Here is a 57,671-nt window from a genome sequence, read left to right on the forward strand (position 1 = left end):
TATGGCCTTTGGCCCTATCTGGCCTGGGCAGGTTCACCAAAATCGGTTCATCGTTATTGGTTATGGGTATTGCAGGCGCGGCAGTTTTCCCGCCTATTTACGGTTTCCTGGTTGATCAGTCAAAAGCAAGTGCCGGTCCCGAAGCGGCAGCACAAACCTCGTACTGGATCTTGTTGCCGATTTACCTGTTCATCCTGTATTTTGCAGCCATAGGTTACAAAAAAGGGAAGCATGTGATAGCAGTCTGAACCCGAATTCATGGAATTAAAGAATTAGCCGAATTTGCGTGGTAAATTTTCCTGGCAGGTTTAATTCTGTTGCTTCTTTAATTCCATTAATTCGAGTTCAGACATCACCTCCTAAACCACTTCCTGCTCGCCACTAACAACCCAAATTCTTCCGAAGGACTCTTCTGTATTGATTTGTGGTGCATCTTGTGCGCCCGGCGGATACCTATCAGGTATCGGTTATTACTTTTGAATGCTTTAAAACGATTGTGGATAAACCAATCGTGGAAAATAAAATAGATGATACCATATATACTGATGCCGGTGCCAATCCAAAAATGATAGTCCAGATTCAGGTGCCCAATCCACATCAACCATAAAGCAAAAGCAGCGAAACCGATGCTGAACAGGTCGTTCAGTTCAAACCAACCACGCCGTTCCTGGTGATGCGTTTTGTGGATAAACCACAATGGCCCATGAAAAAGGTATTTGTGCATAGCCCATGATAATAGTTCCATGGAAGCTATCGTGAGTACCAAAATACCGATATTCAACAAAATCATCATTTATTTAATCGCAAGAGCTTCTTTGATCATCTGCTCAATTTTCGTATTCTCAGCTTCTTCTGCATCATCGTCATAACCGGTTTTTTTGAAGAGTAGTTTTCCTTTTTTGTCAAAAATAACGATAGTTGGATAACCGTGAAAGCCAAATTGCGCGTCGGGGCATTTGGCTTTATCATCCGGAGTATATTTGGTCAACTCTCTATCTACATATATCTTTTCATTACACCCAGGTATAAAATACACCGGGAGCTTAAAATATTTTAGATGGCTAAAACCATGATACATATTTATATACCGAGCCATTGATTTATCCTGAGCAAAAAACTTTCGGGCTATTGCACTGTCTGTACGGCATATAGTTATAAAATTGAAATTTTTATTGGTCTTATACTTTGCATAAAGTTGATGCAGCACATTCATTTCACGAAAACATGGCGGGCAGGGTATAAACCACGAATCGATAAATAACACTTTATTTTTACCCAACTGTCGCAAAGTAGTGTGTTTACCGTTGATGTCGTAAACATCAATATCAGGTAAATATTGATGTTGGTCTTTTTTTAGTTTCTTGTTTTGTGCCCTGCCCCCAGATGCCCATAACAACATACTCATTAATAAGATATAGCTCAGGCTCTTCATAACTAATAATTTAGTTCAATGTAAGCTATTCCAAAACAAAAAGCAAATAAAAAGCAGAAACAAACCTAATTGTTCCTGCTTTTTTGTATTCTTTACTTCAATATTCCAAATCCGAAATCGAAATTCCCAATTCCGAAATTACATATGTATTGCTCTGTTATCGGTAGCTGCTAAGCAGGCCTCGCGCATGGCTTCGGTGTAGGTTGGGTGAGCGTGGCTCATGCGCGAAATATCTTCGGCGCTGGCACGGTACTCCATGGCAACTACAGCCTCGGCTATCATATCCGCGGCCCGCGGACCAATCATGTGAACGCCCAGTATCTCGTCGGTAGTGGCATCAGCCAATACTTTTACAAAACCATCCACATCACCGCTGGCACGTGCTCGGCCGCTGGCTTTGAATGGGAACGATCCGGCTTTATATTTTACACCAGCTGCTTTTAGTTGCTCTTCTGTCTGTCCAACAGCGGCAACTTCCGGCCAGGTATACACAACGCCCGGTATCAGGTTATAATCAATATGCGGTTTCTGGCCTGCAATGATCTCGGCCACTAAAGTACCTTCATCCTCGGCTTTGTGGGCCAGCATGGCGCCTTTTATTACGTCGCCAATAGCGTATACACCTTTCACGCTGGTTTCCAGGTGATCATTAACGGTAATTTTACGACCGCGTTCTTCTACAGTGATGCCAATCTTATCCAAACCTAAACCATCGGTGTAAGCCACACGGCCAACAGCAACCAGGCAATAATCGCCTTTCAATTCCTGTTTCTCGCCTTTTGGGGTATCAAAGGTTACGGTTACTTCTTTACCTTTTACAGTAGCGCCGGTAACCTTATGGTTCAGGTAAAATTCCATACCCAATTTGGTCAGCACTTTTTGCAGTTCTTTACCCAAAGCTTTATCCATAGTTGGGATAATGCCATCCATAAACTCAATTACAGATACTTTTGAGCCTAAGCGGGCATAAACAGAACCCAGCTCTAGGCCAATAACACCACCGCCTATCAGCACCAGGTGCTTAGGTATTTCAGTCAGGGTTAATGCTTCGGTTGAAGTGATAATGCGTTTTTTATCGATCTTCAGGAAAGGCAATGCCGATGGCTTTGAACCGGTAGCGATGATCACGTTTTTACCGGTGATTTCGGTTTCGGTGCCATCGTTCTTTTTAACGATGATGGTATTTTTATCTTTAAATGATCCTACACCATGATGGGTATCGATCTTATTTTTTTTCATCAGGTAACTGATACCGCTGGTATTGGCATCAACAACTTCCTGCTTACGTTTGATCATCTGGCCGAAATCAATTTTCAGGTTGTCCAGGTTAATACCATGCGTTTTAAAAGCATGAGCGGCATTATGGTAATGTTCAGACGAATCCAACAAAGCTTTGGAGGGGATACAGCCTACATTAAGGCAAGTACCGCCAAGGGTATTATATTTTTCAACAATCGCGGTTTTTAAACCAAGCTGGGCACAACGTATAGCGGCTACATAGCCACCCGGGCCCGAACCGATAACGATAACATCATATTGCATAGTAGTGTATTTTGTGGTTGGCAAAGTTAATGGTTATTAGGCTATTATTTTATAGATTAATGGTCAAAATTATTAGGAATTACTATCTGACTTTTATACCAATCATCCCCATAAGGCATATCAAATTAACTATCAAACCAAGCCCTATTAATAATTTCATATAGCCTTTATCAATGGATGAGCCGCCCATATGCTCAATTTTGCTGATATAACGATATAATGCGCCTCGGCCTACTGTAAAAGGTATAAATTCCCGATCATGCTTCGTCCAAAAAACTAATCTTACAATATGATACAGCAAAAAGTCAAACAGCGGTATCCAGGCTATTGAATGTGTATTAAAGATAAATAACAAACTTAATAATAACCATATAATAGAGAAGTATATACTCCTTAATCTAATGCCGATGGGCGATAGAATAAGTACCCCAGTGCAAAAAAAGCAGGTAATCAACTCCAATAAAAAGTAGCTTTGAGCTTGTTCTTTGAAAATATATGTCAAAGCAACCAAAGCTGCATACAACAACAGTAATAAAATATCTAACCTATCCAAACGCCGTATTTCTAATTGACCAATGGTAAACTTTCTCATATTTTGATCATAAAGATATATTTTATCAAGATCAAAATTCGCAATACTTGTTTACCCATACTTTGATGAGCGCTACCCTATCGGCAATAAAGCGGGTGTTAAAAAACAGGTTCGACCAATCGTCAAAGTTTTCATATTGAAAGCCCAGGTAAAATATCCAGAAGCCTACGCCCAGGTACGGAATAGCTTTGATCTCCTGGTCAGATACAGGTCTTACTTCACGGTAAGCTGCTATAAAAACCTTATACATTCGGTCGGCCTCGTCATCAGTTAGTTTGCCGGTAAATACATGCATAAAAAAATGCACAAAGAACGACATCAGATCATTTGCCAGGTAACCTTGCCCGGCAAAGTCAAAATCAAAAAAGGTGATCTGGCCGGCATCGTCAAAATGAAAATTCTTGGGCAAAAAATCATACTGGCAATAACCATAGCTAAACTTCTTCGTATCAAATGTATTTAGCTTTTGAATTACCTGCATTACAGTCTCCTTCAAATAGGTATATTCACCCGGCAGCTCTGCAAACGCGGGCTTCAGCGTTTTTAAAGGTTGAATGAGCGTGCTATCCGTAGTGTAGGCTTTTCTTTTATAATTCAGCTTTACTACCGAGGTAATGTTATGAACAGTCGCCATTTCGCGACCAACAGTTTTCAATTGCTCATCAGACAGATCCAATACGGGTTTGCCCAGAGCATAGGAAAGCACAATACCATAGCGGATACCTTCGGCGGCATCAAATTTTTGTATCTGGCTGCCAAAAATATCGATCAACGGGTAAGCTACATTTGCGCCATACTCTTTCAACATATTCAGCAATTCCACTTCGCCCTGTATCTCGGTTAAGGAACGGTGCCGGTCGCGGTAAATTTTTAAAATATATTGGGCATCGGTTGCTTCTAAAACATAAGTATCGCTCACCCCCCGCAGCAAATACCGGCATTTGGTTAGCTTTAAGTGATAGGCCGTTTCAATATAATCTTTTAATGCAAGGGCAGATAATGTGGAATACTGGGCTGGAAATGATGACATGAATAAGGTAGATAAATGCTCAAAACTTGATAATACAGGTACTTTATTAAAACTTTATTGCAACAATGATGCAACAAATGATTGAATTAACGATTTACTTGCTAAATTAGGCGTTTAAATTGACTGATCTCATGAAAAAAATTTACTCATTATTTGTGCTGTTACTCCTATGCAGCATTAACGCTTTTGCTCAAAGCGACTATGTAAAGGAACACTTTACCAAAAAAGAGGTGTACATCACCATGCGCGACGGCATCAAGCTTTTTACCGCTATTTATACCCCGAAGGATGCTTCGGCCAAAAACAAGTACCCAATCATGATGCAGCGTACCTGTTATAGCGTTGCGCCGTATGGCGAGGATAAATATCCCGCACGTTTGGGCCCATCAGAAATAATGATGAAAGAGGGCTATATTTTTGTATTCCAGGACGTACGCGGCCGCTGGAAAAGCCAAGGTACCTGGACCAACATGACCCCGGTTATCGACAATAAAAAAAGCAAAACCGATGTTGATGAAGGTTCTGATACTTATGATACTATCGACTGGCTGGTTAAAAATGTGGCCGGCAATAATGGCAAAGTTGGTCAATACGGTATATCTTACCCCGGTTTTTACACTGCGGCAGGTATCCTGTCAAACCATCCGGCCCTGAAAGCGTCATCGCCGCAGGCACCTATTTCCGATTTCTTTTTTGATGATTTTCATCACAATGGCGCATTTCTGGAAGGCTACTTTTTCACCTTCCCTGTTTTTGGTGTTCAAAAAACCGATACCACCAGCAAAGCCTGGTATACCATGCTGAAACCCGATAGCAAAGACGGTTATCAATATCTGCTGGATCTGGGTCCACTTAAAAATGCCGACAAGTTTTACCACGACAATTTCTTCTGGCAGGAAACTATCAATCACCCCAACTACGATGAGTTTTGGCAAAAACGAGGTTTGTTAAAACATTATGGCAAAGTAAAACCCGCAGTAATGCTGGTAGGCGGCTGGTTTGATGCCGAGGATTTAACCGGTCCGCTGGCTATCTACAAAACCATCAACAAAACCGATCCTAATGCTTACAATACCATTGTAATGGGTCCGTTTGGGCATGGCCGCTGGTCGCGCGAAACCGGGCACACCATGCACAGCAATGTTTACTTTGGCGATAGCATTGCTACCTTTTACCAAAAAAACATCGAGGCCAAATTCTTTAACCATTTCCTAAAAGGTAATGGCGACAAAAACTCAGGCCTGCCCAACGCTTATATGTACAATACAGGCAAAAAAGAATGGGCTACTTTTGATAAATGGCCCGCACCCAATGCTGTTCATCAAAAAATGTATTTAGGCAGCGACGGCAAACTGGCTAATGCACAACCTAGCACAGCTGGTTCGGTATCCTATATAAGCGATCCGCTTAAACCGGTTCCTTATACCGAGGATAATACCACCACCATGAATTTCACCCCGCACAATTATATGAGCGAAGATCAGCGCTTTGCCGGTCGTCGCCCGGATGTATTGGTTTATCAAACCGATGTATTGAATGATGATGTAACCCTTGGCGGCGAGATTATGGCACATCTAAAAATTGCCACTACCGGTACCGATGCTGATTTTGTGGTAAAACTGATTGATGTTTACCCTGCTGATGAGCCTAACAACCCGTACATGCCTAATAAAAACATTATCCTGAGCAATTACTGGCAAATGGTACGCTCGGAAGTAATGCCTGCCCGTTTCCGTAACAGCTTCGAAAAACCCGAGGCATTGGTAGCCAATCAAAAAACCGATGTTAATTTCCGCCTGCAGGATGTACTGCATACCTTTAAAAAAGGTCACCGCATTATGATACAGGTACAAAGCACCTGGTTCCCGATCATAGCGCGTAACCCGCAAAAATTTGTGGAGAACCCTTACAAGGCCGACGAAAGCGATTATATAAAAGCCACCGAAACTGTTTATAACGACAGCTTTATCGATGTGCAAGTATTGAAATAAGCCTCACACCAGCCCTTCTCCCAACAGAGAAGGGCTTTTTTATTCTCCGTTTTGGGCGAATGCAAAAATTCCCATAAGAAGATTTAGTAGTTTTAATCCCATTTGAATCAGTGATGAAAATACTTGAAAAAATTAAGTACCATAAAGAGAATAAACAACGGGTAAGATTATACCGAAGAGTTTCAAAAGGTAAAACTGAAACAAGCAATGGGTATATTCTTGATTATTCCGATAAATTTATTTTAATCCACGAGTCTGATGATTTTAAAATAGACGGATATAGCATAGTACCGGTTAAACAGGTCAAGAAGGTCCGTTATGATAAAAGTGATGAGTATTTTAATCAAATGATGATTTGGGAAAATGAGATTGAAAGGGTAGGAATAGATTATGCCATTAACCTAAGCAACTGGCAATCTATCTTTGAATTATTACAGACTAAAGAATTAAATGTAGTTGTTGAATGTGAAGGAGCCGAGATCAATCACTTCACTATTGGCCCAATTGTTAAAACGGGTAAAAAACATGTTCATATTTTATACTTTAATACAGAAGGATATTTTGAGGATAGCCCATCATCAATAGATTATAAATCAATTACAAGAATTGCTTTTGAAACCCAATACCTTACTATATTCGGTAAATATACCCGGCGCCGAACGGTTGATAAATAAATGAATAACGCCTATTAAAATCATCTGAAATAAACAGTAAAGTTACTCATTAAAAATGAATAATAAATTGATTTACAGCTCCCTGAATAAAAGTGACAGTCGCTTACTTTATTGGATATCAATTTCCGCAGTACTTATTATTACTTTTTTTTGCCGGGATTTTATTGAATTGCTTTTCTGCCTTATCGGGTTTATAATACTTTTTACAATACTTTCATACATAACAAAAACCATCATTTTAACTGAACAGACTATAATAATCCAAAGTATTTTCGGAAAAGATAACGTAAAAGACATCATCCAATGCAAGTGCTTAACAAATTCAGTGTTTCTGACAAATACGATGAAAATAGAATTTCTTGATGGCAATTGGTATTTATTTAAAGGAAAATCATCTGATGAAATAGTAAGGATGTTAACAGATACGATTAATATCAATAAAAAAAAATAGAATAGCTCTTTAACAATCGCTTTTTGCTAAAGATTGATACATCGGTAAACTATGCAAACGCCCCCCTTTTGGGGTGAATTTAAGGCAACTTATCTTTAAAAATAAACTTAATCGCAAGATATTTGTAGATTTAGGTTCATTAAACATTGACTGATCCGTTACAATGAACAACTCATCATTTATTAAACTGAATTATCAGTTTATAGTGGGGGCAATCCTATTATGCTTCCCAGTTATTACCAAAGCCCAGCTTTTACAAGAAAAAGAAAAGTACACGCACGCCGATACGTTGCGTGGCAGCCTTTCACCATTACGTTCCTGTTATGATATTAACTATTATCATCTTGATGTGAAGGTTAATATCGACCAAAGATTTATCAGCGGCAGCAATCAATTTAAATTTACCGCTACGGAGGATTTTACCAAACTGCAGTTCGATCTGTTTGCCAACCTCAATGTGGACAAGGTAGTATATAAAGGCAAAAACCTGCCTTACACCCGCGATGCTAATGCTGTTTTTGTTACATTTCCGCAAACGATTGCCAAAGGCAATAAGGACGAATTTACCGTATACTATTCGGGCAAACCAACCGTGGCGGTTAATGCCCCCTGGGATGGCGGTTTTGTATTTAAAAAAGATTCCCTCGGCAAACCCTGGGTAGCTACTGCCTGTGAGGGCGTAGGTGCCAGCATCTGGTGGCCTAATAAAGATCATCTGAGCGATGAGGTTGACAGCATGATGATCAGTATCAGCGTGCCCAAAGGATTAAAAGATGTATCCAATGGAAGGCTTCGCAAAGTTACTCTGCTTAAGGATGGCTACACCCGCTTTGATTGGTTTGTGGCTAACCCCATTAACAATTATGATGTGGTTGCCAACATTGGCGATTATACCCATTTCAGCGATACCTATGATGGCGAAAAAGGTAAGCTTTCCCTTGATTACTGGGTACTCCCCTACAATCTGGCCAAAGCCAAAAAGCAATTTGGCGAAAACGTAAAACCTATGCTTAAAGCTTTTGAACATTGGTTTGGCCCCTATCCGTTTTACGAAGATGGCTACAAACTGGTAGAAACACCGCATTTAGGCATGGAGCACCAGAGCGCTACCGCTTATGGAAACCACTATTTAAATGGTTACCTGGGTTATGACATGTCGCGCACCGGCTGGGGACTTAAATGGGACTATATTATAGTTCACGAAAGTGGTCACGAATGGTTTGGCAACAACATTACCGCTAAAGACCTGGCCGATATGTGGATACATGAAAGCTTTACCTGCTACTCAGAATCGTTGTTTATCGAAAACAACTGGGGCAAAAAAGCAGGCCAGGAATACAATAAAGGCCTCCGGTCGGGCATTGGGAATGAGAGCCCTATTGTTGGCGTTTATAACGTAAACAAAGAAGGCTCTGGCGATATGTACCCTAAAGGTGCTGTATTGCTTAATATGGTGCGTACTATTATCAATGATGATGAAAAGTGGCGTCAAATACTGCGAGGGCTTAACAAAACCTTTTATCACCAAACTGTTACTTACGACCAGGTGGTTAATTATATCACCGAGCAATCGGGTAAAAAACTATTGCCTGTTTTTGACCAGTACCTGCATTATAAAAACCTGCCTACACTGGAGTTTGCCACCCGGGATGGTAAACTGCTCAGTCGTTGGATAGCTGATGTAAATGGTTTCACTATGCCCGTGCTCGTAAGAGTTAAAGGAGGCGAATATAAATTCATAACACCTACCACCCGTTTTACGCCTGTTGCCGTTGACGGTGCTACCATTGATAATATTGAAGTTGATACATTTAACTACTATATCGGTATTCTGAGGGATTAGTATGAATATGCATTACATCAAATTCATGAGCCTGCTGATATTTTTATCCGCAGGGCAAATTGCTATGGCGCAAATCAGTGTAATTAAGGTTAATAAAAGATCGATACCTTCATCCATTAAATATAAAGGAGATATTGTTAGTTCAATACGTTTTACAGACAGTGAAGGTGAGCACTTGTTAATCGCTACCGAAACAGGGATTACCGATACGAGGGGCGATAGTGAAGATGGTAACGGGCGCGATGCTGCCCTGTATGCTTATCAATATACCATAAAAAGCAATGGCAGCCAGCAGCTAAACTGGCAAATGGTTGATTTTGTAAAAGATTGCCAGGTTGACCTGGAAGCAATATACATCCCGGGAACATTTGCCGTTACCGATTTGGACAGGAATGGTAAAGCCGAAGTGTGGCTGATGTATAAAACTTTATGCACCGGTGATATCAGTCCCGGCGAAATGAAGATCATTATGCATGAGGGCGGTAAAAAATACGCCGTAAGAGGGCAAAATAAAGTTAGAGTAGGACAGGGTGAGTATGATGGAGGAAAATATACTTTTGATGATGCTTTTAAAAGCGGCCCCGAGGTATTCAGAAAATATGCCCAGGAACTTTGGAAAAAGAATATATGGGGGCCGAGAGATTAATTGATCGTCAGTAAATTTATAAGCACAGTAATTCAACATGAACATAAAATATTTATATAACATCGCGTCGGCAATTCTGATGCTGACCGCGTTTGCTTTACCAGCTAAGGCTCAACTTGGCGCCAACCGCGAAACCTTTACCCGTGCCGATAGCTTACGCGGCAGTTTAACGCCCTTACGTACCTGTTATGATATCAATTACTATCACCTGGATGTGAAGTTTGATATCGATCAAAAATACATCAGCGGCAGCAATCAGTTTAAGTTTACCGCCACACAGGATTTCACCAAACTACAGTTTGATCTGTTCGCTAATCTAAAGGTTGATAAGGTGGTTTACAAAGGCCAGGAACTACCTTATACACGGGAGTTTAACGCGGTATTCATCACTTTTCCCCAAACCATCACCAAAGGCAGCGCCGATGAGTTCACCGTATTTTACTCCGGTAACCCTACCATTGCCAAACGTGCGCCCTGGGATGGCGGCATTGTATATACTACCGATTCCCTGGGCAAACCCTGGGTGGCTACCGCCTGTCAGGGTATTGGTGCCAGCATCTGGTGGCCCACTAAAGATCACCAGTATGACGAGGTGGACAGCGCCCTCATCAGCATCAGCGTACCTAATGGTTTAAAGGATGTATCCAACGGCCGTTTACGTAAAGTAACCAAATTAAAAGACGGTTACACCCGGTTCGACTGGTTTGTGGCTAACCCCATCAACAATTATGACATTGAGGCCAACATTGGCGATTATGTACACTACGATGGTGTTTACCAGGGCGAAAAAGGTAAACTGACCATGGATTACTGGCCGCTGAGTTACAACCTGAACAAGGCTAAAAAGCAATGGAACGAGAATGCCACCAAAATGCTCAAATCATTCGAATACTGGTTTGGCCCCTATCCGTTTTATGAAGACGGCTATAAACTGGTAGAGACACCTCACCTCGGCATGGAACACCAAAGCGGTACTGCTTATGGCAACCATTACCAGAATGGCTATCTCGGTCGCGACCTTTCGGGTACGGGATGGGGCCTAAAATGGGATTTTATTGTGGTGCACGAGAGTGGGCATGAATGGTTCGGTAACAATATTACCTCCAAAGATGTAGCTGATATGTGGATACATGAAAGTTTTACCAACTACTCCGAATCGTTATTTATAGAAACCTACTATGGCAAACAAGCCGGGCAGGAATATGTGCATGGTACCCGTTTGGCTATCCAGAACGATCGCCCCATTGTTGGCCCATATGGTGTGAACAGGGAAGGTTCCGGCGATATGTACTATAAAGGTGGTAACCTGCTCAACATGATCCGCACTGTTATTAATGACGATGAAAAATGGCGCAGCATCCTGCGTGGGCTCAACAAAACATTTTACCACCAAACCGTTACTTATGATCAGGTGGTTGATTATATCACCACACAAAGTGGCATGAACCTGGCGCCTATATTTGACCAGTACCTGCATTATAAAAACATCCCTATCCTGGAGTTTATAAGCGCAGAAGGTAAATTACTTTGCCGCTGGATAAATGTGAGCAACAAAACATTCAACATGCCGGTAAGGGTTAGAGTAAAAGGCGGCGACTATAAATTTATCACCCCTACTACCCGTTTAGCACCTGTAAAACTGGATGGAGCCACGGAAGATAATATCGAGGTAGATACTTTTAATTATTACATAGGGGTAGCGCGCAATTAAGTTGTATTAGGTTAGGTAGCCTGGTTTAAAAGTGGGTTTACATGGTTTACACATTTTACGGTTTAAATTTATTTATATAATTGATAATTAACTAATTAACATAATTTTATCATTATATTATGGGTTTACATGTAAACCCACTCCGGATCCTCTGCGAGAGAGACTGAAGGAACATAAGTCGTATTAGTTTGTCATCCTGAGGAACGAAGGATCTGTTAGTTAACGTCCTTCGTTCCTCAGGATGACAAAAGCCAGAAAGCCTATTTATTTTAAAAACAATGCAACCTATCGGCGCGTGTTGCGTCTTATAAACAACAAATAATTAACGTTAACATGAAATCACTAACCAAACTTTTATTACTTGCAGCTTTAGCAACAGGCACTGCCGGCTACACTTATGCTGCACCTGTTACTATTGTTAAAACCATACAACAAACTACGCAAGACCGTCATTTATCAGGCTTTAGAGCTATTGATCTGGCTGGCTCTTTTGATGTATATATTACCCAGGGCTCAACAGAGTCGGTAAAGGTAGAGGCGCCCGCTAATGTTATCGACCGGATTATTACCGAAGTACAGGATGGCGTATTAAAAATACACAGTAAAAAAGACTCCAACTGGAACAACTGGGGTTTTGGAAATAGAAAAATGGTGATCTATGTTACCGCAAAGGATCTGAACGGCGTTTCGGTAACCGGTTCTGGCGACATCTTTTTTAAAGAAGGCATCAGCACCAACTCGTTAAAATTAAGCGTTACCGGCTCAGGCGACATGGTGGGCAAAATCAATGTAAAAAAACTGGAAAGCAGGATATCAGGTTCAGGAGATATGAGTCTGTCGGGCCGTGCCGATGAATCAAGCGTAAGCGTAGTAGGTTCCGGCGATTTTAAAGCCCGCGACCTGGTAACCGTAAATACCGCAGTACGCGTAGCCGGCTCAGGCGACGCCACTGTAAATGCCAGCAATAAAGTAGATGCTTCTGTAAGCGGCTCGGGCGATATTCACTACACCGGCGGCGCTAAAAATATCAGCAGCTCCAAAGCAGGCAGCGGCGATATCAGCAGGCTGTAAATAAAAAGGAGCACGGATTTTTGGAGTAAGGAACAAAGACTTTTTTTGGAATGAGGACAAGATAACTTTGTCCTCATTCTGTTTTATACAGAGGTGCCAGCACCTCATCTTATCCTTGCTCTTTGTTCCAAAAATCCTTGCTCCCTAAAGATTAAAACCTCGTATAAAAAGCCAACTGGGCTACGTGGTTCAGCGTATAGGTTTCGGCCAGGTTAATGTATTGATTAAGGTAACCGGCTTCTACATCAAACATTTTGCTTACACGGTAACCTAATGCAACGTAAGCACGGTTTTGATCGAAGAAATGCTTGTTCACCCGGTTTTTATTCTGAACATTAAAAAACACCTCGTTCTGCAAAGCCAGGAATGGACCTTTGGCAAATACAGCCGAATCGTTCTTAAACGGAATTACTCCTCTTACAAAATACCGGAAACGCTGGGCAAAGTAATCGTCATTTTTATTATTGGCAGTCTGCCCTAAAAAGCGTTGCTCCAAACGGAAACGGTGTGCTACAGCAATGTGTTTACCTAATTTATGAGAGTAAGTATACTGCTGCCATATCCGGTGCTCCGGTCTGAAGGTTTTGCTACCATCGGCAGTACGGCCATTTGTAGCGATGTAGGCATAACCCAGAGCTGCTACCTTGTTGTTGGCAAAATAGTAGTTGGCTGATGGACGCAGCAGGGTATGTTTCAAATAGCTCAGATCGTCATGCGAACGGAACTGCCCGTCGAACGAATAGCCCCAGTGCTCCGATAGTCGCTGGCTGTGAAACCAGGCCGCCCAGCCCGAAAATTGATTCTCTTGTGCCAATAGCCTTGCAGGAGCTATAAACAATACCACAAGCAGAACCAGTAATTTGTGCTTTAATTGCATAGTATATGTGATTTGTGTTAATATTCGTATCAATTACTGAGTATCAAGTAGCTAGTATCAAGTATCAAGACCGAATTAAAATCTTGATACTTGATACTAGCTACTTGGTACTTTTTAATCCTTGAATCTGGCCAGGACTTTCCTGCCCAAATCAAACGTTACCCTGAACGCCTCCTGATTACTCATAGGCACTCCAGGCACCTGGTGGAAACTTAAAATAAACTGCCCTTTTATCCTGTTGAATAAAAATGGCGTATAAATAAGATCCAAACGGTTATAAGTTTTATACTGATAAAACGAATCGCCGTAGATAATATGACTACCTTGGCCTTTATAAAATTCATCATATAAAGCAAACTGGTGCCAGCTCAGGTATGCATTAGCTATAAAGCCTTTGGGTGTTTGAAAACCATCCACACCACGGGTACGTTCAAATGATGCCATACCACCTGCCTCTACTGATAACGAATCTAAAAAGGTTTTATGACTGAAGTCTAAACCTAAACGGATCTGACCGCCGCCATTATCCTGTATATGATCGTTGGGAATAGGAATACCGGGACCCGCATCATGCAGCAATAAAAAGTAATGCGACACATAAAAAGGGCCATAAAGTGAAGGACGATATTTACCCGATAAGCCAAATAAAAACTCCTCGCGCTCGGTATCGGTTTGATGGCTCACCCAATCAATCCAGCCCGTTTCGGTAAAATGCTCATTGTGCACACGGGCCAATAAGCCTTCCACGTTAGGACGATAGTAGCGCAGGGTATCATTCAACAAGGCACGCGGATAATCGTCCAGCAAACCTTCACGAGGGAATGCACCCGCGTTAAATAGCCAGTTTTTTCCGGTATAGCTGTAGTAAGCCACTGGATTAACCTTGGCAAAATAAGGCTTCGCGCCAAAATCATGCAGGGCGTTGGCACCAACAACAAAGTGATGTACGCTATCGATATTTAAACCCAAATCAAGCTCGGTACGCACACCAGAATAGGTATGTGACCGCTCTACAAAAGGTTTATACTCGCGGTTATCCAGAAAGCCCATTCCGTTGAAATGGATGTCGAGGCTGTTTTGTGCCAAAGCAGCTGTACTGCTTATGAAGATAATAATTACAAAGAGGTATAGTTTTTTAAGCATGGGGTGATGTATTATTTAACTGTAAAATTGATAGCACCGCTGTTTCTGCCCCCTTCAAATGGTTGGGTACGTAGAGAAAGAATCAACTCGTACCGCCCTTTTTTGGCAGGCGCTGTAACGGCAAAATTATAATGGGCATTTTGCCCTGGTTGTAAAGTAATATGATAAAAACTGTCGTCGGCCTTTTGAACGTTCTGAAAGCCGTCATCTCCAAAAAAGCAGGCCTCAAAATAAACCGGCGACTGCCCCGGAGCGTTTCCAAAATCAACAGGAAAGCTGTAAGTATTTTTAAATGACAGGTTCAGCGTAACCTTCTCACCTGGCGATGCGGTTATTTTGTACGCAGGTAATTCAAAGTCTATCTTCTGATAGGTACGTACATTATTTACCCAACAGGTATACCAGTTACCAACCGATGTTTTAATGGTATCGGTAGTTGTTCCCGGTATAGGGTCTTCTACTACCAGGTACGCCCGTTTATGTTGTATACTATCGTCAATGGGCCATATGTCATATTGGGTACGGCGATAATAACGTGTATCGTAATTAAGACCCTTAACGGTATTGTTATAAAAGTTATACTTCGACGGATTTTGAAAACCTTCGCTAAATATCACATAATTATCACCTGCCTTGGCGTGTACCGCTTTTGCCCAATCCCTGAAACCGAAAAAGCTCTTGATAGCGCCAACCTCTACCAAAGGTGGAAATCCTATGATGATACACAGTCGCAATAAAACTATTAAAGCCATGTTTGCGATGGCCAGTTTGTTAAACCAGGCCGGCACGCGGCTTTGTGCAAAACCAATCAGCACCAGCATGGATAAGGGTACATAAGCAATAAGCGTCCAGTGTAACTGCACCTCGCCTTTAAATGAGGTAAAGAAAAAGAAAAGCAGTATGCCAACGCTATTTATCATTAAGGCGCGCATAAATGCGTCTTTGATACGTACCGTAAATCCTTTGTAAAACAGGAACCAGCCAATCAGCGGTCCGGCCATGGCCAGTTGCCCAATCGGGTACAGGTATGAATATGAAAAGTTATAGGTTTCGGCAGAGCGCTCTGAAAGATGATATTTAAGAGAAGGATAATCATGGTTTACCTGCCATAAAATGTGTGGTACATATAAGCCCACAGCCAGTAGCACAATACCCCAAAACGACCCGCGTTTGAGCAGTTTGATATTGGAGAGCAGCGTAAAAACAACCAGTAATACGCCATGATATTTACTATACAATAGGCCGGCAATAATCACACTCAGTATTAAAGCAAGGGTCCAGCTATCTTTTTCGATGTACCGTTGGTAAACATAAAAGAAAAGGGCGGTAAATAATAACAGGGGCGAATCGGGCGTGGTAGTAAAGCCATAAATATGGAAAACAAATATCCCCGCCATCACCAGAATAAAAGCCCGGGCATTGATACTGTATTTTTTTAACATCAGCCATATCAGGTATAATGATATGGTACTGCTGAGTACAGTAAATAAGCGCACGCCGAATTCGCTGTGCATTAAACTGTAGCCGGCTTTGATAAACAGGGCCACCATTGGTGGGTGGTCATAATAACCCCAATCCAAAAACCGCGAATACATCCAATAGTAGGCCTCGTCGGCATGTATCTCGAGCGTACAGGCCTGCAATACATTTAAAGCTGTCCATAACAATAAAAAATAAATAACAGGGCGGTTATATTTTACCGGTGGCTGTGTATTATTTAAACTGTTATGCTGCATTTATAATGTTAAAAATTGAATTGGCAAAGGTATGATAAAAGATATAAGGCTTAAAGTATTAGTAATCATGATTAAGTAAAATACATCTAATCTTCATAATTTAGCTCTGTCGCTATCCATATATTATAACTTCCAGATGCAGCAATCAACAGAAATCATCAAACTACCAAGGGTTTATATCCTTAATTTAATAAATGATCTTAGTACTGAACAACTTAACCACATACCAAAAGGCTTTAACAATAACCTCATCTGGAACCTGGCTCACCTGATATCCGCGCAGCAGGGCATATGTTATACCCGTGCCGGTTTACCTGTTGTGGTAGAAGATAAGTACTATACCCCTTTCCAACCGAATACCAAACCTGAGCGCTTTATCGATGCCGGGGAGATAGCCCACATCAAAGAACTTTTCCTGAGCAGTATTGACCGTCTGGAGCTCGATATGAAAGCAAATATCTTTACCAATTACCCTGCCTGGCTGAGCCGGTATGGTACCACCATTGCTTCTTTTGCTGATGCTTTTGCATTTTTACCTTTTCATGAAGGCTTACACTGCGGCTATATTATGGCCTTGAAAAGAGCAGTGTTGAATGAGTTGGTTTAATTTGTTACGGGCCCCAAATAATGTTTTCAAAGGGTGTCATGATGAGCCCTTTCGAACCGTAGTGGGTAGGCTTCTGCGCACTACTCTTCGACAAGCTCAGACTGGCAGGCCTTATTAAATGCACAAACAAAAAAGGCCTTCTTGTACAAGAAGGCCTTTTTACTATAAATTCTTAACAATTAAGTTAAAAAGCTTTAACTTAATTGCTTAATAAGTACGTGTATGAACTTTTTCAAAAAACTATTTGCTTCCAATAAGCAAACACCCAATGATTCGGCTGGTGATAATAGGAAAGGAATAAATGTGCCTGATATACCTGTTCTTAAAGAAGTGATGACTAATGATTATTTTGATAAAAGATACAAGGAATTAACGCAGAATGATGCGATAGCAATAGATGGATCTGTTAAGATGGTAGAAAGCTTTTTTATTGAAACATTATCAAAAAAACCTGTACATGGTTCTGCTAATCATCCACAAAATTTGGATTTTGCCGCAACTAATGGCTATTTGAAGTTCTGTAAGCCATATGGATTTGGGAGTGGTGAATCAGCCATTCAACTGGCTTTTGCCTTTAGCAAATATATGATTGATAACTTTGATATGATTTTTTATTTTGACTCAGAACCTGAATACAAATTCAGGGATTTCACAATAAAAAAACATATAAACGAAGCTTTTATATCATTATATCCCTTAGAGTATACTCTGAAAGTGATAGCCAATGAGAAAACATTTGTAGACATCGTACAAAAAATAGAAGAGCAGGAAAAAAACATCCCAAATGTTGATGATCTGTTAAAAAGATTTAACCCTTAAAGGGACAAAGAACAAAAAAGGCCTTCTTATACAAGAAGGCCTTTTTACTATAAACTCTTTTATAAATTATTATTGTCCGGATAATGCCGCGGCACCACTCACAATTTCGGTAAGCTCGGTGGTGATGGCTGCCTGGCGGGCCTGGTTGTATGAAAGCTTCAGGGCTTTTAACAACTCGCCTGCGTTTTCGGTAGCCTTATCCATGGCTGTCATACGGGCACCATGCTCAGAAGCATTGGAATCCAGTACGGCACGGTATAACTGTATTTTAATATTTTTAGGTATCAGCTGCTCTACAATTTCTTCCTGCGAAGGCTCCAGGATGTAATCAACATTGGCTGTTTTTACTTCTTCCTTTTCCTTCTTATCGGCTTTTGGCACCGGCAATAATTGCTCGGCAATTAAATACTGTACAGCCGCGTTACGGAAATGGTTATATACCAGCTCAACACGATCGTATTTCCCGTTAACAAAACCTTCCATAATGCTTTCGGTAATTTTGGAAGTATTTTCAAAGTTAAGCTCATTGTACAGATCGTTATTATTACCAATTACATTGTACTTCCGTCGCTCATAATACTCCTGGCTTTTTTTACCGATTGCTACTATCGAAACATTACCGGCCTGCAATTGCTTGCTGTATTTATCGGCAATAAGGTTGTTAGCTGTTTTAATTGCGTTGGTATTAAAAGCACCAGCCAAACCACGGTTTGAGGTTACTACAACCACCAATACACGCACAGGCTCACGCTCTTGCAAATAGGGTGATGAGCCATCCTCTAAACTTGCAGATAAGTTAGCCAGCAGTTCCTTTAGCTTGTTAGCATAAGGGCGCAATTGTACAATAGCATTTGTAGCACGCTTCAACTTAGCCGCCGAAACCATTTTCATGGCCTTGGTGATCTGCTGCGTTGATGATACAGATGTTATCCTGTTTCTTACTTCTTTTAAATTAGCCATTCTTCTTTTTTAGTATCAAGTATCGAGTATCAAGTATCAAGATTTTTGTACTTGAATACGCTTACTAATGGTACTTATATTTTTATCAGGCAGTTAGTATCAAACTTCAAAAAGTACTTGATACTTGATACTAACTACCTGATACTACTAATTAATAGTTACTTGCCAGTTCTTTGGCTACAGTTTCTAATACGCCGGTGATCTGGTCGTCAAATTTACCTGCTTTAAGGGCAGCTAAAACTTCTGGATGACGAGCCTCTAACTGGCTGGTAAACTCAGCTTCAAACTTCCTGATATCTTTTACAGGTACGCTACGCATCAGGTTTTTAGTACCTAAGTAGATGATAGCCACTTGTTTTTCAACAGATACCGGAGAGAATTGACCTTGTTTCAATACCTCAACGTTACGAACACCTTTGTCCAATACTGTTTTGGTTGAAGCATCAAGATCTGAACCGAATTTAGAGAATGCTTCCAATTCGCGGTATTGAGCCTGATCCAATTTCAAGGTACCGGCTACTTTTTTCATGGATTTGATCTGCGCATTACCACCCACACGTGATACCGAGATACCTACGTTAATGGCCGGACGAACACCCGCGTTAAACAGGTTTGACTCCAGGAATATCTGACCATCGGTAATAGAAATTACGTTGGTTGGGATATAAGCAGATACGTCACCAGCTTGTGTTTCAATGATAGGCAAAGCGGTTAATGAACCACCACCTTTTACGATACCTCTGATTGACTCTGGCAAATCGTTCATCGCCTGGGCGATAGAATCGTTAGAGTTGATCTTAGCGGCACGCTCTAATAAACGGCTGTGCAGGTAAAACACGTCACCTGGATAAGCCTCACGGCCCGGTGGACGACGTAATAACAATGATACCTCACGGTAAGCAACAGCTTGTTTTGACAAATCATCATAGATGATCAAAGCTGGTCTTCCGGTATCACGGAAGTACTCGCCGATAGCGGCACCCGCAAACGGAGCAAAGAACTGCATGGTTGCAGAATCTGAAGCGTTTGCAGCTACAATGATAGAGTAAGGCATAGCGCCGTTTTCTTCCAGTGTACGTACAATGTTGGCTACTGTACTTGCTTTTTGACCACAAGCTACATATATACAGATAACCGGTTGACCGGCATCATAAAATTCTTTTTGGTTGATGATGGTATCAATACAAACGGCAGTTTTACCGGTTTGACGGTCACCAATTACCAGCTCACGTTGTCCGCGGCCGATAGGGATCATCGCGTCGATAGCTTTGATACCAGTTTGCAGAGGCTCAGTTACCGGCTGACGATAGATTACACCAGGTGCTTTACGCTCTAAAGGCATCTCATAAGTTTGACCAGTGATAGGACCTTTACCGTCAATTGGGGTACCCAGGGTATCCACAACACGACCTAACATACCTTCACCTACGTTGATAGACGCGATACGGTTGGTACGTTTTACGGTATCACCTTCCTTAATATCGTCAGATTTACCTAACAATACCACACCCACGTTATCTTCTTCAAGGTTAAGCACGATACCTTGCAATCCTGTGCCAAATTCTACAAGCTCTCCTGATTGTACTTTTGTCAATCCATAAACGCGTGCAATACCGTCACCCACCTGGAGTACAGTACCCACTTCTTCTAATTCAGATTCTGACTTGAAGCCTGCCAATTGCTGACGCAAAATTGCCGATACTTCGTCTGGTCTTACCTCTACCATTGTTTAAAATTTATTTAGAGTTTTAGTGTTAATATTAAGCTGCCTGTTCGGCAAATTCTTTCTTTAATTTTTTCAGGCTGGCTGCAATGCTGGTATCCACCTGCCTGTCGCCTACCGTTAATACAAAGCCACCAATTAATGTTGGGTCAACCTTGGCTTCCAGCTCCACGGTACCGCCAATTGCTTTTTGCAATTCGGCAACCAGTGTTTGTTTGTTAGCTGCAGAAAGCTCTGTAGCCGAAGCAACCTTTGCTTTAGTGATATGTTTTTTGATATTATACAGGTTAATGTACTCCAATGCTGTAGTATATAAAACCTCACCACGGCCTTTGTTTACCATCAGTTTAAAAAACGCGATAGTAGCCTTGTTAACCTTGCCCTCAAACACATCATCCAATATCTTGATTTTTTTGATGTGGGCGATGATGGGGTTACTTAAAACAGCTTTAAGTTCAGGGCTTGCCTTAAGGGTATTCAAAAACAGATCCATGTCGGCCTTGATCGCATCAACAATGTTTTGTTCCTGTGCAAGGTCAATCAATGATTTAGCGTACCTGGCTCCTACTGTTAATTCTGACATATATTTTTGAGATGTGAGACGTGAGATGTGAGACGTGAGATCCAGACTATTTTATGTCTCATATCTCATATCTAATATCTAATATCTATTTACAATTTCACTTCTTTTAATAGTTGGCTCACCAGTTCGTCTTGTTTCTGGTGATCTTCAAATTGCTTGCGCAATACCTTTTCGGCAATCTGTAACGACAAGGTAGCTACCTGATTTTTAACATCAGCCATAGCAATTGATTTCTGGTTGTTGATTTCTACACGAGCCAGTTCAATCATGCGTGCACCTTCTTTGTGGGCAAGCTCTTTGGCATCGGCAATCATTTGCTCTTTCACTTTGCGGGCGTCAGATAATATATGATCACGCTCGGCACGGGCTTGTTTCAGTAACGACTCATTCTCGTTGGTTAAACGGGCCATTTCATCTTTAGCAGCTTCGGCTTTTGACAGTGAATCTTCAATAAAGCGTTCACGATCATTAAGAGCACCTAAGATAGGTTTCCAGGCAAATTTGCCCAGTAAAAACAGCAGGATTACGAAAGATATCGTTGTCCAGACAACCAAACCAAGATTGGGGGTAACTAATTCCATAATTATGTATAGATATTTACTTTTATGTTATTCTTTCTTTAACCTGATTAAAACAAGCCCGGAGCCAATCGCTCCGGGTTGCTCTTTTCTTCTTTAACTCTACTAATTAGAGTAAAGCAACTACCACAGCAAACAAAGCAACACCTTCAACAAGGGCTGCAGCGATGATCATGTTAGTTTGAATTTTTGAGGCAGCTTCTGGTTGACGAGCGATACCTTCAACGGCTTTACCACCGATTTGACCAATACCGATACCTGCGCCAATAACAGCTAAGCCAGCACCAATTGCACCAACGGTTCCGTGTAATCCTGCGGTCGCTTGAGCTACAACCATACCAATGGTTCCAATCATTCCAATCATTGTTTGATAATTTAACGTGTATATATAATTATAATTAATTCAGATTAATGGTGATGCTCTTCAACAGCCATCCCGATAAACAGGGAAGTAAGCATCGTAAAAATAAACGCCTGCAAAAACGCCACAAGCAATTCAATACAATCCATAAATACTACAAATGGAACAGAAACTGTTGACATCCATGCAGTTTTAAAGATAAATATCAAAGATATTAAGCTTAATACAATAATGTGACCGGCAGTAATGTTCGCAAACAAACGAATCATTAACGCAAATGGCTTTGACAGAATACCGATGATCTCAACCGGAACCATGATAGGGTACAACCACAATGGGATACCAGGTGCAAAAATGTGTTTCCAGTAATATTTATTACCGCTAAAATTAACAACTAAAAGCACTATTACCGATAACACCATAGTTACCGCAATATTACCGGTCAGGTTATAGCCTCCTGGAAAGAAAGGAACCAAACCCAATAAGTTATTGATTAATATAAAGAAGAAGATGGTTAGCAACAAAGGCATGTATCTAACATACTTAACACCAATATTAGGAATAGCTACATCATCTCTTACAAAAAGGATAACCGGCTCCAACAATGCCTGCAAACCTTTTGGTGCTTTGCCGGCACGTTTTTTATAAGCCGAAGTAATACTAAAAAACACCAATAGTAAAATGATCATACCCATCCACATACTGGCTACGTTACGGGTTATAGAAAAATCATATATTTTGGCGTCTTTATTAACCTCACCATTCTCGGTAACTGCTAATATTTTATTTCCTTCAAGCTTGTAATTATAATGCTCGCCTTTGTAAACCGGAGCTTCATGACCTTCTTCATGATGAAGACCTAGTTTTTCTGATGAAAATATCTCCAATCCTTTATCTGTGTACAGGATAACCGGCAATGGAATGGCCGTTTCGCCAAGAACATGCCAGGAGTGTGAATCACCGATGTGTTCAAATACTACCTCTTTCGGATCAAATGGTTTTTCGCTTGCTTCAGCAGCTTTTTCTTGTGAAAAAGATAATGTTGGCTTAACACAGAAAAGCAAAAAAAGCGCGGAAATCAGTAATGGTTTAAATATTTTTGAGTTCAAAATCGAGCTATTATTCATCTAGATGAAGTTTTCTACCTTATTTTTTGGTTGCGCAAGTTACGTAACAAACCATAAATTTCAAAACCCATATTTAAGAAATATATATAAAAAAAATCGGCCACAAAAACGTACCTGTTTACCTTGTTTTTTAAAAGAAAAATCAAAGCAAAAAACATACAGGCCAACAGCTTAACCGTTGTTGCAGCCAAAAATGCCTGTGCGTACATTTCTTTATTGATTTTGGCTACCATCAGGATAGAAATTACCGTTAAAAAGGTAAGCCCCGACAGGAAGAAAAACAACAGCCAGAACTTCGGGATGAGCAGATTGGTATAACCAATATAAGAAAACACCAGTGGTGGTACTGCTATGATAATAATAAACGATAAATAGGATAATACAGTAGGTAGAATTTTCAACTTTTTACAGATCTGATAACAATATATAACGCAATAAACACCCCGATAAGCGATAACACCGCTGTTACCCATTTTACCCGGTGAGCCATAACTTCGTCAATTTTATAGCCTGCAAAAGCAAATACGCCAATAACCGCTATCATCTGGAAAGCCACACCGCTGAATTTGGCGTAAGTGTTTGCCTCACCAACATTATCAGAGTCGCCCTGCTGTTCTTTTTTAGCCATGTGCAAATTTATTAAACCTATTGGATAAAATCCTGAATTCTAAACACTAAATCAAAAATCAAAATAAATCCAAAACGACGAAACCCTCCGGAGCACCACCGTTAAAATAAACAATAACTAAAAATCGAACATCCCAAATCCAAAATCGTATAATATCTTTAGTATTTTAGCAATGCTTTTAAAACCAATAGCTTATTTTGAGGCAACTACCTATATCTTCCATGTACAAAAACGGTAATTTTTTACTGTTCGCCCTTATCATTATCATCGCAGGGTGCTCGCTCGAAAAACAAAGCGGCCTTAACCGCTCCATGCAAAATCTTACTGCGCATTACAATATCCTGTTTAATGCCAACGAGTTGCTGCGGCGCAAGCAGGAAAGCTACGCAGCATCGTTCCCTGATGCTTATACCGAATTATTGAATGTTTACCCCGATACTACCAGTCAGAGTGGTTCGCCAGACAGAGATATGGAGCTGGCTATTACCAAGGCTAATACTATTATCAACATCAAAGAGCAAAGCCATTATATTGGTGATGCTTACCTGGTTTTGGGCAAAGCCCGCTTTTTAGAGGGGAGTTACTTCGATGCTGTAGAGTATTTCAGCTATGTGGTACGTTCATTCGGAAATAATTTCCCATTAGCACAAGAGGCCATGGTTTGGAAAGGGCGTTCTCTTTTATACCTGAATAATTTGCCGCAAGCCAAGCTCACTATTGATTCGGCTGTGCAAAACATCAACCCCAAAAAACCGGGTAAAAGTTTTACTGCCGATGTGTATGCAACCCGCATGCAATACAATATCAACACGCAAAACTATGCCGAAGCCGAGGAGGACGCCAAACAAGCCATACAATTTTGTTCGGTAAGCAGGCTGAAACTGCGCTGGATATTTATTTTGGCCCAGCTACAGGAACTTAACCTAAAACCTTTCGACGCATACAATAGTTATTCCCGCATTGTGCAAAGTAACGCGTCCTTCGAAATGGCTTTTAACGCCAATTTAAACCGCATCCGGATACAGGATAGCCGTAACGGCATTAAATTGAGTAAGATAGACCAGTTGCGTAAACTTTTGAAGAATCACGATAATATTGATTTCTTCGACCAGATATACTATCACATCGGGCAACAGTATTATTCAACAGGAGATATTGATAACGCTATCAAAAATTACAAACTATCAATACGCTACAGTACCAAAAACCAAAACCAACGCGGGGTATCATACCTGCGTATTGCCGATATCGATTTTAAAAATAAAGCCAATTACGAGGGCGCTAAATTATATTATGATAGTACGCTTACCTATCTATCGCCCAGTTACCCGGGTTATCAGTTGATTGTTAAAAAGAGCAATAACCTGCAGTTATTAACCGGACTGCTGCAAACTATATCCCGCGAAGATACCCTGCAAATGCTTGCCGCATTGGACGAAAAAACACGCATGGCACATATTGATGCTATGGTTGCCCGCAAGGCGGCCCAGAATAAAGCGGCGGCGGCAGAAGCAGCTGCTGCAGCGGCCAGCAACAACAGTGGTGATCCGTTCAGTAATAGCTTTACCTTAAATAATCCCGACGCACAGCAAAATGGCCAAAACCGTCAAAACGGTCAAAACGTGGTGAGTTCATTTTATTTTTATAATACCAATGCCGTAAGTCAGGGTTATACGGCATTCAAACGTCAATGGGGAAACCGTAAGCTAGAAGACAACTGGCGCCGCAGCAAACGTTCAAACACGGGTTTACCGGTGAGCGCCGGACCTTCGGGACCGAATACAACTACAGATAAACTGGCAGGTGTTACCGGTAAAGCGGCAGATTCGTTAAGGAGTGTTATCTATAAACAAGACCTCATTCATGATTTGCCCCTTACACCCGCCCTGCTTAGCCAGTCCAACATCCGCATCTACAATGCCTATCTCGATCTGGGCAACCTGTACCGTGATGTACTGGAAGATAAAAAAGAGGCTATAGCTGCCTTTGAAAAAATGCTTGCCCGTTTTCCGGACAATCCGGATAAACCTGCCATTTATTATAATCTATATCGTTTGTATACGGATATTGATGCCGCCAAATCAGATATGTATAAAAACCGTATCCTGAAAGAGTATCCGCAAACCGCTTTCGCCAAAATAATTCTTGATCCCGATTACAGCAGAAAACTAAACGATGCCAACGCCGGGTTTAATGTGTTCTATAACCAGGTATATGACCTGTATGAACAAAAACAATACGCGCAGGTGATCAGCAGTGCAGATGATCTGTTAAAAAGATATCCGGACAACCGCTTCGCCGCTCAACTATTTTACTTAAAAGCCATCGCTGCGGGTCATCAGGAAAAGCTGCCGCCATTTATGGCCGATATGAAAGAGATTGTTGAAAAGTATCCGGATGATGTATTAATAACTCCACTTGCCCAGCAACACCTGGCCTATATTAATGCCAACCTGGCCGAAGTAGCTGCTCGTCCGGTGGTGCTTAATAACGAAGATCCTAATGAAATTTCGTTCACTCCGCCTGTGGCTTATCAAAAACAAACAGAATACCGGAAAACTTACATCCCATCGCCGCAGGCTCCGGAGTATCGCCACCCGGTGAATGCACCTTTGAACGGGTTAGCATCGGCCACAACCAAAATCAATACCCAGCTAAATATACCGCAGGGTAAATTAAGCGACAATCACATACAACAGCCTGCATACGTGTTGCAGCAAGCTAACCAGGCCAATCCCGATAGTGTTACCACAACCGTTGCCCCACCCGTTATTGTGGCACAAAACATTGCCTCTATATTTTCAAAACGCGACAGCACCCATTACTATTTTGCTATAAATGTAACATCGGGTACAACTAACCTGGCATCTTCGCGTTTTGGAATAGGACAATTTAACCGCATCCGCTTTTTTGGTTATGGATTTAAACACGAATTGATAAACGCAGGGCCAGATAACCAGATTATTTACATCGGTCGCTTTTTTAGCCTGAGCGATGCCCGCAAGTATGCTAAGAGCATTATCCCGGTGTTGCCTGATATTATGAAGGTACCTAAGGATAAATACAGTTTTTTTATCATTACCAAGGAAAATCTGGATAAATTAGCCGATCAAAAAACGGTGGATAGTTATATGGACTATTACCAGAAAAATTATTGAAATGAGAACTACTAAGCCCAAGCTTACGCAACAGAATATAAGACGATATAATTGGTACATATGGCGTACCGTAATTGCAGGGTTTGTTTTTGTTGGATTGATGATAGCGTTAACCATTTTTGATGTATTTGGTCAGCTACCCTCCTTCCGCGATCTGGAAAATCCCAAAAGCAACCAGGCATCCGAAGTATTATCTGCCGATAAAAAGGTATTAGGTACCTATTATATACAGAACCGCTCCAATGTAACTTATGCAGGGTTATCGCCCAACGTAGTTAATGCGCTGGTAGCAACCGAAGATAAGCGCTTCTTTGATCACTCGGGTATTGATTTTGGCCGCAGCTTTACCATCTTTCTGCATCTGCTTATCGGGCAAAAACAAGGAGGCAGTACTATCACACAGCAACTGGCGCTAAACCTGTTCTCAGAAAGAGCGGCTAATCCATTCAAGCGTATTATCCAAAAAATGCAGGAATGGGTAACTGCTGTTAAGCTGGAACGCCATTATACCAAACAGGAAATCCTGACCATGTACCTCAACACGGTTGATTTTGGTGCCTACAATACTTACGGCATTAAATCGGCTGCCCGTACTTATTTTAATACCACTCCAGATAAGCTTACACCAGATCAGGCAGCGTTATTAATTGGTATGGTTAACGGCCCCGGCATCTACTCACCTATCCGCCATCCAGAAAATGCACTGAAACGCCGTAACCTGGTACTTAACCGTATGGTAGAAAAGGGCGATCTGAACCAGGCGCAGGCTGATGAATACAAACAAAAACCACTTGGACTCGATTTTCGCCCTAATAATCACTTTGATGGCCCGGCACCTTATTTCAGATCGGTATTGAAAAAAGAGCTGCAAAAACTGTTTAAGGAGCAAAACATCAGCAAGTCAGATGGTACCCCTTATGATCTTGACCGTGATGGTTTGAAAATATATACTACCATTGATGCCACCATGCAGCAATATGCAGAGGAAGCTCAACAGCAATATATGCGCGATCTGCAAGGGCAGTTTAACGATCACTGGCGCGGGAAAAACCTGGCCAAAAATATTCACAATTATAAACTGCTGTTACAGCAGGGCATGCTTCGATCTGATCGGTACAAGCAATTGAAAGCCCAGGGCATGAGCGACGAGGACATCACCACCAATTTTAACACCCCCGACAAGCTCAACCTGTTTACCTGGCATGGCGACATCGATACGCTAATGAAACCGATGGACTCCATTGTATATTGTAAAATGCTGCTCCGTAACGCATTGATGAGTATGGACCCCACCACCGGCTATGTTAAGGCCTGGGTAGGTGGTACCAACTTTGAACACTTTAAATATGACCAGGTAAAAAACGGCACACGCCAGGTTGGTTCAACGGCTAAACCGTTTACCTACGCAGTAGCGATTGATAATGGCTATTCGCCCTGCATGAAGATCAATAACGTGCCCGATACCATCAGGGGATATGGACCGCCATGGTGCCCGCGCTCTTCTCCGTCAGAAACTTTGCAGGGCTTTATTACCCTGCGCCAGGCTTTGGCACATTCACAAAACTGGGTAACCGCACACGTCATGGGCGAGGTTAAGCCCGAGCCTGTTGTGGAGCTGATTAAAAAAATGGGCATAACCAGCGCTGTGCCTCCTTATCCTTCCATTTGTCTGGGGACATTTGATGCCTCGGTATTTGAAATGACCGCTGCTTATTCGGTATTTGCCAATCACGGTCTGTGGACAGAGCCTACCTATATTTTACGTATTGAGGATAAAAACGGAAACGTTTTATATACACATACTCCAAAAGTAGTGCAAGCGATGAATCCGCAAACCGCCTACGTGATGACTTATATGCTTAAAGGTGTAATTCAGGAAGGTACCGGCTCACGCTTACAATATAAATATGGCCTTAGCAATCCAATAGGAGGAAAAACCGGCACCACACAAAACAACTCTGATGGCTGGTTCATTGGTATTACACCACAACTGGTTACCGGTTTATGGACAGGCTGTGAAGATCGGGACATTGCGTTTCAATCAACACGACTGGGTGAAGGTGCTAACAGCGCGCTGCCTATATTTGCATTCTACATGAAAAAAGTATACGCCAACGCGGCATTAGGTATCAAGAAAAATGTTGATTTTGACGCGCCTAAAAATGGTGTAAGCATCGTGATGGATTGCAACCAATACAACCAGCAGCAGCAAGGTACAACCGAAGTTGATAAGAAATTGGGATTTTAATTAGTTCATTGGTTCACTTGTTCATTAGTTTATTGGTAAATAGTTCTATACTTTTATGTATGAGTTATTACATTCTTGATGATTTAGAGGTGTATCAATTAGCTGAAACCTTTAGTAATGAAATCTGGTTATTAGTAAGTGAATGGAATTATTTTGCAAAGGAGACGGTTGGAAAGCAGATAGTTCGTTCTGCAGATTCTATCGGTGCCAATATTGACGAAGGATACGGTAGATATCATTATAAGGAGAACAGAGACTTCTGTTACTTTAGCAGAGGATCCATATTGGCAACCAAAGGGTGGCTAATAAAATCAAGAGATAGAGATCTGATACCTGAAGAACAATTTCAGGCACTCATGCAGAAACTTCAGACAATCCATCTAAAATTAAATGCTTACTTAAAGTTCATTGGTACGAAATCAGGGCAAAAAACAGATCAATAAACTACACTGATTCTTTCTTGATCTAAAACCAGCACCAATGAACTAATGAACTAATGAACTAATGAACTAATGAACTAATGAACTTTGATTACAGAGCGGCATTAAAAAATATACCTCACAAACCCGGTGTTTATCAGTATTGGGATAGTGAGCAGGAACTGATATATATTGGTAAAGCCAAAGATCTGCGCAATCGCGTGGGCTCCTACTTCAATCAGGATATGCATGTCAATGCCAAAACCCGCGTTTTGGTATCCAAAATACGCAACATCACTTTTACTATTGTTGATACCGAGGTAGATGCCTGGCTGTTGGAGAACAGCATGATCAAAAAGCATCAGCCACGCTACAATGTGATGCTGAAGGATGATAAAACCTACCCTTGGATCATCATCAAGAACGAGAATTATCCCCGCATTTTCTGGACCCGCCGTATCGTTAAAGATGGTTCAAAATACCTGGGCCCTTATGCCTCGGTGAGCATGATGCACAACATTCTGGGGCTTATTAAGGAAACTTATCCCCTGCGCACCTGTAACCTGCAGCTTACCCGCGAAAATATTGACAAAGGCAAATTTAAAGTTTGCCTGGAATACCAATTGGGTAATTGTAAAGGGCCATGTCAAAACTATCAGACCGAGAACGATTATGACAACAGCATTGAGGAGATCAAAGACATCCTTAACGGTAAAATAGGAGCCGTGCTGCGCCGCCTTAAAGGCGAAATGGAAGCTGCTGTTGCTGACTACAATTATGAGCTTGCCCATCGCTTAAAGCGGAAGTTTGAACTATTGGAGAACTACCAGAGCAAATCAACCGTTGTAAATTCGTCCATAACGGATGTGGATGTTTTCAGCATTGCGTCGGAAGACAAAATAGCCTTTGTTAACTTTTTAAAAGTAATGAACGGCACTATCATCCAAACACAAACTATCGAGTTAAAGAAGCGTCTGGATGAAAGTGATGAGGAATTACTCACCCTGGCTATATCAGAGTTCAGAAGCCGTTATAACAGCGATTCCAAAGAGATCATCGTGCCCTTTGGTATCGACCTGGAAGATCATCCCGGCATCAAGTTTACCGTTCCTAAACTGGGCGAAAAGAAAAAGCTACTCGATCTTTCGCAAAAGAATGTACTGTTCTTCAAAAAAGAAAAAATAGACCAATACGAAAAGTTAAATCCTGAAATAAGAACCGAACGTTTGCTTACGCAGATGATGAAGGATCTGCGGATGAACCAACTACCCCGCCATATTGAATGTTTTGATAACTCTAACTTCCAGGGAAAATACCCGGTATCGGCCATCGTTGTATTTAAAGATGGCAAACCATCCAAAAAAGACTATCGGCACTTTCATGTAAAAACAGTAGAGGGCCCGAATGACTTTGCTACTATGGAGGAGGCCGTACACCGCCGCTACCGCCGTATGCTAGATGAAGGGACTGAGCTACCTCAACTCATTATTATTGACGGTGGCAAGGGCCAGCTCTCATCGGCCATGCACAGCCTTAAATTACTAGGTATCGATAAACAGGTAACGGTAATAGGTATAGCCAAACGACTGGAAGAGCTATACTATCCAAATGACCAGTACCCAATGTACCTGGATAAAAAATCAGAAACATTAAAGGTGATCCAACACCTGCGCGATGAGGCACACCGTTTTGGTATTACTTTTCACCGGAAGATACGCGATAAAGGAACCCTGGCCACCGAACTGGAACTGATAGATGGTATAGGGAAAACTACTGCTGAAAAGCTGTTGAAATATTTCAAATCGGTCAAAAAGATTCGTGAAGCCAATGAGGAAACGTTGTTGGAGGTAGTAAACCTGAAACAGGCGAAAGCTATTTTAGGATACTTTGCGGAAAGTCAAAAGTAAAAATTCAAAATATACGCTGTTATGCTGAGCCTGTCGAAGCATGGTGAGCAAAGGCCTCTCCGCGCGATCCTTCGACAAGCTCAGGATGACAGCCCACCCCCATGAAGCAAAAAAGGTCAAAACTCATCACCTTTCGGTTTTGAATTTTGACCTTTTAATTTTGACTTAAAAAAAACTTAGTATGACCAGAGGTTAAGCTCCCAATCCATCAGCGATTTTTTGATCCGCTCCGATTCATAAAGCTTATCAATGCCTTGCGCGTAATCTTTTATACGTTCGTCCTTATCATTACTTTCTTTGACAATGTAGCTGGTAAATATCCGCTTCATAAAAACATCGTCGAAACTCAAACCTGTTGCATCGCTGTTACGACTGGCTACTTCTTTTGTAGCCAGGATAGGTCGTGCCTCGGGGAAATACACCCAAAATGCTGGCTGGTAATCCAAATCCAGGTTACCTGCTTTTGGTTTGATCAATGGGGCTATACCAATAATGCGTGGTTCAAATACAGAACGTTGCTTATCAAAAACCCAATCTTCTTTAATGCGGAACTTCACTACACTATCAGGGTTAAACTCCCCGGCCTGTAATGACGATCCTATTTTATTACCGTCTTTATCAAACTTATCCACAACCGAGCTATCTGCCATTTTTGATCTAGCTGCCCCGGCAGAAAGCCGAACAGTGAAAGCATCGCCTCCCGGATCGTCCTTTGTTGGGCTTGGGTCATAGGCTGTCAACTCACCTGCAGCAATGGCATTTAAAAGCACGTCAATTAACCTGCTTTTCGGCGAAGCCAGGTATTGGTTCATTTTTTCGCGAACATCAATTTCCCGCCACACACGTTTAGCAAAAGCTACATCATTTTCGCGCAGGTTTGGTAAAGGCGTAACCCGGGCATTCAGGATGTTGTTCTTTTTATAATAACCATCAAGCGGCCGCTCAAAAGGCTTGTTAGGGTCAAATGTTTTACGTTTTGAGGTATCAGCAACCGACGCCTGACTCCCGGCCACGTTATCCTGCTGGCTGGATTGCTGAAGCTGTTGCTGCACGGGCTGTTGTTGCTGTGTGGTGGTAGCAGCGGCTTTCCTGGTACGTTTTTTAGCCGGGCGTTTTTGGGCAAATGCCGCCGAAACGCACACTAAACAAAGTACAACCACCAAAATTTTCTTTTTCATACGCCTTTAATTTGCGGATATTACAATCGGGTCAAGTCCTCTCGGTGTTCCATCAGGGCCAACTGCAACAATATCCTTAAATACAACAGTAGAACCCGGTGTAACACTACTCATTGCTGAACGCATTGCACCTGTTAGCTCGGCACCGCTGCCTGATAGTATAATGGCATCCTGACGGGGCTTTACAACAAGCAGTGTAAAACGCGTTACGTTAAATTTAGCATCAAAATCAAAATTCTCCAGCTTCGCAAAAAGCCTGTCCTGCGCTCTAAGGTTTGCAGCACTGGTGTTACCACCACTTTTTCCGGCAAACTGTGGTTTAGGATCAGGTATACGCTTTACACGGAACTCAGAGGTACCTAAAACCATTCCTTTATCACCAAACACAGTAACTTTTGCTGTACCAATACTACTTACCGTAGCTGTATAGTGACCGCCACTTCCATTTATAGAACCACCAGACATGCTTACCTTCATACTTTCTTTGGGCACACCCGGCGCCGATACAGAAAGAGGGTTTGGTACACCAATATATAGAACGTTCATTTTATCGGGCGATACCACGGCAGATGGTTTGGCTACCATGTAAGTAGCCGAAATAGGATATACTTTAGGTGGTCCCTCTACCTGTTTTACAGATAAACTACCAGTCCAGGTGTGTAATCCTTCACCGCTTGCTGTGGTAGTATAAGTTCCTACTCCATTTGAAGTTGGGATACTGGCTCCCCCTACAGTAATAGCAGGGTTTGAATTTTGATCATAAGCAGTTAAATAAATCTCTGCTTTATATTGCTGACCTGCCAAAACATAACTGCTTGGAGCAACCGCTACGGCCTTAAACTGGTTTAAAGTTACCTGGGCAACGTCCACCTTACCCAATACTTTTTTTACTACTTCGTTTTCAGCATTCTTATTATCAGCCTGGATCTTCGCTAAAGTAGTTAATGCGGCACCCAACGGAATACCATCACCAAAATAACCTTCTTGCCAGGTTTTACCTTTAGGCGCGATAGTATTTAAAGAAAAATTAACACCTGTACTATCTTTGCCTAGTAACTGTAATAAATGCGCACGGGTAGTTTCAATTTTCTCTTTCAATACATCGGCTTTTTTACCGTTGATCATTATCTGGGGAGATATATCCAAACTCTCCCGGGCATCAACATCGCCCGTTTCCGGGTTCTTACCCCCTCCCTCTTGTATTAATTTAGCTTTTAATTCTTCAATGTACCCGTTTAGTTCATCAGCCGCTTTACTTGCAGCTTTGGCCTGGGCTTCTAATTGACGGGCCTTTTCGGGCTGTTCTTTCAATTTGGTTGCCTCAAATGCCGAATAGGTACTTTGTAAACTGGTTGTAACGTTAGTTCTTGACTGATCTAAACTGTTTGTTATATTTTTAAACGCGTCTAATAAGCTATCCGGCACATTCAGGGCTATTAAGCCTAAAAGCACCAGGTATAGTATGCCTATCATTCGCTGTCTTGGGGTTTCCTTACCTCCGGCCATCTATATAAATATTAGCTTGTATAAAAATCTATTAATTATATTAATTAACACGTGGCTGGTTCATTGCAGTAAGCATATTCCCGTAAACCGAATTTAACGATGCCAGGTTTTTTGCTAAACGACCTACTTCTTCCTTAAACTGTTTCGAATCATCTAACGACTCATTGAAGTTGTTCATGGTTAAAGACAGGTTTTTATAAAAGTTGTTCATTGATTTTAAATGAGCACTTGAATCCTGCAGTTCCAATTCATAAACAGCATTTAGTTCAGACAGGTTACGGCCCAATTTGGTTACCTGCTCATGATATGCTTTTGAATCAACATTTGAATTGGCTAGTTCTGATAAATTAGCCGATGCTTTATCAAAAGCGGTGCTTAGTTTATCATAGCTTGCCGATGCTGTTTTTACCTTATCGGTAAAGGCTATTGTAGCTTCGCCAGCGTCAGTTACTCTGGATATAGCGGCAACTTTATCGCCAAAGGTTCTTAAACCATCGCCCAGGCTGCGTACCAGTTCCGGACCAATTTTGGCATCCTCCAGCATCTTATCCAAGGCCTGTGTATTTGAAGAGTTACTGCTAATTACTGGCCTGGTGGTTGCTTTTGGCAATTCACCGCTAAACTCTTCGCTTAATTCTGGATAAACACGTACCCAGTCAATATCCTTATCTTCTCTCTGGAAACCCAATAGGAAAAACAAACATGCCTCTGCACCCAACCCAACGGTTATAAAGGTAGATGCCATTGGCCAGTGTTGAATTTTAAACAATAAGCCGATGATTACTACTGTAGCTCCCCATGATATTATATTACCTATTCCATAAGGTTTTTTCTTCCCTGCCATAATAATTCAGAAATAATTTGTGTAGATGTTTTATTAATTAGTTTTTGTTTATCGTTTGTCTTTAATATCGCGGCCCAAATAGTCGGTTACACAGCGGAAACCAATGTATGATTTCGCGGTATCCTGGTATTCATAAGTACGGGTCGCGTTTTGAAGAAAGTATCCGATATCTTTCCATGATCCGCCGCGTACCACTTTACGCTTCAGTACTTCCGGATCGGTTGCTTTTGCTTCGTAATTAAATGTTGGTGCAAGGTCATGCACAAATGATGAGGCTGATTCGTCGAAAGTTGATGATGTCCACTCGGCTACGTTCCCGGCCATGTTGTACAGGCCATAATCATTAGGGAAGTAAGAGCGCACATTTACGGTATAAGCGCCGCCATCATCGGTATAGTTACCGCGACCTGGCTTAAAGTTGGCCAGCAAACAGCCTTTGGCATTTTTAATATAAGGCCCACCCCATGGGTAATCGGTACCTATCCTGCCGCCACGTGCAGCATATTCAAACTGAGCCTCGGTAGGTAAGCCATATGGTAAACGGTGCGGCAAACGGCGTGAATCTTTATAAGCATCGTTATAACGGGTACGCCATACGGTATATGCTCTTGCTTGTCTCCAGGTTACACCAACCACAGGATAATTACGGAAAGCCGGGTGCGAGAAATAACCTTCAACCATAGGCTCATTGGCAGCGTACGAAAAATCGCTCAGCCATACCAGCGTATCAGGATAAACGGCTACAGTATCACGTAAAATAAAGTCAGAGCGTCTTTTGGTTTTATCATTTTTATAATTGGCAGCATCGCGCAGTACCATGATCGAGTAGTTGTACTTTAATATACGTACATCTATTTCATTGCGGTCGAAAACACGGTCGTCGCCCTGGTAGTACATACCCTGTAATTTTGAGGCATTATTGGCCTGACCTTTTTTATTACTCCAGATTGGGTTCTTTTTTACATAATCCCAGTTAATAAATTTTTTACCGGCATTATTATTGGCATTGGCCCCTGCACCTTTGGGTTGGATATAATACTTATTATCGTTAGCATAATTGGTAATGGCGATAGAGTCGCGTACCCAATAAACAAATTGTTTGTACTGGCTGTTGGTGGTCTCGGTTTGATCCATGAAGAAAGGAGCAATGGTAACCTGCTTGGTTTGTGCTATCTGCGCAAAGGTTACATCCTGATCCGTTTGTCCCATCAGGAAAGTACCGCCCGGGATATAAACCATACCATAAGGCACTTCTGACCTGAACGAGCGTTGTGGGATACCGGTAACTTCCCCCCTGTCGCCTCCTTTACTGCAACCACTCAAAAACCCGCCCGCCAAAACAACTATTAAAAAGTAGATATGCTTCATTTTAAAACAAATTCAGTTATATAAACTATAACATTATGAGCCCCCCGAATATATCAAAAATTTGTGCTAACAAACCCAAAAAACATTTTTTTAACCTAAAATAAAGTCAATAAATATCCTCTGCGTTATTTTAACGACAAGCTTTTTGCATCGTAAACGGCAAAAAACTAATTACAACAATGTGAATTAGTTGGCATTAATACGCTAACATTTCACAAAAAGTTGCAATAGGGTCCAATAAATTTCTAAATTATTTTATTTGTTTACCAGTTTAACATATTGCTCAATGGCCATAGTCATGGATGGGGCTGCTGGGGTTGGCGCCGGGATATCCAGGATCAGACCTGCTTCGAGCACTGCCTTGTGTGTTGTGGCACCAAAGGCGGCTATCCGGGTATTGTTTTGTTTAAAATCTGGAAAGTTTTTGTATAATGACTGGATGCTCGACGGGCTAAAAAACGCGATCACATCATAAAACACATCGGCCAGGTCAGAAAGATCACTACAAACGGTACGGAACAATACAGCAGGTGTAAAGTTATAACCATTCTCTAACAGGAAACGCTGGGTTTCTTCTGCAGCTACATCTGAACATGGATAAAGGAATTTTTCGGCCGAATGTTTTTTAAGTACCTCTGCCAGGTCGGCAGCGGTTTGTTTGCCAAAAAATATCTTACGCTTACGGTATTGGATATATTTTTGCAAATAAAGCGCAATGGTTTCTGACAGACAGAAATATTTCATTTCTACCGGAACTTCAAAGCGCATCTCTTCGCAAATGCGAAAAAAATGATCGGCTGAGTTACGGCTGGTAAAAATAACCGCGGTAAAATCGCTCAGGTTTATTTTTTCCTTTCTAAAATCTTTTGCAGGAACGCCTTCAACGTGAATGAAAGATCTGAAATCAATTTTCAGGTTTAGCTTTTTAGCCAGTTCTGCATACGGATTCTTATCGTTTTCGGGTTTTGATAAAGTAACTAATATACTTTTAACCTTTTTCTTTCTGTCTTCCAAATCAATTCGTTTAAAACTACCTAAATTCTAATATTTAATGCCTTTATCAAAATTAAAACGGGGCAAATTTCGAGGGCACAAAGATACGTAAATAAATAAAACTTATGAAATCGAAAAGTAGAAATTATATTTACGCTGCTCCTGAGGTATTGCCACATAAATATAATCACCGTTATAATAAGCGTTACGTCTAATAATACCGGAACGTAGCGACTGCCAAGCAAGCTAAAACAAACCACAACCGGTAAAAATATAAAGGCCAGATTAAAGTAGGTAAGGTGCAATATATTCAGATAATCGCTTACCAGGCGGTTCATATCAAAAACAAACCCCAAAAACTTAAGCGCCAAAAACTTTAAGGCAAACAGTACTATTATAATAACAGTAAGTGACACATATAAACGTGTACCGCTCACCACATAATAAACACCTTTGTAAGCAGCCAACTGGTATAAGAATAAACCGCAGGTTAAACAAAACAGTAAAAAGAGCCCTAAAAAAGCCCACGAGCTCACAAAACCTTCTTCTTTACCCGCTTGTGAAAGTACACGTTTACTATAAAATGATTGCAGCACATAGGCTACATCTTTATTTAGGGCGATGTTAAGCGCTGCAGTATACAAAAGCAGGCCGACAATAATAATGATTATCCAGGGATCGCGTAGCGGCCGGTTGTGCCCATCCCTCACCAAATCTTTTGATTTTAAAGGAATATCTAAAAACCCATACCCCCTGTATAAGGTATGAGCCAATACGCTATCTGCAAACTCCCTTGCGGTTGCCGAATCAGGTGCATGAATGTAACGCATAGCCATGGAATCGGTTACAAAAACCTTACGGGCCTGCATAGCCGCAGCTACAGAATCGAGCACGGAGGTACCCGGTTGGCGTATGCGTACAGATCTCTTGGCAGAATTACCCGCAATTACTGAGTCCTGCTGCGCAAACACGGCAGAACAACTAAACAATAAAAGCAGAAAAAAGCAGGCAGTTAAACGCATTTAAAAAGCAAAATATAAACCCTGTTAATTTTGCTGCAAATTTATTGTAATAATTGATTGTTTTATAAATGCTTTACAATTAAGCACACATCCGTTAACTAACCTTTATTTAACAGGAACTCCGGTTGCTGCCCAAAACAAGAGATACCCGGCATTACTTTTTTTAACTTTAACATGCAGTAAGATTCGCCGTGGATCAGGATAAATATGGAGCGCATCAATATTGTGATGATTAGGCTCCGTCATGTTGTTTTTATTATCCCACTTACCCAGGTCGTGCACCACATAGCTTAAGGAGGTATCCCGGGCAATAATGTCGTTATAATAATCAGGAAGCCAGCAATTTTTTACCACCACACCGTCATTATAGGTCAGCTCTATCTGTAATTGCGAGCCACCTTCTGCACTGGTAAGGCTCAGATACATACCCATGTATTTTTTGGGAGGCACATCAAATCCAAAACTCCCCCTGCCCGAAACAAAACGGGCCTGATAACCGGCGCCTTCGCTATTTTTATAATGAAGGGTAATTGTGGGGTGTTCGGGCGTAGCCTCTATCACGGAGTGATCTGGTAATGCGTGCGGGTCTTTATCTTTATTAAACAGGGCGGCCGCCATAGTGAGGTATCCGTCGCCCTGTCCATCACCATCGATGCCTTTGCTCCAGGTGATCAGCTTGCCATGAGTAAATGTAGTTACAGGCCGGGCATTTAAAAGGGTATCTATATTGATCTGGATTTCGCGGCCAGGCTGTTGACTATATACCCGAAATACCATCAACAAATAAAATACAGTCAACAATATTGTTTTAAACTTCATTCGGGCTTGCATACATTGAGTATATAAATATACCTTTTTAATATTGATCTGGTTATTTAATTCTGAGCAATATGTTCAACATGCCATATCCAAACATCCGCAGCGATGTTCTATAAACACATAATTATCAATAAAATACCTGTTATTATGAATAACTTTAATAAAAAAAACTTACTTTTATATATTGCTACCTATACGATATTGAAGAAAAGAATTGCCATACTCATACTATTTCTACACCTTTTTAATATTGGTGGGCAATTGGCATTACATCAATATTTAGTTTATAAAACGGATAAATTATTTACCGAACAGATACGCAAAGGCCTTTATAATGTAGAAGACCTTACGGAAGTAGCTATTCCTGTTAATTTACCGGGCATTAGCGATTGGAGCCGTTTTGAAAACATAAGCGGACAAATTCAGTTCGAAAACACCAACTATAACTACGTAAAAATGAGGCTTACCCGGAACGCCATGTATTTAATGTGCATTCCTAATTATGCAACCACTCATTTATCATCCGAAAACATACTCAAAGCAAAGGGCATACAAGGGATACCAATCCCCCAAAAAGACCATGTTCCGTACGGCAAATCAATTTTACAGGACAACCTGAATTTTTGCTTTGTACAATTTGATTTTTATTGCCCTGTAAAAAACCTGTCTCCAAGTATTGAGCAACCTGTTCAACAATTGATCTATCAGCAAAAAGACATCCCAGAACAACCTCCCAAAAAGAACTCAGTCCGTTTCCTCATTTAACCCCATCTCCGGCATCGTTTAAGCTATTGTTTATACAATAAGTTTATTCATGCGTACCAATCGGGACGTAGTATTATTTAAATGAGGAATGCGAAAATAGTTCATGCATTAACCAAATATGAGTAATACATATCTGTAACCTGGTATACCCGATTGCAGATAAACCCAATAAACATGATGAAAAAGTTAATAATCTGTGGATTATTTGCACTGTTACTTGGTGCTATAATAATAGCATTCCGTCAGGATTCGCCACATGACGAAATGATACGGATACTTCAAAAAATCAACAAACAAAACAACAATACTGGCAATCCCTTTAACCAGGAGGCTAAAATTGCTTTTTATGACTCATTGCTTAAAAAACCGGGTAATAGTCAAAATCAATATCTTTTATCAGCGAAAGCATCGCTCCTGCTTAAAGCCGGTAAAGAGGATCAATCTGTAAAAATCTACGAAAACCTGCTGTATCATATGGATTTTATGCTGGGCGATAACATGCTGCCTGATTTAGGTATAGCTTATATGCGCTTGGGAGAACGTAATAACTGTATGCTCAACCATAATGGCTCCTCGTGTATTTACCCCATCAAAGATGAAGGTGTTCATCAAATACAAACCGGTTCAAAAAAAGCGATTGAGATTTATAAAACCATTTTAAAAAACAAACCTGATGATCTTGAATCCAGGTGGTTGATCAATATCGCCTATATGACTTTGGGCGAATACCCTCAAAAAGTACCGAAACAATTATTGATACCTAATTTAAATTCGGATACTACTAACCAGGTAAAGCCCTTTCCGGATGTAGCCGGTAACCTGGGGCTTAATATAAATGGCCGGGCGGGTGGCGTTATTATTGACGATTTTAACAATGATGGATACCTTGACATTATCACTTCCGGATGGGATATAAGCGATCCTATGCATTATTTTCAAAATAACAAAGATGGCACCTTTACCGATCGTACGGAGCAGAGCGGCCTAAAGGGCATAACCGGGGGCCTAAATATCCAGCAAACGGATTATAACAATGATGGCAATACCGACATTTTTATTTTAAGGGGCGCCTGGCTTACCAAAGGATTTGGCAATCAACCCAGCTCCCTGTTACGCAATAATGGTGATGGCACTTTTACAGATGTAACCATACCCAGCGGTTTGCTCTTTTTCCATCCAACCCAAACCGCTACCTGGGCCGACTTTAATAACGATGGCTGGCTTGACGTATTTGTAGGCACCGAAAGCCCTACTAATCCTTATGATCCAAATGCATCTGCCTGCGCCATGTATATCAATAACCACGACGGAACATTTACCAATGTTTCTGCTGCCGCTCATTGTAATATCATGGGGTTTGTAAAAGGTGTAACCTCCGCCGACTATAACAATGACGGATATCCGGATATATTTATTTCTACCATGGATGGGAAAAAGTTTTTACTCCGCAACAAAGGAATAGCCGGCCCTAATGTCGACTTTGAAGACGTTACCGTGAAATCCGGGATAGATAACAACAGGGAAAGATCATTTACTACCTGGTTTTATGATTATAATAATGATGGCTGGCCAGACATTATGGTAGCCGATTATCAGTTTGATCGTGCCCTGGGCTATTATAGCGCTGCCGAAGCATTGGGTACGCCGGTTCCCGGAGCTGGTAATATTTTCCTGTACAAAAATAACCATGATGGTACGTTCACCGATGTAACAAAAGAAACCGGTTTAAATAAAGTAGTTTACAGCATGGGCGGAAACTTTGGCGATATTGATAATGACGGATATCCGGATATGTATTTTGGCACAGGGAATCCCGATTTTAAATCATTAGTACCCAATAAGTTTTTCAGAAACATTGACGGCAAAAGATTTGCTGATATCACCACGTCTTCACGTACAGGTAACCTGCAGAAAGGACATGGTGTGGCATTTGCCGATCTGAGAAATATAGGTAATCAGGATATATTTATTGAAATGGGCGGCGCCTACATCGGTGATTCCTATACCAGTTCGTTATACATGAACCCCGGTGTAAGCAATAACAATTGGATAAGTTTAAAACTAAACGGCGTTAAGGCAAACAAAGCAGCTATAGGCAGTCATATTAAGCTAACTTTTACCGAAAATGGGGTTAAGCGGAGTGTTTATAAAGATGTAAATTCAGGAGGGAGCTTTGGCTCTTCGCCCTTACGGCAGGAAATGGGTATAGGACAGGCAAAACTCATTGATGATATTGAAATTAAATGGGCTGGCAGTAATACCATACAACATTTTAAAAATGTTACGCCCAATCAATTCCTCCATATTACTGAGGGTGATGATCGTTATCAAACTATTCCATTGGCGAAGTTAAATTTTATCAACAAACAGCATGCTGCGCCTGTTTGTATGCCAATGACAGCCAAAATGAAATAAAAAAACAACCAGAGGCATAACAGCTTTTATATATGGTTAAAATAGATTACATTTAAATAGATAAACAACTCACCATCAACTCTAATTTTAAGCCATGAGAAATTTTTTATTAGCGTGTTTCATCCTCGTTGGAATAACAACAGCAAGTAATGCCCAAAATCATCCGGGAAGTAATAGCCCGGCCGAAAAAGCAAAAGAACTGCAAAAGGAGCTTAAGCTCAACAATGAGCAAACTATTAAGATTGAAAAAATATATGAAGAATCTTCCCGAAAGTTTGATAAGATCAAGACTGATGCGCATGGCGATAATACTAAAATGTTAACGGCTATAAAACCGCTGCGCACAACTACTATAGCTAAAATAAAAGCTATTTTAACCGCCAAACAAGCGGCAAAATATGATAAACTGATTAAAGAATCAAAAAATACAGGCGGTAGTGGTTGGGGCGATGGCTGGAGCGCACCTAATTAAGGATTAATTAATTCCAGGTAACAAAAAAGTCTCGTCAAATTGCCGGGACTTTTTTGTTACCTTATGTTGTTGGTAAACTTCCTAAAAGACTAATCTATCCCACAGGCCAATAAAAAACCTGCGGACATATACATATTCGCAGGCATAACTATTGTTTATTATTAACGAGATTTAACTGTTCCGGTCAAATAAGCTTCCGAATATCCTTAAAAAGATATTTTTCTTGGATAACTCTATATACCCATCTCCTGTTAGTGTGCTGGCTAAGGGTATAGTTTTATTCTTAATGGTTCTTAGGCCATCTGTCAATTTTACCTTGGCTATATATTTATCATGAACCGGGATCCTGATAATTTCGGTTATCTTGCCTTCCAGTGGACCAAATGTAGCTGCAGAATATTCTGCAAGACTGATCATCACCTTCTGGTTTGGTAAAACTTCACCAACCCTCTCCGGCTTTATATACAACCGCACCTCATAATTCCCCAATGTAGGGTTAACGATAATGGTGTTTTTGCGGGCATTATCTTCGGTGCCCTTAAGTACGATGGCCTTGCCTTCAACCGGAGTGGTAATCACGGAGGTAACCTTGCCTGCCGAATTGGTTTGAACCAACAAAGTATCATTGGCCTTAACCGTTTGACCATCTTTTATATCCGTTCTATATAACTCGGCTCCATCCTTTAGCCAGCTCACCTTAAAGGGCTGGTTCTTGGAGTCAATAACCACGGTTGAGGGTAACAGCGAGGGGAAGCTTATTATTGTTGAGCATAAAATAATGATGCCGAAAACAAATAAAAACATCATGATACCCCATCTTATTAACCAGGGAGGTACATTACCTATAATTTCCTCAACCTCGTAACTGTGTTCTACAAAATCTAATCTATCTGGCATAATCCAAAATTTAAGCAGCGTCCAATTCTAATTGATTTTTAACAAGCTCATAGTATTTACCTTTCTTCTGTACCAATTCCAGGTGATTACCTACTTCAATGATAGTTCCGTTTTCCATCACTACAATCTGGTCGGCATTTTTTACGGTACTTAACCGGTGAGCGATAACCAATACGGTTCGGCCTTTAAAAAAGTCATTCAGGTTTTGCATAATAACGGTTTCGTTATTGGCGTCAAGCGCACTGGTGGCCTCATCAAAAAACAGGTATTTAGGTTGTTTATATACGGCCCTGGCAATAAATATCCTTTGTTTTTGGCCACCGCTCATTCCTGTACCCGTATTACCTATTTTGGTGGTAAGCCCTAACGGCAGTTTTTTGATATAATCCTGAATGTTGGCCACATTAATGGCATGTTGCAGAATTTCTTCATTAGGGGTATCCTCATTGGCCGCAATGTTTCGCGATATGGTATCTGAGAAAATATAACCCTCCTGCATCACGGTTCCACAAATTTTTCGCCAGTCCCTTGCAGACAAGTCCAGTATATCCGATTCGTTTATCGTGATCTGTCCTTCAGTTGGCGGATAAAACTTCAGCAGTAATTTCAACAAGGTACTTTTTCCGCTACCGCTTGAGCCTACAATCGCGGTCACCTTACCCTCCGGAATAAACAGGTTTATATTTTTAAGAACTTTAACAGATTGAGAGCCGCCGTACCTGAACGAAACATTATCCAGATGAATACCTCTTTTGGTATTATAGGCTTTTCCGTTTACAACCTGGCTATTGATCACATTGTCGGTGCTTTCGCTGGTTTCGTACAACTCCTTATTTACTTTTCCAGCTTTGGTAGATAGGTCGATCTCTTCATTACTTTGATCGTGGATCTCACTTAACCGCTCTAAACTTATTTTGGCATCCTGAACGCTCCTTACAAAACCAATGATCTGGTTAAGCGGGTTATTCATTTGCCCTACCACGTACGATATACTGAGCATAACCCCAAGCGAAATACTGTTATTGATTACCAAAAAGGCAGCTGTGGATGATATCAGGATATTTTTAAGCTGGGTAACGAATGAGGAGCCTATTTCCTGGTATTGCTCCAGAGCCAGGCTCTGAATATTTACCTTAAATAAGCGGGCTTGTATACGCTCCCATTCCCATCTCCTGGTTCTTTCGCAGTTATTCAGTTTAATCTCCTGCATACTGGTCACCAGCTCATATATCGTGTTTTGATTTTCGCGCATCCTTTGGAAACGTACATAATCAAGATCTTTACGTTTTTTCAGAAATAGAAGTACCCAGGCAATAGAGATAGCACTACCAATTGCAAAAATGGCCAATATCTTTACATTATAGGAACCCAGCACAATGGAGAATATCAATATATTGATGATAGAAAACAGGGTACTTAATGTTGAACCTGTTAAAAATGTTTCGATGCGATGGTGGTCATTGATCCGTTGTGTAATATCACCTACGTTTTTTGACTCAAAATAGCTGATGGGAAGCTTCATGAGCTTAACCAGGAAATTGGAAATAATGGTTACACTCACCCGGGTATTAATATGCAGCAACATCCAGTTCCTGATCATATCAACTGTCATGCCGCCCACAAACAGGAAGAGTTGGGAAAAAAGAACCAGGTAAATAAAATCAATATTATGCCGCTGTATCCCAAAATCTACCATGCTTTGTGTCAGGAACGGGAAAATCAGGGCGATGAGGCTACTCAGTAACATACCAATGATAACCTGAACCACATATTTTTTATATGGCGCTATATATTTAAAGAGGAATTTAAAGCCGCTTGATTTTGTTTGGTTGTTTTCCTCCTGGTTATAAAACTCAATGGTTGGCTCTACAATCAGGGCTACGCCTTTTTGATCGCCGGTATTCATCCAGAACTTTGAAAAAGTTGCCTGATCAATAGATATCAGGTTATGCCCTGGGTCGGCAATTAAAAATTTAAGTTTTTTCTTTTTAGAAAGAAGGCCGTCTTTAATTAACTGGATATCATACAGCACAACAAAATGTTCCTGGTTCCAGTGCAGGATGCAGGGCAGCGGAACATCTTCAACCAATTGGTTCAGCGTAATTTTAACCCCTAATGTTTTTAAACCGATTTTTTCGGCAGCTTCGCCTAAACCAAGCAGGTTAACCCCCTGGCGTGTAATAAATGAGTTAGCCCTTAAAAAATCTAATGAATAATCTTTCCCATAATATGATGCGATCATCTTTAAACAAGTGGGGCCGCAATCCATGTGGTCTAACTGCTTATGAAACTTAAATTTCTTTTTCATCATTATTATTTAATAGCTTATCATTGAATGTATTTCATTAAAAACATTATCGTACGAAAGCAAATTCTTTTTTGCTTTATTTAAAACCTTTTGCGGCAAACTATCCATCAATGTATTGTGGATATGACAGATCAGCTTAAGCGAATCATGACAGTAAACCGAGCGATTGTTAAACCCATTTAGCGCGCTGTACCGGTTGGGCAAAAACCCACCGCCGCAAATACTTACAACCTTACAATTGCTACACGGATAAGGCAACTCCTGGTGACTATTATAATGCAGGTTCAGCTGGTTATTTTGTAATGCGGCATCCAGATCCATTTCCAGAATATTCATATTCTCTTTGGTCATGCCATGGCCGCATACTTTTAACGCACCTGAAACTTCAATACTTCCATCGGTTTCAATGATCAAAAAATCGAGCTTTTCACCTCCAAAGTATTGTGAGCTTTGCCTTAAACCTATACACAAACCCAGTATTTGCTCAAATATGGGAATGGATGGTTTAGGCTTATCATCAGCATACCAGCGGTCAAAAATCTTGATCAGCCAGTCGGCATATACGGTCCGGTTTTTGGCCCAGTCAGGTGGCGGAACGTCCCAGGAAGCATAAGGCAAAAGCAAATTAAAGCTCCTGATATTTAGCTCCTTTATCTGCTGGTATAGCTTATCCGGATCTGCCTGGGTATTAATAACCGTTAGTATGCCCAGGTTAAGCTTGCCCTGGTAACTATTCACCAGGTTAATAGCTTCTATAACTTTTTGATATGATCCGTTACCCGCATGATCAACACGTTTGCTGTCATGAATTTCCTCGTAACCATCTAAACTGATACCGATGGTTATTGCTTCTGACAAAAAAAAGTCGCACCACTCTTTGGTCAAAAGCACACCATTGGTTTGAACAGCAAAATGGAGATGCGTTTGCGGTTTAATAATCTCCCTGGCCTTTTTAATAAAGCCGGAGAAAAACGCCATACTTTGTAAAAGAGGTTCGCCTCCATGAAAAACAAAATGAAAACTCCTGATATTATGCTTTTCACAATGCCGCGATACTTTTTGCAAAATCGCTTCAACCACCTTTACCGACATGAACTTCGGCTGATCCTGGTAGGTTAAATCGCCCAGGTTGTAAACGTAGCAATAGGTGCAATTCAGATTACATCTGCTTGCTACTTTTAAAACGAGCGTATTCAAATTCATTTAGCTTAGGGATCAGCAACCATGTTCAGGTTAGTTTTTTAACCATCAGTCTTTTTTATCAAGGTGCACTTCAATAAAACCCGGAAGACCACCTGTATCCATTGTTTCAATAAACCCGCCGGCGATGGTATCACCACCTTCTAACTCAATTCCTTTGAGTTTTAGCTGTTCAATGGCCGATGACTTCAGGTCATGTTCAGCCGGAGTTGATTTTTTGTCTTTCTTTTTCATTTTGAATAATAGTTATTGTCCTGGTCAAAAATTACCGAACTCTTGGTCCATATATTCTTTTTCTCCTGATCATGATAGAGTGGTTTATACTCTTTATCGCCACCGTTTATAGTTGTTAATGCCTCATTATCCAAAATAGATTGATCATCCTGGGCAGCTAATGTTTGTTTAAAATGATTTAAGTCCTTTTTCATAATGTCCTTAATCTTTTTAGGTTTAACTCGATTTAATTGTGTTGTTTATGTAATTATAGCGAAGAATGTAATTAAGACCTTCATTTTTTCGACCAATTCAGAGGTTTGGGTGACTAATTGACATAATCCTTCCGCTTATGAAAATGAGCAGGTTACTGGTTTTTAGGCACCTTAATAATTCCCGGATACAGAAGAGTTATATAACTGTATAAGCAGCGTTAAGGATATCATGTTTATACTGGTTTATTTGCGGTGGATGTACCTGGTTAAACTTAGCATTTTATAGTCTGCCTATTTAATTATTGCCAGTACCTTTTGTGCCTATTACTTCTTTTGGCTAAAGCCATAAAATCCATGATAATGGATCGTTAGCCTGACAGATAGAGCAGTTAGTCGAAAAAGTTTCGGTTTAGAGGATGGCCCGACTAGTTTTATTATCAACAAACTAAAATTTAAAGCCATGTCAGAAAAAAAAGGATCCTACAGCTTCAGGCTGAATCTTGACGAATTAACTCCGGAGCAGTTATTCGACAAACTGAAAAAACTACAAAATGATGCACTGATTGATGCAGGCGAATCTATTGCCGGCGGTGCCGACAAACAGAGTTCTGTAAGCGTAGTTCATGGCTCTGTGAGTGGTACCTTTAGCAGAGCTGCTAATTAAAGGTAACATTGTTCCCCCAAAAGGCTCGGTCTGTACACAAAGACAGGCCGGGCCATTCTTTACCAATACCTGAAAGATGCTATTGAAAAACAAGTTATTCTGATTGCTTAAAAACGTTTTTATTTAAATAAACATCATAAGTAAACACTAAGTCTTAAGATTATGTCAAAAAAAGAAAAAAGTAAAAAAAACGACAAAATCAGGCTGAGCCTCGATGAAATAACGCCGGAAGAACTATTTAACAAAATGAAAAAACTACAGAATGACGCTCTTAAAGAAGCAGGAGAATCCATATCCGGGGGCACCACAGGTCCAAGTGTGATGCATTCTTCCGGTTCTACATTTAGTAAAATTATAGGTGGACAATAGTATCTGCACCACCACCGTTTGCCATCAGGACGGACATAAAGCATAATTTGTCTTTAAGAGCTCCTGATTGGTCGAAAAAATTCGTCCTCGATATCTCCAGCTCATAGCTTTATTATCAACAAACTAAAATTTAAAGCCATGTCAGAAAAAAAAGGATCTTACAGCTTCAGGCTGAATCTTGACGAATTAACTCCGGAGCAGTTATTCGACAAACTGAAAAAATTACAAAATGATGCACTGATTGACGCAGGCGAATCTATTGCCGGCGGAGCTGACAAACAAAGCTCAGTAAGTGTAGTTCATGGTTCTGTAAGCGGTACTTTCAGCAGAGCCGCTCAAAACTAATTGTAGCTCTACCCGCTAAAAACAAAACCCGGTGCGTTATGATGCACCGGGTTTTGTTTTTAGCGGCTTTTCATATCTATCATGTTTTTAAAACGCACTCATCAGAATATTCCATTACTCCCTAATTGTTATACATTGGTCTTTAAGTGACTCTGATTGGTCGAAAAAATTCGCCCTCAAATTATATGGATTTTAGCTTTACTATAAATTAAAACTTTAAAACCATGTCAGAAAACAAAGAAAACAAAGGAACTTACAGCTACAGGCTGAACCTTGATGAAATGACTCCGGAAGAGTTATTCGACAAATTGAAAAAATTACAGAACGACGCATTGGCCGAAGCCGGTGAAGCCATTTCAGGTGGTGCTGCTTCTGATGCCAGAGCAAGTGTTATCCACGGTTCTGTAGGTGGCACTTTCAGCCGTTCTGTTGCACAGTAATTGCATTTCTGTTACCGACATCAAAACCCGGCAGGTACTTATCTGCCGGGTTTTGTTTTTTTACGGCCACTTACATTTTATCCTATTATTAAACTACTGAGTAATCCTGCAACTTTAATACATTGGTCAAGAAGCTGCTTCAATTGGTCGAAAAAGTTTCCGGTCAAACTATCAGGCATTTAGTTTTACTATAAATTAAAACTTCAAAACCATGTCAGAAAAAAAAGGAACTTTCAGCTACAGGCTCAACCTGGACGAATTAACTCCTGAGCAGTTATTCGACAAATTGAAAAAATTACAGAACGACGCATTAAAAGAAGCCGGAGAGGCCATCTCTGGTGGTGCTGCCGGTGATGCAAGAGCCAGCGTTATCCACGGTTCTGTAAGTGGTACTTTTAGTAAAAGTATCGTTTCACAACCAACACAAAGTTAAGTTGCTGGTTTTGAAACAAAAGCCCGATCTACCTGGTAGGTCGGGCTTTTTGTTTGGGTTGAATTTAATTTGTTGATACCAAAACCTGGATTGGCATCAACCATAAGGGTTATCATTTCCTTGTCAATTAATCAGCTTGCAATGGTTTAAAACGTATTCGTCTTTAAGAGATATCCATTAGTCGAAAAAGTTTCAGACCAAATTATCAGGCACTTAGCTTTACTAAAAATTAAAACTTTAAAGCCATGTCAGAAAACAAAGAAACCAAAGGAACTTACAGTTTCCGCCTGAATCTGGACGAATTAACTCCGGAAGAATTGTATGCAAAATTAAAAAAATTAGAAAATGATGCGCTGAAAGATGCCGGCGAATCAATTTCTGGTGGTACAGGCACTTCACCTGTTAGCGTGGTGCATGGCTCTGTAAGCGGAACTTTCAGCAGAGGCGCTGATAACATGTAATTTTCCGTCTTACCTCTTAAACGACCGGTATGGTTTATGATTGATAAACTATGCCGGTCGTTTTGTTTTGTACCCTAATCCCGGGGGCCATTGCTCTCCTAAATATTGCTTATTCTCATTCGTCAGCCCGGAGCTATCTCTTTTACGTTCAAAGCATGCAATTGGTCGAAAAAGTTTCGCCCCAAAGTATCAGCCATTTAGCTTTACTCATAAATTAAAACTTTAAAGCTATGTCAGAAAACCAAGACACTAAAGGAACTTACAGTTTCCGCCTGAATCTGGATGAGTTAACTCCGGAAGAATTGTATGCTAAACTGAAAAAATTAGAAAACGATGCACTGAAAGAAGCCGGTGAATCAATTTCTGGTGGCGCTGTTACAGACAAATCAAGCGTTATCCACGGTTCTGTGAGCGGAACTTTCAGCAGAGGCGCTGATTGCATGTAGTTTTCAGCCTTAGCTGTAAATGGCCGGTATAGTTTATGATTGATAAACCATACCGGCCGTTTTGTTTTTAACTATTGGCCTTCCTGGCTTCTTCCGGATTCTGTACTTCATATTTTCACATCTGCATATCCGCTTAAATGGATATTAACAGGCCATCAATCAAACACCCCGTTGAATTATGTATTCGTCTTATAGTAGGCTCAATTAGTCGAAAAAGTTTGGGTTTCCATGATCACCCCGTTAGTTTTAATAAAAAAACCAAATCATAAAAATTATGTCAGGAGAAATTAAAGCGTTAATCGGGGGGCTACATAATTTACAACTAAAGAATTATGGTTTACCTGTTGCCGAACCACGCGAAAAAGTAAAAAGAACGAACAACGGTAAAGTAGAAAAATCGACGCGGCTGTTTCTGAAGAAATTTCCGGGTGTCGACGCCTCTGGTCTTTAGCAACATCACATTCATAACCTTAAAAAAGGTAAAAGCAAATACTAATAAACTTAATTAACAAGCGGCTATAACAACTCAGTTTATTTAAAAAATTATGCAAACCCAAATAGCAGAAAAACCCGAAACCTTAGAGGTGGTGCATCACTCACCTAACCCATCAAACCCAACAAGCAAGGTTGATTTTTTGGTTTTAAAAATAGCCAGCAGGTGCAATCTGAATTGTAGCTATTGCTACATGTACAATTTGGGCGATAAAACTTATATGCAGCAGCCAAAGTTTATGAGCGAAGAGGTAATTGATACCATGCTTGCCCGTGTTATTGAGCATGTTAAAAAACATAACTTAACCGCTTTTGCTTTTGGTTTTCATGGTGGTGAGCCGCTGCTGGCCGGCAAGCAGTTTTTTATAAACTTTGTTAACAAAACAAACGCCCTGTTTGAAAAACATAACATTACTCCAAACTATTTTATTCAAACCAACGGCGTGTTGCTTACCCGCAGCATTGGTAAATTATTTAATGAGCTGAAGATCCAGATAGGTGTAAGTTTAGATGGCACCGAAGAAATCAATGATGCTTTCCGGGTTGATCATAAAGGCCGCGGAAGCTATCAAAGGGTGGTAGCCGGGATACATAAATTAGAGGATAACAGAAATCCTGTAACCGGTAAGTACAGAGTTGGTTTGTTGAATGTGATGAACCTGAACTGCGATCCGGTTGAACTATACTATCACTACGCCAACGTAGTTAATGTAGAATCATTTGATCTACTGTTCCCGATAGCCAACCACCGGGTAGGACCATATGTACCAAGTAAAGGACCATTTTCCAAATCGCTTACTCCGTATGCCGATTGGATGCTGATCATGTTCCATCTTTGGTTTAATGACAAATCGGAATCAAGGCCGCACATCCGGTTGTTTGACATGCTGATCAAACAGGTGCTGGGTGCATCGGCATCTTTAGATTCCATTGGCAATAAAGATAACGGCCTGCTGGTAATAGAAACAGATGGAGGTATTGAACCATCAGACGTACTGAAAAGCTGCGGCAACGCCATCACTAAACAAGGACTTAACGTAAAAACCAATGCGCTTGACGATGCCCTTGATAAAAAACTGGTAGCCACCTATGTACACAACGGGCAATACCTGAGCGAAACTTGCAAAAGATGCCCCATTGTAGAAATGTGCGGCGGCGGTTACATGCCACACCGTTACAGCCCGGATAATGGCTTTGATAATCCATCTGTTTACTGCAAAGACCTGATCAAACTGATATCAGAGATCCAATCAACCGTGGTTGACAATCTGCCGAAAGAGATACTAGATCTGTATCCGCTTGGAAAACTGAACTATACCGAAATCATCAACGAAATATATGCCCAAAGCTATGCAAGCTAAATCATTTTCTTTTGTTGTTAAAATAGCCAGCCGCTGTAACCTTAATTGTACCTATTGCTATATGTATAATATGGGCGACGACAGCTATTTGATGCAGCCTAAAAAAATGAGCGATCTTACCATCCAAAAGCTTGCCCAGCGGATCGACTCATTTTCAAAAAAGCACGAGATGCAGGCTATTTCCATCATTTTGCATGGTGGCGAGCCTTTACTGGCCGGTAAAGCTTTTTTCCGCCGCTTCCTGGATATCTTCCGGCAAAACATTGCTGATCATGTAAAGATCGTTTATGTGGTGCAAACCAATGCCCTGCTTATTGATGAAGAGTGGATGCAGCTGTTTGAAGAGCTGGATATTAAATTGGGTATCAGCCTGGATGGGGATAAAGAAACTAATGATAAATATCGCATCGATCATAAAGGCAAAGGGTCATATGACCGGGTAATTGAAAAATACCAGCTGGCCCGTGATTCTGAATTCAGCAAAAAAGCTCCGGCGGTATTAACGGTGATCAACATTGATTCAGATCCTAAGGAATTATATTATCATCACAAATCGATCGGCATTGAATCATTTGACATATTATTACCCGACTCTAACTGGGATAAACTGCCGCCGGCACCTTCGCCAGGTACCCGGTTTTACGGATCGCCAACCGCTTACGGCGATTGGCTCATTGCCTTGTTTGATGAATGGTATAATGATTCCAACCAAAACAAACGGCCAAAAATCCGGAAGTTTACCCAGATAGTGCAAATGGTATTGGGCCATAAAGTTTCAGCAGATGACCTTGGCGCCGGTGATAATCAGGTAATGGTGATTGAAACAGATGGTGCATACGAAGCTGGCGACTCGTTAAAAATTTGCGGCCCCTCTTTTACTAAAGCCAATACCAATGTACATAATCACGAAATTGATGAAGGCCTGAACACCGATCTGGCTAACCTTTATTTCAAGAGCCATAATAGTTTATGCCGCGAGTGTTCGTCCTGTAAAATACGGAGCATCTGCGGCGCCGGTTATTTGCCGCACCGGTACAGCACATCCAATTCATTCAATAATACTTCGGTTTATTGTATGGACCTTACCAGGCTCATCAGCCATATCCAAAACAGGATCGTAGATACATTGTCGGCCGATATGGAAGAAGATATTCAAATCAAAAAATTTGATTACCTGGAAATATTTAACGACAGGCAGCCCAAGGATTTAGTAACAATTAGTATTTGACCCAGAAAATATTGAAATCATGATCATACAAGATGGCATCAAAATTTATCCACATTTAGACTGGGAGTCTAAAATTTGGCTTAGCGAAGGAACAATGATAGCAAAGGGCACAGCGTCAAACGGGATACAATACCGGGATAATGCTTTTAAACCATTAAAGCCCTGGAGAAGCGCTAACGAAACCGAACGGGAAATACTGCTTGGCCAGGATGGAGAAGAAGAACCAGACCTAAACAGCGTTATCAATATTGTTAAACTGCCCGATCATGTGATTGAAGAACTGAAAGAGTACAAGTTTCAAAATATCAACAGTAAATTCAAATTTAAACATTACAAAGCGCTTTACGGCGAAAAGCTGGATCAAAGCATTATTGGTCTTAATACCTACCTGAAAACCCTGCTGATAGAAGGTCAGCCGGTGCCGCCGCCATCATTCGCGTTTAACCAGCCTAATCTGGAAACGGTGACCGTTTACCTTAAATTTAACGCGCTGGGAGGTCTGCATATCGATAATTTCGACGGGTTTGATATAGGCCAAACCGAACACGCCGGCCGCAGGATGTGTATCAACCTGGGCGCCGAAGTAAGGCATCTACTGTTCATCAATCAACCTATCAACACCATGATAGAGTGGATGAAAACCAAAAAAACGGTTGTAAAAGAATACTCACAATGGAACCTTTATAACGACTTTATGCGGTACTTCAGCGAGTACCCGGTTATAAAGATCCCTATACAGCCCTATGAGGCCTACATTGCCCCCACAGAAAATATGATACATGAAGGCTGTACAGAAGGTACCACTCATTATGATGTAAGTTTATCATACCGCGGTGCGTTTAAAAACACTTGCCCTAAACCCGTATTTAACAGTCAGGTTTATTAATTATCCAAATACCCATGAAACAATTAGCGGTAGTACATCCCGAATTTGAAGTGGCAAACCCGGCCAGTAAATTCGCGGTGAATTTTTTTGGGGAGCCTGTAAATTTTGTTCTGGATGATTGTTTTCCGGAGAAAGAGAATATTGTACTGGGCGACCATGAAGTTTTGGTCAGGAAAAAAGGTTTTTCGCTCAACTACCGCGACCTCAATTTTATCATGAAGGCTTCGCGGCATTTTATCAGCGACAATTGCAAAACGGCCTATCTGCCCATCGGGTCTGAATTTGTGGGAGAGGTGGAACAAACCGGCCGCCTGGTTACCGGTCTGCAAAAAGGCGACCGCGTAATACCTAATTGGAATTACGAGGAGATACGCCTGCTTAAAAAGCGCAAACCAGGTCTAGCTGCCGGAGTAGCCAGCAACTCTACTTCAAAAGAAAAAGAAATACTGCATTACCGCAAGCTTTATAAAATACCCGAAACCTTTCCGTTGGAGGTTGCCGCAGGATTTTCTATCGGTGCGCAAACCGGCATGAGCATGCTGCGTAAGGCAAAGCTCAACAGTAAATCAACCCTGTTGGTTACGGGTGGCTCGTCAAACACTTCGTTGTTTGTATTAAAAATGCTGCCCAATTTTAAGTATAAGCATGTTTATGTGCTCACCTCTTCTGCAGAAAAGGCGCAACAACTGGAAAAACTAAACATTAAAAATGCCACTATACTGGTGAATAACAAATCAAAGGATGAGGACATCGACCTATCGATCGTAAAGATCCTGAATAATAACATTGATGCCATTATTGATCCGTTCTGTAATATATATCTTAAAAAATTGTACTATCTGCTCAAGTTCAACGGCAGGTATGTGACCTGCGGAATTGAGAATAATACTTTATACAACACACCCGGCATAGATACCGAGACTATGCAATTACCCGAAAACCTATTAGTTCACTTTATCATGAACAACATCAGCTTTACCGGTAACTGCTTGGGTACAACCCGCGATCTGGGCAAAGCCGTCGATCTTTATCTTAATGATAAGCTGAGTTTAAGTAATTACCAAAGCCTGTCCTACAAAAATGGCTCTGAGTTTTTAGAGATGTCATATAATGATGCCAACAGATTAGGTAAGGTAGTATGTATGTACGAGTAAGTAAACAAAATTAATATATTGATCATGAGCTTTAACGTTTTTCACAGCTCCCCGGTACAGGGTCTTTCGGTTATTGAACCCAGGTTTTCATTAACACATAAAAGGCTATGGGTTTATGCTACCAAATCGCCCATTATGTCAGCCCCGTTTTTGAGCAATCTGGGTGGCGATTTAACCTGCTATGTGGGTAAAGAGATCGTGGAAAACAGATCTTTTATTATGGAGCGTAACCCTGGACTTTTTGATCAGCGGTATCTGAACAAAACAGGATCAATATATATGCTGCCGGGCGATACTTTTATTGAAAACCAAACCACATGGAAAGAAGAACTGGTGAGCGAGGTGGCTGTACCCGTTTTAGATGAGTTTAGGATCGATAACGTAAAGGACTTTCTTTTCCGTTTAAAGGAACTAAACCTGTTAGATATTTACCTGATACCCGAAGACGGTTTACTATATGGATAGCCCTGATTTTGCTTATCAATGTGATTTTTTCTCATTAAGGCTCCCCATTTTTAGCTTACAAAAAATGGAGGAGTTTCGCATTGCCGAAGCAAATGGACAGGAGGAAAGTTTTCTCATAAACCTGCTCAATCATCATCATTTCAGAGATGGTATTTTGCTGGCATCACCTACTGTTTACCACGAACTACGGAAGTTGGAAAACGGTGAGCTAAATGCTAAAAAAAAAGAGAAGTTATTAAAAACCCTTTATAAATACTTTGTCAGATGTTGTATCCGCCCGCTGCCTTTCGGGCTGTTTGCAGGCTATGCGGCAGGCACTATAACTGCAGAGGCAACCAGCCTGGCTATCGATCAGGAGAAAAATTTAAGGCAACTGCGATTAGCGGGCACGCCGGTTAAAATACTGATAAAACTGGTTGCAGATTTCCTGATCAGGAATGGACATGAACAAATAGCAGACGCCGAAAAACCGCATCATCCATTAATATTTAACTATTATCAATTACAGGGTTTTGAAGAGGATGTAAAGGATGAATACTCCCTTGGTAATTTACAAAAGCAGCTATTTGCCGTATTCTTAAAATCTGAAGATCCACTTATTGAACTGGCCGATTTGATTAGCCGGCATCCGGATAACGAACAATTAACTGAATTTATTAAAGATATCCGCGCCCAATTGCACTCGGATAAGCCTCTGATCCAAATACATGAACATATCTCTGCCCTGTTTAATCCTTATGATGCGGATGCCTCATCATCAGAATACCTGCAAGCCGATCTGTTTGTAAAAAATGCCGTTGGTTTAAATATCCCCAACAAGGTAACATCCGCGCTGCTAACCGAAGTTGAAGAGTT

At 41.0% G+C, this 57,671-nt stretch carries 58 protein-coding genes (2 of these 58 running past the window's edge); 30 read left to right on the plus strand and 28 right to left on the minus strand.

Features of this window, described 5'->3' with window-relative positions; translation table 11 throughout:
- On the plus strand, positions 1-248 hold the final stretch of the coding sequence (locus G7092_RS15480; RefSeq protein WP_166090706.1) for a sugar MFS transporter. It extends 1,072 nt beyond the left edge of the window; only the last 248 of its 1,320 coding nucleotides appear in the window; its start codon lies off the left edge, out of view; it ends in the stop codon at positions 246-248.
- Between the two features lie 104 nt (positions 249-352).
- Here the strand turns inward: G7092_RS15480 and G7092_RS15485 are convergent, their stop codons facing one another.
- The 5 genes from G7092_RS15485 to G7092_RS15505 all read right to left on the minus strand — a co-directional run bounded on the left by G7092_RS15485 (position 353) and on the right by G7092_RS15505 (position 4,596).
- Positions 353-793 carry a sterol desaturase family protein gene (locus tag G7092_RS15485; protein ID WP_166090708.1) on the minus strand — a complete coding sequence of 147 codons (441 nt, stop codon included), beginning with the start codon at positions 791-793 and terminating at the stop codon, positions 353-355.
- On the minus strand, positions 794-1,432 hold the full coding sequence (locus tag G7092_RS15490) for a TlpA family protein disulfide reductase (RefSeq protein WP_166090709.1): 639 nt from the start codon (positions 1,430-1,432) through the stop codon (positions 794-796). It abuts the gene before it with no gap.
- Between the two features lie 138 nt (positions 1,433-1,570).
- A complete protein-coding gene (gene lpdA, locus G7092_RS15495; protein ID WP_166091026.1) occupies positions 1,571-2,974 on the minus strand; it encodes a dihydrolipoyl dehydrogenase in 1,404 nt (467 codons plus the stop codon).
- 82 nt (positions 2,975-3,056) lie between these two features.
- Positions 3,057-3,566, minus strand: coding sequence for a hypothetical protein (locus tag G7092_RS15500; protein ID WP_166090710.1), 510 nt, complete (start codon positions 3,564-3,566; stop codon positions 3,057-3,059).
- A gap of 31 nt (positions 3,567-3,597) precedes the next feature.
- A complete protein-coding gene (locus G7092_RS15505; protein WP_166090711.1) occupies positions 3,598-4,596 on the minus strand; it encodes a phosphotransferase enzyme family protein in 999 nt (332 codons plus the stop codon).
- Between the two features lie 131 nt (positions 4,597-4,727).
- On the opposite strand from G7092_RS15505, the gene G7092_RS15510 reads away from it, so the two are divergent.
- From G7092_RS15510 to G7092_RS15535, 6 genes are all read left to right on the plus strand, one after another.
- On the plus strand, positions 4,728-6,587 hold the full coding sequence (locus G7092_RS15510; RefSeq protein WP_166090712.1) for a CocE/NonD family hydrolase: 1,860 nt from the start codon (positions 4,728-4,730) through the stop codon (positions 6,585-6,587).
- A gap of 113 nt (positions 6,588-6,700) precedes the next feature.
- Positions 6,701-7,261 carry a hypothetical protein gene (locus G7092_RS15515; protein ID WP_166090713.1) on the plus strand — a complete coding sequence of 187 codons (561 nt, stop codon included), beginning with the start codon at positions 6,701-6,703 and terminating at the stop codon, positions 7,259-7,261.
- Between the two features lie 614 nt (positions 7,262-7,875).
- Entirely contained in the window at positions 7,876-9,555 is a 1,680-nt protein-coding gene (locus G7092_RS15520; protein WP_202985278.1) for a M1 family metallopeptidase, read from the plus strand.
- Between the two features lie 7 nt (positions 9,556-9,562).
- Positions 9,563-10,201: a M949_RS01915 family surface polysaccharide biosynthesis protein gene (locus G7092_RS15525; RefSeq protein WP_369074293.1), complete on the plus strand. Its 639-nt coding sequence runs from the start codon at positions 9,563-9,565 to the stop codon at positions 10,199-10,201.
- A gap of 37 nt (positions 10,202-10,238) precedes the next feature.
- Complete coding sequence (locus G7092_RS15530; protein WP_166090715.1) at positions 10,239-11,912, plus strand: M1 family metallopeptidase; 1,674 nt, start codon at positions 10,239-10,241, stop codon at positions 11,910-11,912.
- A gap of 333 nt (positions 11,913-12,245) precedes the next feature.
- Positions 12,246-12,983, plus strand: coding sequence for a head GIN domain-containing protein (locus G7092_RS15535; protein WP_166090716.1), 738 nt, complete (start codon positions 12,246-12,248; stop codon positions 12,981-12,983).
- A 151-nt stretch (positions 12,984-13,134) separates the two neighbouring features.
- On the opposite strand, the gene G7092_RS15540 is transcribed toward G7092_RS15535, so the two are convergent.
- From G7092_RS15540 to G7092_RS15550, 3 genes are all read right to left on the minus strand, one after another.
- On the minus strand, positions 13,135-13,860 hold the full coding sequence (locus G7092_RS15540) for a DUF2490 domain-containing protein (protein WP_166090717.1): 726 nt from the start codon (positions 13,858-13,860) through the stop codon (positions 13,135-13,137).
- A 114-nt stretch (positions 13,861-13,974) separates the two neighbouring features.
- Positions 13,975-15,003 (minus strand): lipid A deacylase, encoded by a 1,029-nt coding sequence (locus G7092_RS15545; RefSeq protein ID WP_166090718.1) that lies wholly within the window; start codon positions 15,001-15,003, stop codon positions 13,975-13,977.
- Between the two features lie 11 nt (positions 15,004-15,014).
- The gene (locus tag G7092_RS15550) at positions 15,015-16,739 is read right to left on the minus strand and encodes a glycosyltransferase family 39 protein (protein ID WP_166090719.1); all 1,725 of its coding nucleotides are present in this window, start codon (positions 16,737-16,739) and stop codon (positions 15,015-15,017) included.
- 136 nt (positions 16,740-16,875) lie between these two features.
- Between G7092_RS15550 and G7092_RS15555 the strand changes: the two genes are divergently transcribed.
- Together G7092_RS15555 and G7092_RS15560 are read left to right on the plus strand one after the other, a co-directional pair.
- Positions 16,876-17,346 carry a DinB family protein gene (locus G7092_RS15555; protein WP_166090720.1) on the plus strand — a complete coding sequence of 157 codons (471 nt, stop codon included), beginning with the start codon at positions 16,876-16,878 and terminating at the stop codon, positions 17,344-17,346.
- Between the two features lie 222 nt (positions 17,347-17,568).
- Positions 17,569-18,165, plus strand: a complete 597-nt coding sequence (locus G7092_RS15560; RefSeq protein WP_166090721.1) for a hypothetical protein — start codon at positions 17,569-17,571, stop codon at positions 18,163-18,165.
- 69 nt (positions 18,166-18,234) lie between these two features.
- Here the strand turns inward: G7092_RS15560 and atpG are convergent, their stop codons facing one another.
- The 8 genes from atpG to G7092_RS15600 all read right to left on the minus strand — a co-directional run bounded on the left by atpG (position 18,235) and on the right by G7092_RS15600 (position 24,125).
- Positions 18,235-19,125 (minus strand): ATP synthase F1 subunit gamma, encoded by an 891-nt coding sequence (atpG, locus tag G7092_RS15565; RefSeq protein WP_166090722.1) that lies wholly within the window; start codon positions 19,123-19,125, stop codon positions 18,235-18,237.
- A gap of 151 nt (positions 19,126-19,276) precedes the next feature.
- Positions 19,277-20,851 (minus strand): F0F1 ATP synthase subunit alpha, encoded by a 1,575-nt coding sequence (gene atpA / locus G7092_RS15570; protein ID WP_166090723.1) that lies wholly within the window; start codon positions 20,849-20,851, stop codon positions 19,277-19,279.
- Between the two features lie 34 nt (positions 20,852-20,885).
- The gene (gene atpH, locus G7092_RS15575) at positions 20,886-21,431 is read right to left on the minus strand and encodes an ATP synthase F1 subunit delta (protein ID WP_166090724.1); all 546 of its coding nucleotides are present in this window, start codon (positions 21,429-21,431) and stop codon (positions 20,886-20,888) included.
- Between the two features lie 89 nt (positions 21,432-21,520).
- Entirely contained in the window at positions 21,521-22,012 is a 492-nt protein-coding gene (locus G7092_RS15580) for a F0F1 ATP synthase subunit B (RefSeq protein WP_166090725.1), read from the minus strand.
- A gap of 106 nt (positions 22,013-22,118) precedes the next feature.
- Complete coding sequence (gene atpE, locus G7092_RS15585) at positions 22,119-22,346, minus strand: ATP synthase F0 subunit C (RefSeq protein ID WP_166091029.1); 228 nt, start codon at positions 22,344-22,346, stop codon at positions 22,119-22,121.
- Between the two features lie 71 nt (positions 22,347-22,417).
- Complete coding sequence (gene atpB / locus G7092_RS15590; protein WP_166090726.1) at positions 22,418-23,497, minus strand: F0F1 ATP synthase subunit A; 1,080 nt, start codon at positions 23,495-23,497, stop codon at positions 22,418-22,420.
- Between the two features lie 14 nt (positions 23,498-23,511).
- Complete coding sequence (locus G7092_RS15595) at positions 23,512-23,898, minus strand: hypothetical protein (protein ID WP_166090727.1); 387 nt, start codon at positions 23,896-23,898, stop codon at positions 23,512-23,514.
- Complete coding sequence (locus G7092_RS15600) at positions 23,895-24,125, minus strand: AtpZ/AtpI family protein (protein WP_166090728.1); 231 nt, start codon at positions 24,123-24,125, stop codon at positions 23,895-23,897. The genes G7092_RS15595 and G7092_RS15600 overlap by 4 nt, the downstream gene beginning before the upstream one ends.
- 221 nt (positions 24,126-24,346) lie before the next feature.
- Here G7092_RS15600 and porW point away from each other — a divergent pair, with 221 nt between their 5' ends.
- From porW to uvrC, 4 genes are all read left to right on the plus strand, one after another.
- Complete coding sequence (gene porW, locus G7092_RS15605; RefSeq protein ID WP_166090729.1) at positions 24,347-27,283, plus strand: type IX secretion system periplasmic lipoprotein PorW/SprE; 2,937 nt, start codon at positions 24,347-24,349, stop codon at positions 27,281-27,283.
- A gap of 1 nt (position 27,284) precedes the next feature.
- Complete coding sequence (locus G7092_RS15610; RefSeq protein ID WP_166090731.1) at positions 27,285-29,531, plus strand: penicillin-binding protein 1A; 2,247 nt, start codon at positions 27,285-27,287, stop codon at positions 29,529-29,531.
- 59 nt (positions 29,532-29,590) lie between these two features.
- A complete protein-coding gene (locus G7092_RS15615; RefSeq protein ID WP_166090732.1) occupies positions 29,591-29,974 on the plus strand; it encodes a four helix bundle protein in 384 nt (127 codons plus the stop codon).
- A 77-nt stretch (positions 29,975-30,051) separates the two neighbouring features.
- Entirely contained in the window at positions 30,052-31,857 is a 1,806-nt protein-coding gene (uvrC, locus tag G7092_RS15620; protein ID WP_166090733.1) for an excinuclease ABC subunit UvrC, read from the plus strand.
- A gap of 176 nt (positions 31,858-32,033) precedes the next feature.
- On the opposite strand, the gene porN is transcribed toward uvrC, so the two are convergent.
- The 7 genes from porN to G7092_RS15655 all read right to left on the minus strand — a co-directional run bounded on the left by porN (position 32,034) and on the right by G7092_RS15655 (position 39,587).
- A complete protein-coding gene (porN, locus tag G7092_RS15625; protein WP_166090734.1) occupies positions 32,034-33,035 on the minus strand; it encodes a type IX secretion system ring subunit PorN/GldN in 1,002 nt (333 codons plus the stop codon).
- 6 nt (positions 33,036-33,041) lie between these two features.
- Positions 33,042-34,541 (minus strand): type IX secretion system motor protein PorM/GldM, encoded by a 1,500-nt coding sequence (gene porM / locus G7092_RS15630; protein WP_166090735.1) that lies wholly within the window; start codon positions 34,539-34,541, stop codon positions 33,042-33,044.
- A gap of 40 nt (positions 34,542-34,581) precedes the next feature.
- Positions 34,582-35,385, minus strand: coding sequence for a type IX secretion system motor protein PorL/GldL (porL, locus tag G7092_RS15635; protein WP_166090736.1), 804 nt, complete (start codon positions 35,383-35,385; stop codon positions 34,582-34,584).
- 48 nt (positions 35,386-35,433) lie between these two features.
- Complete coding sequence (gene porK / locus G7092_RS15640) at positions 35,434-36,753, minus strand: T9SS ring complex lipoprotein PorK/GldK (RefSeq protein WP_166090737.1); 1,320 nt, start codon at positions 36,751-36,753, stop codon at positions 35,434-35,436.
- 255 nt (positions 36,754-37,008) lie between these two features.
- Positions 37,009-37,773, minus strand: a complete 765-nt coding sequence (locus G7092_RS15645) for a uroporphyrinogen-III synthase (protein ID WP_076376218.1) — start codon at positions 37,771-37,773, stop codon at positions 37,009-37,011.
- A gap of 14 nt (positions 37,774-37,787) precedes the next feature.
- Positions 37,788-38,768 carry a DUF4271 domain-containing protein gene (locus G7092_RS15650; RefSeq protein WP_166090738.1) on the minus strand — a complete coding sequence of 327 codons (981 nt, stop codon included), beginning with the start codon at positions 38,766-38,768 and terminating at the stop codon, positions 37,788-37,790.
- A 105-nt stretch (positions 38,769-38,873) separates the two neighbouring features.
- Positions 38,874-39,587 carry a hypothetical protein gene (locus tag G7092_RS15655; protein WP_166090740.1) on the minus strand — a complete coding sequence of 238 codons (714 nt, stop codon included), beginning with the start codon at positions 39,585-39,587 and terminating at the stop codon, positions 38,874-38,876.
- Positions 39,588-39,734: 147 nt separating this feature from the next.
- On the opposite strand from G7092_RS15655, the gene G7092_RS15660 reads away from it, so the two are divergent.
- From G7092_RS15660 to G7092_RS15670, 3 genes are all read left to right on the plus strand, one after another.
- Positions 39,735-40,352 carry a hypothetical protein gene (locus G7092_RS15660; protein WP_166090741.1) on the plus strand — a complete coding sequence of 206 codons (618 nt, stop codon included), beginning with the start codon at positions 39,735-39,737 and terminating at the stop codon, positions 40,350-40,352.
- Positions 40,353-40,529: 177 nt separating this feature from the next.
- Positions 40,530-42,767: a CRTAC1 family protein gene (locus G7092_RS15665; protein ID WP_166090742.1), complete on the plus strand. Its 2,238-nt coding sequence runs from the start codon at positions 40,530-40,532 to the stop codon at positions 42,765-42,767.
- A gap of 94 nt (positions 42,768-42,861) precedes the next feature.
- Positions 42,862-43,239: a hypothetical protein gene (locus G7092_RS15670; RefSeq protein ID WP_166090743.1), complete on the plus strand. Its 378-nt coding sequence runs from the start codon at positions 42,862-42,864 to the stop codon at positions 43,237-43,239.
- A gap of 171 nt (positions 43,240-43,410) precedes the next feature.
- Here G7092_RS15670 and G7092_RS15675 read toward each other — a convergent pair whose 3' ends face one another.
- The 5 genes from G7092_RS15675 to G7092_RS15695 are packed head-to-tail and all read right to left on the minus strand — an operon-like array spanning position 43,411 to position 48,072.
- Positions 43,411-44,136 carry a hypothetical protein gene (locus G7092_RS15675; protein WP_166090744.1) on the minus strand — a complete coding sequence of 242 codons (726 nt, stop codon included), beginning with the start codon at positions 44,134-44,136 and terminating at the stop codon, positions 43,411-43,413.
- 10 nt (positions 44,137-44,146) lie between these two features.
- Positions 44,147-46,447, minus strand: coding sequence for a peptidase domain-containing ABC transporter (locus tag G7092_RS15680; RefSeq protein ID WP_235953832.1), 2,301 nt, complete (start codon positions 46,445-46,447; stop codon positions 44,147-44,149).
- Positions 46,448-46,453: 6 nt separating this feature from the next.
- Positions 46,454-47,647, minus strand: coding sequence for a radical SAM protein (locus G7092_RS15685; protein ID WP_166090745.1), 1,194 nt, complete (start codon positions 47,645-47,647; stop codon positions 46,454-46,456).
- Between the two features lie 45 nt (positions 47,648-47,692).
- Entirely contained in the window at positions 47,693-47,878 is a 186-nt protein-coding gene (locus G7092_RS15690; protein ID WP_166090746.1) for a hypothetical protein, read from the minus strand.
- On the minus strand, positions 47,875-48,072 hold the full coding sequence (locus G7092_RS15695; RefSeq protein ID WP_166090747.1) for a hypothetical protein: 198 nt from the start codon (positions 48,070-48,072) through the stop codon (positions 47,875-47,877). The genes G7092_RS15690 and G7092_RS15695 overlap by 4 nt, the downstream gene beginning before the upstream one ends.
- 460 nt (positions 48,073-48,532) lie before the next feature.
- Between G7092_RS15695 and G7092_RS15700 the strand changes: the two genes are divergently transcribed.
- The 14 genes from G7092_RS15700 to G7092_RS15765 all read left to right on the plus strand — a co-directional run.
- Positions 48,533-48,736, plus strand: a complete 204-nt coding sequence (locus G7092_RS15700) for a hypothetical protein (protein ID WP_166090748.1) — start codon at positions 48,533-48,535, stop codon at positions 48,734-48,736.
- A 162-nt stretch (positions 48,737-48,898) separates the two neighbouring features.
- Positions 48,899-49,105, plus strand: a complete 207-nt coding sequence (locus G7092_RS15705) for a hypothetical protein (RefSeq protein ID WP_166090749.1) — start codon at positions 48,899-48,901, stop codon at positions 49,103-49,105.
- 138 nt (positions 49,106-49,243) lie between these two features.
- Entirely contained in the window at positions 49,244-49,450 is a 207-nt protein-coding gene (locus G7092_RS15710) for a hypothetical protein (protein ID WP_076376242.1), read from the plus strand.
- 224 nt (positions 49,451-49,674) lie between these two features.
- Positions 49,675-49,890 (plus strand): hypothetical protein, encoded by a 216-nt coding sequence (locus tag G7092_RS15715; RefSeq protein WP_166090751.1) that lies wholly within the window; start codon positions 49,675-49,677, stop codon positions 49,888-49,890.
- A gap of 211 nt (positions 49,891-50,101) precedes the next feature.
- Entirely contained in the window at positions 50,102-50,323 is a 222-nt protein-coding gene (locus G7092_RS15720) for a hypothetical protein (RefSeq protein WP_166090752.1), read from the plus strand.
- A 245-nt stretch (positions 50,324-50,568) separates the two neighbouring features.
- Positions 50,569-50,784, plus strand: a complete 216-nt coding sequence (locus G7092_RS15725; RefSeq protein ID WP_076376246.1) for a hypothetical protein — start codon at positions 50,569-50,571, stop codon at positions 50,782-50,784.
- A 230-nt stretch (positions 50,785-51,014) separates the two neighbouring features.
- Positions 51,015-51,230 (plus strand): hypothetical protein, encoded by a 216-nt coding sequence (locus tag G7092_RS15730; protein ID WP_166090753.1) that lies wholly within the window; start codon positions 51,015-51,017, stop codon positions 51,228-51,230.
- Between the two features lie 274 nt (positions 51,231-51,504).
- Entirely contained in the window at positions 51,505-51,681 is a 177-nt protein-coding gene (locus G7092_RS15735; RefSeq protein ID WP_166090754.1) for a hypothetical protein, read from the plus strand.
- 94 nt (positions 51,682-51,775) lie between these two features.
- Positions 51,776-53,083: a radical SAM protein gene (locus G7092_RS15740; protein ID WP_166090755.1), complete on the plus strand. Its 1,308-nt coding sequence runs from the start codon at positions 51,776-51,778 to the stop codon at positions 53,081-53,083.
- Entirely contained in the window at positions 53,061-54,311 is a 1,251-nt protein-coding gene (locus G7092_RS15745) for a radical SAM protein (protein ID WP_166090756.1), read from the plus strand. Before G7092_RS15740 ends, G7092_RS15745 begins: the two co-directional genes overlap by 23 nt.
- Before the next feature lie 19 nt (positions 54,312-54,330).
- Positions 54,331-55,197 (plus strand): hypothetical protein, encoded by an 867-nt coding sequence (locus G7092_RS15750; RefSeq protein WP_166090757.1) that lies wholly within the window; start codon positions 54,331-54,333, stop codon positions 55,195-55,197.
- A 14-nt stretch (positions 55,198-55,211) separates the two neighbouring features.
- On the plus strand, positions 55,212-56,351 hold the full coding sequence (locus tag G7092_RS15755; RefSeq protein WP_166090758.1) for an MDR/zinc-dependent alcohol dehydrogenase-like family protein: 1,140 nt from the start codon (positions 55,212-55,214) through the stop codon (positions 56,349-56,351).
- 24 nt (positions 56,352-56,375) lie between these two features.
- Complete coding sequence (locus G7092_RS15760) at positions 56,376-56,816, plus strand: hypothetical protein (protein WP_166090759.1); 441 nt, start codon at positions 56,376-56,378, stop codon at positions 56,814-56,816.
- 64 nt (positions 56,817-56,880) lie between these two features.
- On the plus strand, positions 56,881-57,671 hold the beginning of the coding sequence (locus G7092_RS15765; RefSeq protein WP_166090760.1) for a lantibiotic dehydratase. Its footprint extends 2,143 nt past the window's final position; the window shows 791 of its 2,934 coding nt (coding positions 1-791); its start codon is at positions 56,881-56,883; its stop codon lies beyond the right edge, outside the window.

Origin of the sequence: Mucilaginibacter inviolabilis (assembly GCF_011089895.1) — a bacterium.
Lineage (GTDB): Bacteria > Bacteroidota > Bacteroidia > Sphingobacteriales > Sphingobacteriaceae > Mucilaginibacter > Mucilaginibacter inviolabilis.

What these genes read in the sequence shown, in the direction of transcription:
- porW (WP_166090729.1), top strand. Translation starts at nt 24,347, where the DNA reads ATGTACAAAAACGGTAATTTTTTACTGTTCGCCCTTATCATTATCATC.
- G7092_RS15680 (WP_235953832.1), bottom strand. Translation starts at nt 46,447, where the DNA reads ATGATGAAAAAGAAATTTAAGTTTCATAAGCAGTTAGACCACATGGAT.
- G7092_RS15500 (WP_166090710.1), bottom strand. Translation starts at nt 3,566, where the DNA reads ATGAGAAAGTTTACCATTGGTCAATTAGAAATACGGCGTTTGGATAGG.
- G7092_RS15710 (WP_076376242.1), top strand. Translation starts at nt 49,244, where the DNA reads ATGTCAGAAAAAAAAGGATCTTACAGCTTCAGGCTGAATCTTGACGAA.
- G7092_RS15725 (WP_076376246.1), top strand. Translation starts at nt 50,569, where the DNA reads ATGTCAGAAAACAAAGAAACCAAAGGAACTTACAGTTTCCGCCTGAAT.
- atpB (WP_166090726.1), bottom strand. Translation starts at nt 23,497, where the DNA reads ATGAATAATAGCTCGATTTTGAACTCAAAAATATTTAAACCATTACTG.
- G7092_RS15760 (WP_166090759.1), top strand. Translation starts at nt 56,376, where the DNA reads ATGAGCTTTAACGTTTTTCACAGCTCCCCGGTACAGGGTCTTTCGGTT.
- atpE (WP_166091029.1), bottom strand. Translation starts at nt 22,346, where the DNA reads ATGGTTGTAGCTCAAGCGACCGCAGGATTACACGGAACCGTTGGTGCA.
- atpG (WP_166090722.1), bottom strand. Translation starts at nt 19,125, where the DNA reads ATGGCTAATTTAAAAGAAGTAAGAAACAGGATAACATCTGTATCATCA.
- G7092_RS15490 (WP_166090709.1), bottom strand. Translation starts at nt 1,432, where the DNA reads ATGAAGAGCCTGAGCTATATCTTATTAATGAGTATGTTGTTATGGGCA.
- G7092_RS15580 (WP_166090725.1), bottom strand. Translation starts at nt 22,012, where the DNA reads ATGGAATTAGTTACCCCCAATCTTGGTTTGGTTGTCTGGACAACGATA.
- G7092_RS15735 (WP_166090754.1), top strand. Translation starts at nt 51,505, where the DNA reads ATGTCAGGAGAAATTAAAGCGTTAATCGGGGGGCTACATAATTTACAA.
- G7092_RS15615 (WP_166090732.1), top strand. Translation starts at nt 29,591, where the DNA reads ATGAGTTATTACATTCTTGATGATTTAGAGGTGTATCAATTAGCTGAA.
- G7092_RS15660 (WP_166090741.1), top strand. Translation starts at nt 39,735, where the DNA reads ATGAATAACTTTAATAAAAAAAACTTACTTTTATATATTGCTACCTAT.
- G7092_RS15650 (WP_166090738.1), bottom strand. Translation starts at nt 38,768, where the DNA reads ATGCGTTTAACTGCCTGCTTTTTTCTGCTTTTATTGTTTAGTTGTTCT.
- G7092_RS15525 (WP_369074293.1), top strand. Translation starts at nt 9,563, where the DNA reads ATGCATTACATCAAATTCATGAGCCTGCTGATATTTTTATCCGCAGGG.
- G7092_RS15665 (WP_166090742.1), top strand. Translation starts at nt 40,530, where the DNA reads ATGAAAAAGTTAATAATCTGTGGATTATTTGCACTGTTACTTGGTGCT.
- porL (WP_166090736.1), bottom strand. Translation starts at nt 35,385, where the DNA reads ATGGCAGGGAAGAAAAAACCTTATGGAATAGGTAATATAATATCATGG.
- G7092_RS15675 (WP_166090744.1), bottom strand. Translation starts at nt 44,136, where the DNA reads ATGCCAGATAGATTAGATTTTGTAGAACACAGTTACGAGGTTGAGGAA.
- G7092_RS15755 (WP_166090758.1), top strand. Translation starts at nt 55,212, where the DNA reads ATGAAACAATTAGCGGTAGTACATCCCGAATTTGAAGTGGCAAACCCG.
- G7092_RS15485 (WP_166090708.1), bottom strand. Translation starts at nt 793, where the DNA reads ATGATGATTTTGTTGAATATCGGTATTTTGGTACTCACGATAGCTTCC.
- G7092_RS15530 (WP_166090715.1), top strand. Translation starts at nt 10,239, where the DNA reads ATGAACATAAAATATTTATATAACATCGCGTCGGCAATTCTGATGCTG.
- G7092_RS15655 (WP_166090740.1), bottom strand. Translation starts at nt 39,587, where the DNA reads ATGAAGTTTAAAACAATATTGTTGACTGTATTTTATTTGTTGATGGTA.
- G7092_RS15505 (WP_166090711.1), bottom strand. Translation starts at nt 4,596, where the DNA reads ATGTCATCATTTCCAGCCCAGTATTCCACATTATCTGCCCTTGCATTA.
- G7092_RS15555 (WP_166090720.1), top strand. Translation starts at nt 16,876, where the DNA reads ATGCAGCAATCAACAGAAATCATCAAACTACCAAGGGTTTATATCCTT.
- G7092_RS15750 (WP_166090757.1), top strand. Translation starts at nt 54,331, where the DNA reads ATGATCATACAAGATGGCATCAAAATTTATCCACATTTAGACTGGGAG.
- atpH (WP_166090724.1), bottom strand. Translation starts at nt 21,431, where the DNA reads ATGTCAGAATTAACAGTAGGAGCCAGGTACGCTAAATCATTGATTGAC.
- G7092_RS15730 (WP_166090753.1), top strand. Translation starts at nt 51,015, where the DNA reads ATGTCAGAAAACCAAGACACTAAAGGAACTTACAGTTTCCGCCTGAAT.
- porM (WP_166090735.1), bottom strand. Translation starts at nt 34,541, where the DNA reads ATGGCCGGAGGTAAGGAAACCCCAAGACAGCGAATGATAGGCATACTA.
- G7092_RS15700 (WP_166090748.1), top strand. Translation starts at nt 48,533, where the DNA reads ATGTCAGAAAAAAAAGGATCCTACAGCTTCAGGCTGAATCTTGACGAA.
- G7092_RS15550 (WP_166090719.1), bottom strand. Translation starts at nt 16,739, where the DNA reads ATGCAGCATAACAGTTTAAATAATACACAGCCACCGGTAAAATATAAC.
- uvrC (WP_166090733.1), top strand. Translation starts at nt 30,052, where the DNA reads ATGAACTTTGATTACAGAGCGGCATTAAAAAATATACCTCACAAACCC.
- G7092_RS15610 (WP_166090731.1), top strand. Translation starts at nt 27,285, where the DNA reads ATGAGAACTACTAAGCCCAAGCTTACGCAACAGAATATAAGACGATAT.
- G7092_RS15685 (WP_166090745.1), bottom strand. Translation starts at nt 47,647, where the DNA reads ATGAATTTGAATACGCTCGTTTTAAAAGTAGCAAGCAGATGTAATCTG.
- G7092_RS15520 (WP_202985278.1), top strand. Translation starts at nt 7,876, where the DNA reads ATGAACAACTCATCATTTATTAAACTGAATTATCAGTTTATAGTGGGG.
- G7092_RS15705 (WP_166090749.1), top strand. Translation starts at nt 48,899, where the DNA reads ATGTCAAAAAAAGAAAAAAGTAAAAAAAACGACAAAATCAGGCTGAGC.
- G7092_RS15745 (WP_166090756.1), top strand. Translation starts at nt 53,061, where the DNA reads ATGCCCAAAGCTATGCAAGCTAAATCATTTTCTTTTGTTGTTAAAATA.
- atpA (WP_166090723.1), bottom strand. Translation starts at nt 20,851, where the DNA reads ATGGTAGAGGTAAGACCAGACGAAGTATCGGCAATTTTGCGTCAGCAA.
- lpdA (WP_166091026.1), bottom strand. Translation starts at nt 2,974, where the DNA reads ATGCAATATGATGTTATCGTTATCGGTTCGGGCCCGGGTGGCTATGTA.
- porK (WP_166090737.1), bottom strand. Translation starts at nt 36,753, where the DNA reads ATGAAGCATATCTACTTTTTAATAGTTGTTTTGGCGGGCGGGTTTTTG.
- G7092_RS15560 (WP_166090721.1), top strand. Translation starts at nt 17,569, where the DNA reads ATGAACTTTTTCAAAAAACTATTTGCTTCCAATAAGCAAACACCCAAT.
- G7092_RS15545 (WP_166090718.1), bottom strand. Translation starts at nt 15,003, where the DNA reads ATGCTTAAAAAACTATACCTCTTTGTAATTATTATCTTCATAAGCAGT.
- porN (WP_166090734.1), bottom strand. Translation starts at nt 33,035, where the DNA reads ATGAAAAAGAAAATTTTGGTGGTTGTACTTTGTTTAGTGTGCGTTTCG.
- G7092_RS15740 (WP_166090755.1), top strand. Translation starts at nt 51,776, where the DNA reads ATGCAAACCCAAATAGCAGAAAAACCCGAAACCTTAGAGGTGGTGCAT.
- G7092_RS15690 (WP_166090746.1), bottom strand. Translation starts at nt 47,878, where the DNA reads ATGAAAAAGAAAGACAAAAAATCAACTCCGGCTGAACATGACCTGAAG.
- G7092_RS15720 (WP_166090752.1), top strand. Translation starts at nt 50,102, where the DNA reads ATGTCAGAAAAAAAAGGAACTTTCAGCTACAGGCTCAACCTGGACGAA.
- G7092_RS15515 (WP_166090713.1), top strand. Translation starts at nt 6,701, where the DNA reads ATGAAAATACTTGAAAAAATTAAGTACCATAAAGAGAATAAACAACGG.
- G7092_RS15510 (WP_166090712.1), top strand. Translation starts at nt 4,728, where the DNA reads ATGAAAAAAATTTACTCATTATTTGTGCTGTTACTCCTATGCAGCATT.
- G7092_RS15695 (WP_166090747.1), bottom strand. Translation starts at nt 48,072, where the DNA reads ATGAAAAAGGACTTAAATCATTTTAAACAAACATTAGCTGCCCAGGAT.
- G7092_RS15600 (WP_166090728.1), bottom strand. Translation starts at nt 24,125, where the DNA reads ATGGCTAAAAAAGAACAGCAGGGCGACTCTGATAATGTTGGTGAGGCA.
- G7092_RS15535 (WP_166090716.1), top strand. Translation starts at nt 12,246, where the DNA reads ATGAAATCACTAACCAAACTTTTATTACTTGCAGCTTTAGCAACAGGC.
- G7092_RS15715 (WP_166090751.1), top strand. Translation starts at nt 49,675, where the DNA reads ATGTCAGAAAACAAAGAAAACAAAGGAACTTACAGCTACAGGCTGAAC.
- G7092_RS15670 (WP_166090743.1), top strand. Translation starts at nt 42,862, where the DNA reads ATGAGAAATTTTTTATTAGCGTGTTTCATCCTCGTTGGAATAACAACA.
- G7092_RS15540 (WP_166090717.1), bottom strand. Translation starts at nt 13,860, where the DNA reads ATGCAATTAAAGCACAAATTACTGGTTCTGCTTGTGGTATTGTTTATA.